64 protein-coding genes and 1 pseudogene (2 of these 65 cut by a window edge) are annotated in these 56,744 nt (G+C 49.3%); 4 read left to right on the top strand and 61 right to left on the bottom strand.

Features of this window, described 5'->3' with window-relative positions; genetic code table 11:
• The 54 genes and pseudogenes from DEALDRAFT_RS03535 to DEALDRAFT_RS03805 form a co-directional block, all read right to left on the bottom strand.
• On the bottom strand, positions 1-293 hold the start of the coding sequence (locus DEALDRAFT_RS03535) for a DUF3866 family protein (protein WP_008514943.1). Its footprint begins 805 nt before the window's first position; 293 of the gene's 1,098 nt are visible here — the first part of the coding sequence; the start codon lies at positions 291-293; the stop codon falls past the left edge of the window.
• Between the two features lie 52 nt (positions 294-345).
• Positions 346-1,173, bottom strand: coding sequence for a hypothetical protein (locus DEALDRAFT_RS03540; RefSeq protein WP_008514946.1), 828 nt, complete (start codon positions 1,171-1,173; stop codon positions 346-348).
• Positions 1,170-1,859, bottom strand: coding sequence for a glycosyltransferase family 2 protein (locus DEALDRAFT_RS03545; RefSeq protein ID WP_008514947.1), 690 nt, complete (start codon positions 1,857-1,859; stop codon positions 1,170-1,172). The genes DEALDRAFT_RS03540 and DEALDRAFT_RS03545 overlap by 4 nt, the downstream gene beginning before the upstream one ends.
• A gap of 7 nt (positions 1,860-1,866) precedes the next feature.
• Positions 1,867-2,658, bottom strand: coding sequence for a copper transporter (locus tag DEALDRAFT_RS03550; protein ID WP_008514949.1), 792 nt, complete (start codon positions 2,656-2,658; stop codon positions 1,867-1,869).
• A gap of 10 nt (positions 2,659-2,668) precedes the next feature.
• A complete protein-coding gene (steA, locus tag DEALDRAFT_RS03555; protein WP_008514950.1) occupies positions 2,669-3,790 on the bottom strand; it encodes a putative cytokinetic ring protein SteA in 1,122 nt (373 codons plus the stop codon).
• 257 nt (positions 3,791-4,047) lie between these two features.
• On the bottom strand, positions 4,048-4,818 hold the full coding sequence (gene spo0A / locus DEALDRAFT_RS03560; RefSeq protein WP_008514953.1) for a sporulation transcription factor Spo0A: 771 nt from the start codon (positions 4,816-4,818) through the stop codon (positions 4,048-4,050).
• A gap of 243 nt (positions 4,819-5,061) precedes the next feature.
• The gene (locus DEALDRAFT_RS03565; protein ID WP_008514955.1) at positions 5,062-6,186 is read right to left on the bottom strand and encodes an RNA-guided endonuclease TnpB family protein; all 1,125 of its coding nucleotides are present in this window, start codon (positions 6,184-6,186) and stop codon (positions 5,062-5,064) included.
• 659 nt (positions 6,187-6,845) lie between these two features.
• Complete coding sequence (locus DEALDRAFT_RS03570; RefSeq protein ID WP_008514957.1) at positions 6,846-7,316, bottom strand: immunoglobulin-like domain-containing protein; 471 nt, start codon at positions 7,314-7,316, stop codon at positions 6,846-6,848.
• A gap of 429 nt (positions 7,317-7,745) precedes the next feature.
• Positions 7,746-9,098 carry a SpoIVB peptidase gene (gene spoIVB / locus DEALDRAFT_RS03575; RefSeq protein ID WP_008514958.1) on the bottom strand — a complete coding sequence of 451 codons (1,353 nt, stop codon included), beginning with the start codon at positions 9,096-9,098 and terminating at the stop codon, positions 7,746-7,748.
• Between the two features lie 210 nt (positions 9,099-9,308).
• On the bottom strand, positions 9,309-10,967 hold the full coding sequence (recN, locus tag DEALDRAFT_RS03580) for a DNA repair protein RecN (protein WP_008514961.1): 1,659 nt from the start codon (positions 10,965-10,967) through the stop codon (positions 9,309-9,311).
• Between the two features lie 3 nt (positions 10,968-10,970).
• Entirely contained in the window at positions 10,971-11,849 is an 879-nt protein-coding gene (locus tag DEALDRAFT_RS03585) for an NAD(+)/NADH kinase (protein ID WP_008514963.1), read from the bottom strand.
• A 13-nt stretch (positions 11,850-11,862) separates the two neighbouring features.
• Positions 11,863-12,276: a hypothetical protein gene (locus DEALDRAFT_RS03590; RefSeq protein WP_008514964.1), complete on the bottom strand. Its 414-nt coding sequence runs from the start codon at positions 12,274-12,276 to the stop codon at positions 11,863-11,865.
• Between the two features lie 22 nt (positions 12,277-12,298).
• On the bottom strand, positions 12,299-13,120 hold the full coding sequence (locus DEALDRAFT_RS03595; protein ID WP_008514965.1) for a TlyA family RNA methyltransferase: 822 nt from the start codon (positions 13,118-13,120) through the stop codon (positions 12,299-12,301).
• Complete coding sequence (gene dxs, locus DEALDRAFT_RS03600) at positions 13,096-15,012, bottom strand: 1-deoxy-D-xylulose-5-phosphate synthase (RefSeq protein ID WP_008514966.1); 1,917 nt, start codon at positions 15,010-15,012, stop codon at positions 13,096-13,098. The genes DEALDRAFT_RS03595 and dxs overlap by 25 nt, the downstream gene beginning before the upstream one ends.
• 10 nt (positions 15,013-15,022) lie before the next feature.
• On the bottom strand, positions 15,023-15,616 hold the full coding sequence (locus DEALDRAFT_RS03605) for a hypothetical protein (RefSeq protein WP_008514967.1): 594 nt from the start codon (positions 15,614-15,616) through the stop codon (positions 15,023-15,025).
• Positions 15,617-16,466: 850 nt separating this feature from the next.
• A complete protein-coding gene (locus DEALDRAFT_RS03610; RefSeq protein ID WP_008514968.1) occupies positions 16,467-17,348 on the bottom strand; it encodes a polyprenyl synthetase family protein in 882 nt (293 codons plus the stop codon).
• Positions 17,345-17,578 (bottom strand): exodeoxyribonuclease VII small subunit, encoded by a 234-nt coding sequence (xseB, locus tag DEALDRAFT_RS03615; protein ID WP_008514969.1) that lies wholly within the window; start codon positions 17,576-17,578, stop codon positions 17,345-17,347. Before xseB ends, DEALDRAFT_RS03610 begins: the two co-directional genes overlap by 4 nt.
• The gene (xseA, locus tag DEALDRAFT_RS03620; RefSeq protein WP_008514970.1) at positions 17,575-18,798 is read right to left on the bottom strand and encodes an exodeoxyribonuclease VII large subunit; all 1,224 of its coding nucleotides are present in this window, start codon (positions 18,796-18,798) and stop codon (positions 17,575-17,577) included. Before xseA ends, xseB begins: the two co-directional genes overlap by 4 nt.
• Positions 18,799-19,635 carry a bifunctional 5,10-methylenetetrahydrofolate dehydrogenase/5,10-methenyltetrahydrofolate cyclohydrolase gene (locus DEALDRAFT_RS03625; protein WP_008514971.1) on the bottom strand — a complete coding sequence of 279 codons (837 nt, stop codon included), beginning with the start codon at positions 19,633-19,635 and terminating at the stop codon, positions 18,799-18,801.
• A 17-nt stretch (positions 19,636-19,652) separates the two neighbouring features.
• Positions 19,653-20,507 (bottom strand): bifunctional methylenetetrahydrofolate dehydrogenase/methenyltetrahydrofolate cyclohydrolase FolD, encoded by an 855-nt coding sequence (gene folD, locus DEALDRAFT_RS03630; protein WP_008514972.1) that lies wholly within the window; start codon positions 20,505-20,507, stop codon positions 19,653-19,655.
• Between the two features lie 153 nt (positions 20,508-20,660).
• Entirely contained in the window at positions 20,661-22,052 is a 1,392-nt protein-coding gene (gltA, locus tag DEALDRAFT_RS03635) for an NADPH-dependent glutamate synthase (RefSeq protein ID WP_008514974.1), read from the bottom strand.
• Positions 22,052-22,888 (bottom strand): sulfide/dihydroorotate dehydrogenase-like FAD/NAD-binding protein, encoded by an 837-nt coding sequence (locus DEALDRAFT_RS03640; RefSeq protein ID WP_008514978.1) that lies wholly within the window; start codon positions 22,886-22,888, stop codon positions 22,052-22,054. The genes gltA and DEALDRAFT_RS03640 overlap by 1 nt, the downstream gene beginning before the upstream one ends.
• Positions 22,889-23,002: 114 nt before the next feature.
• Complete coding sequence (locus DEALDRAFT_RS03645) at positions 23,003-23,926, bottom strand: tRNA (adenosine(37)-N6)-threonylcarbamoyltransferase complex transferase subunit TsaD (RefSeq protein ID WP_008514979.1); 924 nt, start codon at positions 23,924-23,926, stop codon at positions 23,003-23,005.
• Entirely contained in the window at positions 23,927-24,343 is a 417-nt protein-coding gene (gene nusB / locus DEALDRAFT_RS03650) for a transcription antitermination factor NusB (protein WP_008514981.1), read from the bottom strand.
• A 20-nt stretch (positions 24,344-24,363) separates the two neighbouring features.
• Positions 24,364-24,585: a DUF2273 domain-containing protein gene (locus DEALDRAFT_RS03655; protein WP_008514984.1), complete on the bottom strand. Its 222-nt coding sequence runs from the start codon at positions 24,583-24,585 to the stop codon at positions 24,364-24,366.
• Between the two features lie 22 nt (positions 24,586-24,607).
• Positions 24,608-25,141, bottom strand: a complete 534-nt coding sequence (gene amaP, locus DEALDRAFT_RS03660) for an alkaline shock response membrane anchor protein AmaP (protein WP_008514986.1) — start codon at positions 25,139-25,141, stop codon at positions 24,608-24,610.
• 82 nt (positions 25,142-25,223) lie between these two features.
• The gene (locus DEALDRAFT_RS03665; RefSeq protein ID WP_008514988.1) at positions 25,224-25,625 is read right to left on the bottom strand and encodes an Asp23/Gls24 family envelope stress response protein; all 402 of its coding nucleotides are present in this window, start codon (positions 25,623-25,625) and stop codon (positions 25,224-25,226) included.
• A 90-nt stretch (positions 25,626-25,715) separates the two neighbouring features.
• A complete protein-coding gene (locus tag DEALDRAFT_RS03670) occupies positions 25,716-26,258 on the bottom strand; it encodes a SpoIIIAH-like family protein (protein ID WP_008514990.1) in 543 nt (180 codons plus the stop codon).
• Between the two features lie 14 nt (positions 26,259-26,272).
• On the bottom strand, positions 26,273-26,872 hold the full coding sequence (spoIIIAG, locus tag DEALDRAFT_RS03675) for a stage III sporulation protein AG (protein ID WP_008514992.1): 600 nt from the start codon (positions 26,870-26,872) through the stop codon (positions 26,273-26,275).
• 45 nt (positions 26,873-26,917) lie between these two features.
• Positions 26,918-27,520 (bottom strand): stage III sporulation protein AF, encoded by a 603-nt coding sequence (locus DEALDRAFT_RS03680; protein WP_008514994.1) that lies wholly within the window; start codon positions 27,518-27,520, stop codon positions 26,918-26,920.
• Positions 27,521-27,524: 4 nt separating this feature from the next.
• Positions 27,525-28,688 carry a stage III sporulation protein AE gene (spoIIIAE, locus tag DEALDRAFT_RS03685; protein ID WP_008514996.1) on the bottom strand — a complete coding sequence of 388 codons (1,164 nt, stop codon included), beginning with the start codon at positions 28,686-28,688 and terminating at the stop codon, positions 27,525-27,527.
• Between the two features lie 8 nt (positions 28,689-28,696).
• Positions 28,697-29,083: a stage III sporulation protein AD gene (gene spoIIIAD / locus DEALDRAFT_RS03690; RefSeq protein WP_008514997.1), complete on the bottom strand. Its 387-nt coding sequence runs from the start codon at positions 29,081-29,083 to the stop codon at positions 28,697-28,699.
• 30 nt (positions 29,084-29,113) lie between these two features.
• Positions 29,114-29,320: a stage III sporulation protein AC gene (spoIIIAC, locus tag DEALDRAFT_RS03695; RefSeq protein ID WP_008514999.1), complete on the bottom strand. Its 207-nt coding sequence runs from the start codon at positions 29,318-29,320 to the stop codon at positions 29,114-29,116.
• A gap of 43 nt (positions 29,321-29,363) precedes the next feature.
• A complete protein-coding gene (locus DEALDRAFT_RS15810; RefSeq protein WP_008515001.1) occupies positions 29,364-29,888 on the bottom strand; it encodes a stage III sporulation protein AB in 525 nt (174 codons plus the stop codon).
• On the bottom strand, positions 29,878-30,852 hold the full coding sequence (spoIIIAA, locus tag DEALDRAFT_RS03710; protein WP_040378398.1) for a stage III sporulation protein AA: 975 nt from the start codon (positions 30,850-30,852) through the stop codon (positions 29,878-29,880). The genes DEALDRAFT_RS15810 and spoIIIAA overlap by 11 nt, the downstream gene beginning before the upstream one ends.
• A gap of 103 nt (positions 30,853-30,955) precedes the next feature.
• A complete protein-coding gene (locus tag DEALDRAFT_RS03715; RefSeq protein WP_008515004.1) occupies positions 30,956-31,417 on the bottom strand; it encodes a CD1247 N-terminal domain-containing protein in 462 nt (153 codons plus the stop codon).
• A gap of 38 nt (positions 31,418-31,455) precedes the next feature.
• Positions 31,456-32,013, bottom strand: a complete 558-nt coding sequence (gene efp / locus DEALDRAFT_RS03720; RefSeq protein WP_008515007.1) for an elongation factor P — start codon at positions 32,011-32,013, stop codon at positions 31,456-31,458.
• A 15-nt stretch (positions 32,014-32,028) separates the two neighbouring features.
• Positions 32,029-33,096, bottom strand: a complete 1,068-nt coding sequence (locus tag DEALDRAFT_RS03725) for a M24 family metallopeptidase (protein ID WP_008515009.1) — start codon at positions 33,094-33,096, stop codon at positions 32,029-32,031.
• A gap of 1 nt (position 33,097) precedes the next feature.
• A complete protein-coding gene (gene aroQ / locus DEALDRAFT_RS03730; RefSeq protein ID WP_008515011.1) occupies positions 33,098-33,535 on the bottom strand; it encodes a type II 3-dehydroquinate dehydratase in 438 nt (145 codons plus the stop codon).
• Positions 33,536-33,644: 109 nt separating this feature from the next.
• Positions 33,645-34,160 (bottom strand): shikimate kinase, encoded by a 516-nt coding sequence (locus DEALDRAFT_RS03735; RefSeq protein ID WP_008515013.1) that lies wholly within the window; start codon positions 34,158-34,160, stop codon positions 33,645-33,647.
• A complete protein-coding gene (locus tag DEALDRAFT_RS15815; protein ID WP_008515015.1) occupies positions 34,157-35,587 on the bottom strand; it encodes a CBS domain-containing protein in 1,431 nt (476 codons plus the stop codon). The genes DEALDRAFT_RS03735 and DEALDRAFT_RS15815 overlap by 4 nt, the downstream gene beginning before the upstream one ends.
• 124 nt (positions 35,588-35,711) lie before the next feature.
• On the bottom strand, positions 35,712-36,164 hold the full coding sequence (locus tag DEALDRAFT_RS03745; protein WP_008515017.1) for a GspH/FimT family pseudopilin: 453 nt from the start codon (positions 36,162-36,164) through the stop codon (positions 35,712-35,714).
• Positions 36,161-37,189, bottom strand: a complete 1,029-nt coding sequence (locus DEALDRAFT_RS03750; protein WP_008515019.1) for a PilX N-terminal domain-containing pilus assembly protein — start codon at positions 37,187-37,189, stop codon at positions 36,161-36,163. The genes DEALDRAFT_RS03745 and DEALDRAFT_RS03750 overlap by 4 nt, the downstream gene beginning before the upstream one ends.
• A pseudogene (locus DEALDRAFT_RS03755) lies at positions 37,186-37,647 on the bottom strand (PilW family protein); the annotation flags it as partial. The pseudogene DEALDRAFT_RS03755 and the gene DEALDRAFT_RS03750, both read right to left, overlap by 4 nt.
• Positions 37,648-37,666: 19 nt before the next feature.
• On the bottom strand, positions 37,667-38,020 hold the full coding sequence (locus tag DEALDRAFT_RS03760; RefSeq protein WP_008515022.1) for a prepilin-type N-terminal cleavage/methylation domain-containing protein: 354 nt from the start codon (positions 38,018-38,020) through the stop codon (positions 37,667-37,669).
• Between the two features lie 67 nt (positions 38,021-38,087).
• Positions 38,088-38,831, bottom strand: a complete 744-nt coding sequence (locus DEALDRAFT_RS03765) for a prepilin peptidase (protein WP_008515024.1) — start codon at positions 38,829-38,831, stop codon at positions 38,088-38,090.
• Entirely contained in the window at positions 38,831-39,892 is a 1,062-nt protein-coding gene (locus DEALDRAFT_RS03770) for a type IV pilus twitching motility protein PilT (RefSeq protein WP_008515026.1), read from the bottom strand. The genes DEALDRAFT_RS03765 and DEALDRAFT_RS03770 overlap by 1 nt, the downstream gene beginning before the upstream one ends.
• Complete coding sequence (locus tag DEALDRAFT_RS03775; RefSeq protein ID WP_008515028.1) at positions 39,889-41,592, bottom strand: GspE/PulE family protein; 1,704 nt, start codon at positions 41,590-41,592, stop codon at positions 39,889-39,891. Before DEALDRAFT_RS03775 ends, DEALDRAFT_RS03770 begins: the two co-directional genes overlap by 4 nt.
• Positions 41,593-41,605: 13 nt before the next feature.
• Positions 41,606-42,343, bottom strand: coding sequence for a RodZ domain-containing protein (locus DEALDRAFT_RS03780; protein ID WP_008515031.1), 738 nt, complete (start codon positions 42,341-42,343; stop codon positions 41,606-41,608).
• Complete coding sequence (pilO, locus tag DEALDRAFT_RS03785; RefSeq protein ID WP_008515033.1) at positions 42,340-42,909, bottom strand: type 4a pilus biogenesis protein PilO; 570 nt, start codon at positions 42,907-42,909, stop codon at positions 42,340-42,342. The genes DEALDRAFT_RS03780 and pilO overlap by 4 nt, the downstream gene beginning before the upstream one ends.
• A gap of 2 nt (positions 42,910-42,911) precedes the next feature.
• Positions 42,912-43,487, bottom strand: a complete 576-nt coding sequence (locus DEALDRAFT_RS03790; RefSeq protein WP_008515035.1) for a PilN domain-containing protein — start codon at positions 43,485-43,487, stop codon at positions 42,912-42,914.
• A gap of 3 nt (positions 43,488-43,490) precedes the next feature.
• Positions 43,491-44,498, bottom strand: coding sequence for a type IV pilus biogenesis protein PilM (pilM, locus tag DEALDRAFT_RS03795; protein ID WP_008515037.1), 1,008 nt, complete (start codon positions 44,496-44,498; stop codon positions 43,491-43,493).
• A gap of 13 nt (positions 44,499-44,511) precedes the next feature.
• Positions 44,512-45,207: a sigma-70 family RNA polymerase sigma factor gene (locus DEALDRAFT_RS03800; RefSeq protein ID WP_008515039.1), complete on the bottom strand. Its 696-nt coding sequence runs from the start codon at positions 45,205-45,207 to the stop codon at positions 44,512-44,514.
• A 14-nt stretch (positions 45,208-45,221) separates the two neighbouring features.
• A complete protein-coding gene (locus DEALDRAFT_RS03805; RefSeq protein WP_008515041.1) occupies positions 45,222-46,427 on the bottom strand; it encodes a type II secretion system F family protein in 1,206 nt (401 codons plus the stop codon).
• A gap of 211 nt (positions 46,428-46,638) precedes the next feature.
• Between DEALDRAFT_RS03805 and DEALDRAFT_RS17380 the strand changes: the two genes are divergently transcribed.
• Together DEALDRAFT_RS17380 and DEALDRAFT_RS16680 are read left to right on the top strand one after the other, a co-directional pair.
• A complete protein-coding gene (locus tag DEALDRAFT_RS17380; protein ID WP_008515044.1) occupies positions 46,639-47,025 on the top strand; it encodes a prepilin-type N-terminal cleavage/methylation domain-containing protein in 387 nt (128 codons plus the stop codon).
• A 97-nt stretch (positions 47,026-47,122) separates the two neighbouring features.
• Positions 47,123-47,278: an HU family DNA-binding protein gene (locus DEALDRAFT_RS16680; protein WP_008515046.1), complete on the top strand. Its 156-nt coding sequence runs from the start codon at positions 47,123-47,125 to the stop codon at positions 47,276-47,278.
• Between the two features lie 899 nt (positions 47,279-48,177).
• Here the strand turns inward: DEALDRAFT_RS16680 and DEALDRAFT_RS03815 are convergent.
• The 3 genes from DEALDRAFT_RS03815 to DEALDRAFT_RS03820 all read right to left on the bottom strand — a co-directional run bounded on the left by DEALDRAFT_RS03815 (position 48,178) and on the right by DEALDRAFT_RS03820 (position 50,122).
• Entirely contained in the window at positions 48,178-48,870 is a 693-nt protein-coding gene (locus DEALDRAFT_RS03815; protein WP_008515052.1) for a hypothetical protein, read from the bottom strand.
• Positions 48,871-49,433: 563 nt separating this feature from the next.
• Positions 49,434-49,604 carry a hypothetical protein gene (locus tag DEALDRAFT_RS17130; protein WP_008515054.1) on the bottom strand — a complete coding sequence of 57 codons (171 nt, stop codon included), beginning with the start codon at positions 49,602-49,604 and terminating at the stop codon, positions 49,434-49,436.
• Between the two features lie 254 nt (positions 49,605-49,858).
• On the bottom strand, positions 49,859-50,122 hold the full coding sequence (locus DEALDRAFT_RS03820) for a hypothetical protein (RefSeq protein ID WP_008515056.1): 264 nt from the start codon (positions 50,120-50,122) through the stop codon (positions 49,859-49,861).
• 131 nt (positions 50,123-50,253) lie between these two features.
• Between DEALDRAFT_RS03820 and DEALDRAFT_RS03825 the strand changes: the two genes are divergently transcribed.
• Positions 50,254-50,718, top strand: coding sequence for a hypothetical protein (locus tag DEALDRAFT_RS03825; RefSeq protein WP_008515059.1), 465 nt, complete (start codon positions 50,254-50,256; stop codon positions 50,716-50,718).
• Between the two features lie 301 nt (positions 50,719-51,019).
• On the top strand, positions 51,020-51,991 hold the full coding sequence (locus tag DEALDRAFT_RS03830) for a DUF3231 family protein (RefSeq protein ID WP_008515061.1): 972 nt from the start codon (positions 51,020-51,022) through the stop codon (positions 51,989-51,991).
• 264 nt (positions 51,992-52,255) lie between these two features.
• Here the strand turns inward: DEALDRAFT_RS03830 and DEALDRAFT_RS03835 are convergent, their stop codons facing one another.
• The 4 genes from DEALDRAFT_RS03835 to DEALDRAFT_RS03850 form a co-directional block, all read right to left on the bottom strand.
• A complete protein-coding gene (locus DEALDRAFT_RS03835) occupies positions 52,256-52,663 on the bottom strand; it encodes a hypothetical protein (RefSeq protein WP_008515062.1) in 408 nt (135 codons plus the stop codon).
• Between the two features lie 109 nt (positions 52,664-52,772).
• Positions 52,773-53,429, bottom strand: a complete 657-nt coding sequence (locus tag DEALDRAFT_RS03840; RefSeq protein WP_008515064.1) for a DUF2293 domain-containing protein — start codon at positions 53,427-53,429, stop codon at positions 52,773-52,775.
• 866 nt (positions 53,430-54,295) lie between these two features.
• A complete protein-coding gene (locus tag DEALDRAFT_RS03845; RefSeq protein ID WP_008515069.1) occupies positions 54,296-54,739 on the bottom strand; it encodes a hypothetical protein in 444 nt (147 codons plus the stop codon).
• Between the two features lie 298 nt (positions 54,740-55,037).
• Positions 55,038-56,744, bottom strand: the 3' portion of a protein-coding gene (locus DEALDRAFT_RS03850) for a DUF927 domain-containing protein (protein WP_008515072.1). The gene runs 1,440 nt beyond the window's last position; the window shows 1,707 of its 3,147 coding nt (coding positions 1,441-3,147); its start codon lies beyond the right edge, outside the window; the stop codon is at positions 55,038-55,040.

A 56,744-nucleotide genomic window follows, 5' to 3' on the forward strand; every position in this document is an offset into this window, starting at 1 on the left:
TGAACGCAAACCTGCAGCGGCGTGTAGCGCAGTTTCATAATATGGCCCTCGCCGTGAGCAGGCTGGTCTGTGTTGGTGAGATTATAATAAACAAAGTGATATCCGCCGCTGCCCAGCCCCAAATCCACCGCCGTGGTGTTTAGCACCACCCGGTCCCCGGTTGAAACCGACCCGGTCAGCGCCGGATAGTTAATGGCTCTACAGGTTTTTCCCTCCACAGATACCTCCAGCTCCTCAGACTGAGGAAGCTGCTTTTTAACCTGCAGAACTTCGGCCACATTTCTCGCAAACATGCCGCACCTCCTTTATCTTTCTGCAAAAAAATAGCTTTTCCTCCTCTAAAAGCTATTTTTCCCATTGTTGGCGTCCCAAATTGTCTAAAAAGCTCAAAAACGGGTTGGCAGCAATTATCCGGGTAAAGGAGAGCCGTTCCGCCAGCAGGTGGGCCAGTACCAACAGCAGGAAATAAAGTGCCTGAATCCAGGACGGTGCGGTGAGCACCACCACCAGGCCCAGCATCCCCCCTAAAGCATTGGCACCCACATCACCCATCATACCTCTTCCCGACAAATCCCAGGGTAAATAAACAAAGGCGGCCAAAAGCAGGGGAAGCAAAAGCAAGACTCCCGCCTCTGCTGGAACCAACACCATATAAACAAATGCTAAAAGAAAAAAACCCTTCAGGGAGCGACCCGGCCGCAAATCCAGCAGGTTTAACAAATTTGCGGAAAGGGCTACAATGGCGGCCCGTAAAAAGACCAGGAGAAAAAATCCCGGCAAACCGGTTACAGCCCACAGCGCCACCACAAAACCCAGTACCGCTTTAATCAGGCCGGTGGTTATCTCGCCGTTAAACACCAGGCGGCGAAAATGTCCGCCAAACCCTTTACTGCTGCCGTCTCCCCAAACATCATCCAAGAGTCCCAGAATTCCCAGGCCTAAAACCACAATCAGGCTTCTGTCCACAAAGTCGGCAGAAACCAACTCTGCCCAGCGGGCCCATCCGGCGGCAATTAAAAATACCGGCAGAAAAATACCACCCATGCTCTGCGGAATGGGACGCCCGCGAAAATTTGTCTCCAGATGCCCGGCCAGCCGCAGCATATCCGCCCACACCGGCAAAAGCAATACAGTGGCGGCCAGAGTAATGACAAGATAGAAAAAAAGTATCATCCGATTTTCACCCGCTGCCTGAGCCACAGACGGCACAAAGTTCGGGAAACCTGGATAAACTGCCGGCCCCGGTGCTTAAAACCCTGCAAATCACGGCCCGTTTCCCGGTGGGTCATAACCACCGGCACTTCCTTTACCCTAAACCCGTTTTGCACGCACTGGACCGTGAGCCCCACCTCCACGCCAAATCCGTCCAGTCCGTATTTGGCCTGTTCCCAGACAGCCCGCTTCAACACCCGCTGACCGGAAAGAGGAGCTGCGGGACGATAGCCCGACAACCGGTTGATACCAAAAGAAGCCAGCTTCTTTACCAGGCCCACACCTCCCGGCCGTAATGAACGGGGAAACTGAGCCACCACCATATCCGCCTCATCGGCCAGCACCGGCCCCATTAATTTGCCAAACTCTTTGGCCGAGCCGCCTAAGTCTGCATCCACAAAACACAGCACTTCACCCTGGGCCACCTGCACCCCCTGGGCCAGCGCATTGCCTTTCCCGCCGTTTTGCTTTAGCCGCAGCACAATATCGGCACCGGCGCCATGGGCACATTCTGCCGTATTATCCTCTGACGCGTCATCCACCACAACAATTTGGGCAATCTGCTCTATGGACTTTAGCGCGCCAATGGTTTCTGCAATGCGGTCTGCCTCGTTAAAGGCCGGAATAATGGCGGTTACTTGCATCATCTGCACCTCAGTAATCGGCGATAAACTGATCCGCCGCTGATTTAATTCCATAGTTGCCGGCACTGCCGCGCAGCACCGATAACAGCGAAAACTGGCCAAAAACCGTATCCACATTATCAACGGTGGAAAGACCCGCTTCCTTTAAACTCTCTAAAACCGAATCTTCCACCTCGCTGTATTCCAAACCCACCAAAGTTACCTGTTCATGATTAAATGTCTCAATCATTTCCTCCAGCAAGCGCTTTTCCACCATCTCCTGCTCACCCAGCATCAAAATTACGGCCTGGGGTGGATTGGGGGAATAGTACTCCAGAAAAATTCGCCCCTCTGCCAAATATGAATCCAATTTATCGTGTTTATTACCCTCAGTCAAAGACATGGCCAAAGCCAGCCCCAGACCCTCAGCATAGGCCAGCTCCTCTTGGCCCTCCACCCGGATTATACTGCAGACATCCGCTTCCGCATCCCGAAGCACTCCCAGCACATCCTGCGGCAGATTGGTACCATGATAAATAACAGATACCGGTTTATCCCTAAGCAGACCGCTGACCACATTGGGGTAGAGCGCTTCCTGATACTTTTCCCACCAATACAAATCCCGGGTCAGGGACTGTACCTTGGCTTCCATGGCCTGGGCCTGTTCCCGCAGGCTTCTTTGATCCCGGGCCATTTGTTCGATGAGCAGACGCTGCTGAGTCACCAGCATATCGTCGCTTAATCCGGTGCCGATTAATATACCCAACCCCAGGGCCAAAAAAACCGCCACCAGGGATATGATATGATCTCTGAAACGAAACATAGCACCCTCCTTAAAGCCCTACCAGTCTGAGACGCATGGCAATCAGGCCGAAAATATGGCGCACCGTGGGATTGGCCAGCGCCAATGCCACTGCCGGGATACCGGCGGCCAAAGTCAACAATACCAGGGAACGGCCGGAAACACGGCTGCGGTACAGCTGGCTCACGCCACGGGCATCCACCAGACGGTTGCCCACCTTCAGACGCACCAAAAAAGTGCTGGCCATCCCTTTACGCCCCTTTTCCAGAAAATCAATCATATTGGAATGGGTACCGATGGCGGCAATGAGCTTGGCTCCCCACTCATAGGCCAACAAAAAAGCTATATCTTCACTGGTCCCGGGGGCCTGCACAGTGGTGGCCGCCAAATCCAGGCTGCGGATGCGCTCCATACCGGGAGCACGGCCGTCTCTGTAAGCATGAACCACCAGCTCCCGCGCTTTTTTAAGGGCCTGGTCACTGATGCTGTCCATATCGCCCACCACCAAGTCCGGTGTGTAACCATACTCCAAAAGTGCATCGGCCCCGCCGTCCACTCCCACCAGCACCGGCCGCACCTCATCAATATAATGCTTCACCGCTTCCAGGTCTTCCCTGTAGGACTGGCCCCGCACCACCACCAACACGTGTCGGTCCGCAAAATCCGTCTTTAGCCTGGGCAACTCCAGGTTGCCCAGAATCAATTCCTTCTCCTTTAAGGCATAGTCCAGCGTATTTTGCACAAAAGAGTCCAGCATTTGGGTCAGGTTCTCTTCAGCAACCCTCATCTGCTCTTTTATCAAAGCTGCATCCACCACGCGACCGCGGCCCAAAAATTCAGAACCACGCCATATTCCGTCCTCCCGGACAGTGAGCCGGTCATTATCCCCGACTTTTTCAAAAAACTCTTCTCCCAGCTGGTCCAAATGAAAAATCTTGGCCGCCGCCAATTTGGCCGGGCCATTATTGGGGTAACGTCCCGTCATGGAAGAATCGGCATTAATAACCGCTTTGACTTTCCTGGCACAAAGCGATTCCGCAGCCAACTCATCCAAATCACGATGAGCAATAACGGCAATATCCCCCGCCACCAGCTCATCCACCAGCTTCTTGGTTTTTTTTCCTTTTTTGGCCGGACCGAAAATCCTTGTCATACCACAAAAAGCCCCTTTTACCGCTAAACTCTTTTTCTTAGTATGTAACTCCCGTTTCTATTTAAACCCTTTTCCCACAAATAAAAAAATGAGACAAAAAACCTACCTGTCCTCGCAGAGGATCCCCTTTGTCTCAAATAAAAATGGGACAGAGAACCTGTCCCTCTGTCCCAAAAAGTGGGACAAGGGGACAGGTCAACTGTCCCACTTATCCCACTTCATTTGCTTATATTCTTTTGAGCTTGGTATGCTGAGGATTAGTGCTGTACGCTTTTGCCGTAAAGGCGGAGTCTGTCGGCTACCAGGGCGATGAATTCGGAATTGGTGGGCTTGCCACGCTCGGTATTAATGGTGTAGCCGAAGAACTTCTTAATGGTTTCAATGTTATTGCGGGACCAGGCCACTTCAATGGCATGGCGAATGGCGCGCTCCACCCGGGAACTGGTGGTGTCGTATTTTTCTGCGATGCGTGGGTAGAGAATCTTGGTAACAGAGCCCAACAGATCCACTTCTTCCACCACCATCATAATTGCTTCCCGTAAATAATGATATCCTTTAATATGGGCGGGAATGCCGATTTCATGAATAATGTTTGTCACATCGGACTCCAGGCTGCTGCGTTTGACGGGACGCGACAGGGTGGATACAGAAGGTGCGGGAGCCTGACCGTTACCCAGCAGGCGAATTCTTTCCACCAGTACGTCCATATTAAAGGGCTTCAATATGTAGTACGAGGCGCCTAACTCCACCGCTTTACGGGTAATGTCCTCCTGGCCGAAGGCGGTTAACATGATTACTTTGGGGCGGGCATCCATTGAACCAATCTGTTCCAGCACGCCAAGTCCGTCAAGATGGGGCATAATGATGTCAAGCAGTAAAACATCCGGGGGATTGTCGGCGATTAATTCCATTGTCTCCTTACCATTATAAGCCTTCCCCACGATGTCAATGTCAGGTTGTTGTTCCAGATACTCAACGAGTAAGTCGCTGAATTCTCGGTTGTCATCAGCCACAAATACTTTTAGCATTCCCTTTCATCCTCCTAACTTTGGTAAAAAGCACCATACTTCTAAGTATGAATTATTCGACATTGTGTCAGGATATCCTCTAGACTTTCTCAGATTTATGAAAAAAAACACGCCTTTACAGAAGACGTGTTTTTATGTGACGTACTCCCACCACCTGTAAGAGGTGGGGGCTTCTTGGGACGTATCAGCTAGTGCTGATATAATTACCAAGCTATCCCCGTTCGCCCAACGGTTCTTATAACACTAGGCAATACCAAGTATTCTGCATCCTTCAAGCTTTATATTGATGGCCGCGTTTACGTCTCGATCTAAGGTGGTTTCACATCGTTGGCATGTCCATGTCCGTTCACTTAGAGATAACTGGTTATTTTTTTCTCCGCAACAATGGCAAAGCTTACTTGAAGGGTACCATTTATCTATGGTTATCAGTTGTTTGCCCTGCTCTGCCAGCTTATATTGCAGAAATCGTTTCAGCATGCCAAACCCGTTGTCGTTTGTTGATTTTGCCAGGTTTAATCCCTGAGCCATGTTTTGTAAGTTCAGATCTTCAATTACAACTGCGTCAAAATTGTTTGCAATTTTTCTGGATACGTTATGCAGGAAGTCTTTGCGCTGGTTTACTACTTTTTCATGAAGTTTGGCTACAATTTGTCGTTGCTTTTCTCTGTTTTTGCTGCCCTTTTTTCTTCTTGATAATTTACGCTGTTCTTTTTTTAATCTGGCTTCTGCCAGACGATAGAATTTTGGATATTCCGGACTGCTTGCTTGGCTATCGACAAACAGTGATCTAGAAGAATAGTCCAAACCTATCGTTGATTCTATTGTAGGGGTAATTGGCTTAATTACCGCTTCCCACTCAACTAGAATAGAGATTTCATACTTTCCTGTTGCCTTTTGACTAATCGTTGCCGATTTTATTGCTGCATTTTTTGGTAACTGCCGGTGGAGTTTGATATGGACATTTTTTAGTTTTGGCAGTCGTATTGTTTTACTGTCAATCAATCGAATTGTACCCCTTTGATTGTTTGTTGTGTATGATTTTTTGCTTCTGTGTTTGCTTTTGAAGTTTGGAAATCCTATTGCGGGATCTCGATAAAAGTTTCTATAGGCTGCATTTAGATTGAGTTGAGCGTTAGCCAGTGCCAGACTGTCTACTTCTTTCAGCCAGGGATACTCCTTTTTATAATCTGCAGGCAGGGCATATTTTTGTTGTTTTAGAGCTTCTTTATTATCTCTGTACTGCTCATAGACGGCCATGCGGTTTGCAAGCATCTGGTTGTAGATAAAACGCACACAACCAAATGTTTTTTGCAGTAATACATCTTGCTCTTTATTAGGATAGAGGCGATACTTGAAAGCTTTTATCATCGCTTTTCTCCTCGACTATTTGCGAACATTTGTTTGTGACTAAATTATACCAAACAATTGTTCGGAAGGCAAGTATTTATTGAGAGGTAAAAGGGAGGCAATTCATCTCCCGCCTTCGCTCTCACTAAAGTGACAACGAAATAAATGGCACTGCAAAATAAAGTAACCATGTTATGATAAGAAAAAGGCGTAGTCTGGATTTTCCGCTAAGCATAACCTTAATAGTAACGGCAACCCATGCAGGTAATAATATTAAAAATTCCATATTGTTTTTACATCTCACTTGTTTGAAAAATTTAGATTTATTCAAAGATAAATGCATTAGAAATTAGGGGGCATTCTAAGGTCCGTTTTGTAGTACTTTTGTTCATTACACCTGAGATTGTTACGGGCCGCAAACATCTGAATAAGTATAAGAAAACCACTATAAAAAAGGAGTGCCAATTGGGTTGTCAATTGACACTATCCACACAGCTTTTGGCAACCCATTTTAGCGGACTTCCTCATGATATGGAAGTCCGCTTTGCTGTTATAACACACAAAACAATGCACTTTCTTAAAGAGGCATTGTCTTGTGGTGCAAATTGAAATTCTAGAAAGGAACGGGACCCGTTAGATTATAAGTGCTCTTTTTTTTGTTTTGCATATTTTTGTTCGTTTTAATGAACTGTAAACTCAGCAGCCAAATAGTACTTATCAGAATCCCCTGGACCTCTAACTTCTGAAATATCTTTTACTATACGATATTCACCTGTGTCCAGACTTCCATATAGCCATTCCCAATCGACTAATAACTCCCGAGTGCCTCTTGGGGTTAAAGGATATCCAATATCAGGAACTAAATATTCGTCATATGTTCTTGGAACCTGATACCATCCTTCGTTAATCCTCTTTTCCAGAGAAAAATACTCGCCAAATAAGCCTTCACTATCAGAGCTATTCTTAAATTCTACCGTAAGCCCCGTAGATGAAATCGTTTCTTCTTTGACGACCATAGTAACGCCGTCAAAGTTATTCACGACTTCATAAGTTGTAGGTTCCCAGTTAGTTATATTAGCTGAATCACCGCATCCTGAAAATAATGTCAAACTTATAGCTATAGAAATCAGTAACCATAACAGCCTTTTCATGTTATCGCTCCTTGATAATTAAATATCAAATGATTTTTTTATTTCTAAGATAATATTTTGAGGTATCTCATAATAGTTGCCATTCAACGTTGCATAATTATCATGAGAAAAAAGCTCAAGAAAAATATCATTATTTACTAGAACGAAGAAGTTTGGAGCCCTTAACAAGAGGCTAAGAAGCATTGTTATTCTCAAACCTGTTATCTAAGTGTATGTTTCCATATTTAGTATTAAATTTCCTTCAATAATCATTTGTCTTGTTTTTTATGATAAACCCTTAATGTCCGGGGTATGGGCGCCTACAGTACAGAACAAGAATATCATTGTATAATTGGTGCTTCCGATTTTTCAATATCAACAATCTTGCTATTTTGTATGTTTGGACTGCAATATGTAAAAAAAACACCCAAGATAGGGTGTTTTTGCTGTTTACATCGCTATTTCAAAGTCTAGGGCGGTGGTGCTTAAATCGCCCTGTTCATCGAGAATTCCGGATTCCATGACCATCCATTCGATGAAAATCCCGTAGCCTCGAGTCGGATCATTTACAAAAACATGGGTTACTGCGCCCACCAGCCGGCCGTTTTGAATAATGGGGCTTCCGCTCATGCCCTGGACAATGCCTCCTGTGGCGTCTAGCAATCGTTCATCTGTGATGCGGATGACCATTCCTTTATCGCCGGGACGTGATTGTGTATATACTCTCTGAATTTCTATGTCAAAGCGTTCAATTTCCTGGCCTTCCACCACGGTGAGGATTTCCGCCGGCCCTGTTTCCACCTGTGACATCAGCGCCATGGGCAGCGGTTGATGCTCAACTCCGGATGGATTGTTCAAACTGGTAAAGCTACCAAAAATCCCAAAGGTGTTGTTTTTGGTAATGTTACCCGCTATGTCCTTACTTTCCTGGAAAATGCCGGTTTTTTCACCGGGATAACCTCTTCTGGCCTGTTTAATGTCTACAATGTTGGCATTAACTATTCTGCCGTCTTTTACTTCAATGGGCTGATTGGTGTCCACATCGGTAATGACATGGCCCAGAGCTCCGTAACGTTTGGTTTGGGGACAATAAAATGTCAGCGTTCCCACTCCGGCAGCCGAATCCCTGACATATAATCCGATGCGTGGCCGGCCGGTATCGCGGCAAAGCACCGCATCGACCTCTTTTTCCACCTTTTGCCCGTCCCGTTTAATGGTAAACTGGAACGGATTACCGGCGGTGCCGCGCCGGGCAATGATTTCTGCCACCTGATTGGCATCCTCAAGCTTTGTGCCGTCGATGGCCAAAATTACATCGCCTTTTTCAATGCCTGCTTCATTGGCCGGTGATGTGGAGCCGTTTTCGCCGTTGACCAAATGATGGCCCACCACCAACACACCGTCGCTGTGCAGCTTGATGCCGATGGAATGGCCGCCGGGAATCAGCTTTTGCTCCGGCAGCACATTAACGGTAAGCTGTCGCAGAGGAATTACCCCAAAGAGGCGAAATTCCAGATTCACAGACCCTAAACCCTGTCCTGAAAAGGAAATTGGAGAGCGCAGGCTTAGTTTACTGGCTTCACTGGAAACGGGAGAGCCATTTAACGAGAGGACCCCTTCCTGATCGCCCTTAACATGAACGGAGAGTGGAGAAGCGATGTTTACATAATGTTTTTCGCCTTCCAAAATGCGCAAGTCGTTCTGTAAATTTACCCAGATTCTCCATGGAAAAGCTGTTGCCAAAAGCAGCAACAACCCGAAAAATCCTAAAACGAGCTTTGTTCTGCTGTAGCGGCTTTTCACTCATTTATCACTCCTTATCCTGGTGCAGTGGGAGAATCACCTCCAAAGAATTTTGAAGTTGAATGTAGTTTTAAGATAACCTCATGCAAATTGTTTTATACGAGCCAGTTTACATAATTCACAAGCATCATCTGCCTGCTTTTACAGCAAAAAAAAAAAAACCGCCTGGCTTTAGCCAAACGGTTTTTATACCTGTTAATTTATTTATTTTTATTTTTTATTTTTATTTAAAAGCTCTTTGGCATGCTGCAAAGCCACGCCTTCTTCTCCGCCAAGCATGCGGGACAGTTCATTTTCACGCTGTTCATGCTCCAGTTTGCGCAGCCTGGTCACCGTTCGCTTGCCGGACGCTTCTTTATAAATGGTAAAATGATGATCGGCCGCTGCTGCAATGAGCGGTTGGTGAGTAACGCAAATGACCTGCCTGTGTTGGGCTAACTGCCACAGCTTATCAGCCACACTGCGGATGGTCAGTCCACCGATTCCCGCATCTATTTCATCAAAAATCAGCGTGGGCACCAAATCCTGCTGGGCCAAAACGCTTTTGATGGCCAGCATCACCCGGGAGATTTCACCACCGGAGGCGGTTTTTGCCAAAGCACGCTGTGGTTCACCGGGATTGGCGGCAAAAATAAACTCCACCTTGTCACACCCTGTGGGGCCACACTTTTCTCCCGGCTCCACGGTGATGGCAAATTGTGCACCGGGCAGAGCCAAACTCTGCAGAGCTTCATTTATTTTAGCAGACAGCTGTGCTGCCGCTTTTTGCCGCAGCACAGAGAGCTTCGCGGCTTTTTTTTCCAGAGAAGCACTGGCAGCCGCCGCTTCACGTTCAGCTTCGGCCAGCTTTTCACCGCGGGCCTGGAAAGTTTGCAGCTCTTCGCTCAGCTTTGCGGCCAGCGCCAGCACATCATCCACCGTGGGGCCGTATTTTTTTGTGATTTTTTTATATGTTTCCAGCCGCTGGGTTACCTCTTGCAGCCGGGCATCGTCTAAGGAAATGGAATCATGGTAGGCGCGTAATTCCCGCGCCGCTTCCGTTAATTGCTGGGTGGCAGAAGCCACATTGTCCAGGATATCTGAGAGGGATTCGTCAAGGGAGGCCGCCGAGGCCAGTTCTTTTTCCACCGCGCCCAGCCGGTCCACCACAGCCCCTTCCATGGCTCCTTCATACAATTCACTGTACAGGGAAGCGGTTTTTTCCAGCAGTGTGCGGGCATGGGTCAGGCGCTGAAAATCAAGGGTTAATTCCTCTTCTTCCTCCACAGAAAGTGCAGCTTCTTCTATTTCAGTCAGTTGAAACTGCAAAAAATCTGCCTCCCGGGCCAGGCTGGCGTCATCGGAGCCCAAAGAAGTCACAAGTTTGTTTAATTCGGCAAGCCGCCCGTACTGCCGGCGCACCTCTGCCGCCTCTTTTGCCAGGGCTTCTCCGCCAAATGAATCCAACAGTTCACGCTGCGTTTCCGGATCCAACAGGGACTGCTGACGGTTTTGGCCGTGCAGATCCACCAGTGCCCGTCCCGCTGCGCTCATGGCCGCCAGCGGCTGGACACGCCCGTTGATACGACAGATATTGGGCCCGTCGCGGCGGATTTCCCGGCACAGGGAAAGCCCCTCTTCCTCAGCGGTCAAATCGTGGGCCGCCAGAATCTCCGGCGGTGGTGTAAAAACAGCTTGCATAACCGCCGCTTCCTGTCCGGAGCGGATGGCTTCACTGGTGGCCCGCTCACCTAAGAGCAGGCTGACAGCACCCAAAAGCATGGATTTACCCGCACCGGTCTCCCCGGTAATGACGTTTAAACCTTTGCCGGGGTAAAACGCTAAATTGTCGATGAGGGCCAGATTCTGCACCTCTAACAAACGTAGCATTGCTTACACCCTTTCCGGCTCCCGCTGAATGACTTTATTTAGTTTACTATGCATCAGCGTGTAAAAATCAGAACCCTGCAGCTGAATTATGGGTGTGGTCAGCGGTGCTCTGGTTACATGCACCACGTCTTCATCCTGCAGAGAAAATCCTACCTGGCCGTCCACCGTAAGAATCACCTCATCCTTGCGCGTCAGCGTACGGATAGAGACCCGTTCACTGCTGGACACAATTACTGAACGATGATGCAGAAGGTGCGGACAAATAGGCGTAATAATCATCACATCCAGTGCGGGATTGACGATGGGGCCACCGGCGGAAAGTGAATAGCCGGTGGAACCGGTGGGGGTAGAAACAATGAGTCCGTCACTGGGGTATGTCTCCAGATGCTTATCGTTTACATATGTATCGGCATAAACTATGCGGGAAAACGGGCCTTTGGAAATAACCACATCATTTAATGCGGTATACTCAGCCACGGGGCGGTCCTGCCTGAAGACACGGCAGGAGAGCATCAGACGATGCCGCACTTTATAATGGCCGTCCAAAAGCTTTTGCAAAGATGTTTCCAGCATGGGGGGCTCCACTTCAGCCATAAAGCCCATCTGTCCCAGGTTCACGCCCAGGATGGGCAGATGGGAGCCGGAGAACTGTCGTGCCACCCGCAGGATGGTTCCGTCACCTCCCAGCACAATAACCACATCAGCCTTGCCCACAAATGATTCCAGGGGCAGCACTTCCACTCCCTCCTGCGCTACCAGCTCATCGGACTGCGGCAAAAAAAGCTGAATATTGCGCTGTTGGCAAAAGGTTACTATGCGGGTTATTATCGCTTCCACTTCCCGCCTTTTTTTCCAGTTGGGAACAATGCCTATTCCTTTCATACCCACCATCCCTTCAGATTCGGAAACGGATCTGATGCAAAGTTTCCTTCTCCGTGTTTAGAATCAGGATACCGGCGGTCTGAAACGCCAATACATCCCGAATTAATGAACTGCGCCACATTTTAGACTGAAAACGAGCCTGTTTGCCGTCACGTCTGATGCGCACCAGGTATTTGCGCCCGTTTTTGGTTACCAGGTAATCACTTTTTAACTCAAACGGGTGCTGTTTGTCATCAATGTCCATGCGGACTTTAACGGTGGGTTTAGCTTTGACAATCTCATAACCCGCCTCTTCCAACATAGCCCGCACTTTGGCATTGGTTTTAGCCGGCTTCTCGCCGGCTATTCTTCGTGAACGGCCCCGATACCAATAAATGAGGGAAAACAAAATGATCAGTGCTAAAATAATCCAATCTCTTACTTCCACGGTTTCACCTGCCCGACAGTTATTATTCGTCAGCGCCGGCAGCGTCTCCTTTTTCTGTAAAGCTTTGCTGAGCCTGGGCCACCAGAGAGGCAAAATCTATTTCTTTACCTGCTCCCTGGCAATGTAAATGCAAAAGATATTCAATATTGCCCTCCGGCCCCCGAATCGGTGACCAGGCCGCATTCAGCACCGCATAACCCAACTGCTCTGCAGCCTGTGCTACTTTCTCCAGCACTTCCTGATGATCCTTGGCGTCTCGCACCACACCTTTTTTGCCAACCCGGCCCTTACCCACTTCAAACTGCGGTTTCACCAGGGTAACAATTTCTCTTATCCCTAAGTTTTTCAGAACAGGCAAAACCAGCGTCAAAGAAATAAAAGAAACATCGACGCTGGCAAAATCCGGTGCCTCCGGCAAATCTTGTGGCTGAAGCTTACGAATATTGGTGCGCTCCATGGAGACCACCCGGCTGTCCTGACGCAACTTCCAGTCCAGCTGTCCGTAGCCCACATCCACACTGTAAACTTTAGCCGCACCGTGCTGCAGCAGACAATCGGTAAAGCCGCCGGTGGACGCGCCCACATCCATTACCACCCGGCCCTTTACGTCCACCTGAAAATCCCGGAGCGCCTTTTCCAGTTTAAGCCCGCCCCGGGAAACATAGCGGGGCAACTCCCGGACATCCACCGCCGCATCCACCGACACCGCAGTGCCCGGCTTATCCACCCTCTGTCCGTCCACAGTGACCAGGCCCGCCATAACTGCAGCCCTTGCTGCTGAACGGCTGGGAAACAGCCCCGCATCCGTCAGGTAAACATCTATTCGCTTACGCTCTGTACCCATGGCATTTCCTGCTCCCTGGCCCCCGTCATTTCCAAACAGACGGCGGCAATATGTTCCGGCGTTAGCCGGAGTTCTTCAAGCAGTGTGTCCCTTTTACCCTGCTCCACAAAACGATCGGGAATTCCCAACCTTTTTACCGTCACATCAGAGATACCGTTTGCTTCCAAAAATTCCAAGACCGCCGAACCAAACCCGCCGGCCAGCACATGTTCCTCCAGAGTGACCAGGCCATACCGGGCAGACATTGCCGCCCGGGTAATTAGTTCCGCATCCAGAGGCTTGACAAAGACCGGGTCAATTACGCCCACCGACAAACCCCGCTTTTCCAGTTTTTCCGCAGCGGCCAGGGCGGTATACACAAAGGGGCCCACCGCCAGAATTTGCAAATCGCGGCCTTGGCGAATTTCCTCACCGCGACCCCAGGACAGAGCCTTTGGTTTTTTCAGCTTCACCCCTTCTCCCTTACCCCGGGGGTAACGGACGGCCACCGGTCCCTGATGTTTAAGGCCCGTGGTCAGGGCATGCTGCAGCATATCTTCATCCCGCGGCACAATCACCGCCATATTGGGCATATGGCGCAGATAGCTCAAATCGAACAAGCCGTTGTGGGTCTCTCCGTCTTCCCCCACGATACCGGCCCGATCCAGGGCAAAAAGCACCGGCAGATTCTGAATGCACACATCATGGAGCACCTGGTCGTAGGCCCGCTGCAGGAAGGTGGAATAGATGGCTGCCACCGGGTGGAAACCCCGTTTGGCCAAACCTGCGGCAAAGGTTACCGCATGCTGTTCGGCAATACCCACATCAAAGAACCGGCTGGGAAATTCTTTTTCAAAACAATCCAGACCCGTTCCCGAAGCCATGGCTGCGGTAATGGCCACCACTTTATCGTTCTTTTTGGCCGCATTTACCAAGGTCTTACTGACTATTTCCGTATATGTAGGCACCTTGTTTTGTTTGCTGACCACCGGAGGGCACTCTGGATTAAAGGGACCGATACCGTGGTAAACATCGGGTTTGCATTCCGCCTCCTCAAAACCTTTGCCTTTTTTAGTCAGAACATGGATCAGGACAGGCCCTTTAATTTTTTTGGCTCCCCGCAAAACGCCCAGCAACGGCTCCACCTGATGGCCGTTTACCGGTCCCAGGTAGGTAAAGCCCAGCTCCTCAAACAGCATGCCGGGAACAATCAGTGACTTGACCGCGTCTTTTACCCGGTCCACCGAACTAAGTACTTTGCCGCCGATATGGGGAATGCGCTTTACTATTAATTCCACATCTTCTTTGAGACGAAAATACTTGGGGTCGGTGCGCAGCCGGCCCAGATACGCGGCTAAACCGCCCACATTCTGAGAAATGGACATTTCATTGTCATTTAAAATTACAGTCAGGTCTGTACCGGTATCACCGGCATGGTTTAGCGCTTCAAAAGCCATGCCGCCGGTCATGGATCCATCACCGATAACGGCTATTACATGATGTTTCTCACCCAGCAAATCCCGGGCCTGGGCCATACCCAGCGCCGCCGAAATGGAGGTGGAGCTGTGACCGGTCTGAAAGACATCATGTTCACTCTCGCTGGTTTTGGGAAAACCGCTTAGCCCCCCGTGCTGACGCAGTGAATCAAACCGGTCATGGCGTCCGGTGAGAATTTTGTGTACATAACTTTGATGGCCCACATCCCAAATAATTTTGTCCCTGGGGCTGTCATAGATGGTATGCAGGGCAATGGACAGTTCCACCACGCCAAGATTGGGCGCCAGATGTCCGCCGGTTTGGGAAACCTTCTCCAGCAAAAAGGAGCGGATTTCGCAGGCCAGCTCTTTTAAATCCTTGGTACTTAATTTTCTCAGGTCTTCAGGGCCGGATATCTTTTTTAAATACTTGTCCAACCTTGCCACCTCACTTTCGCCTGGGAGGCAAATTACGCCCAAAAAATATTCTGCCGGGCAAGATTGCTTCCACTCGGGTCAACACTATGGTAAATGAAAGAATAATTTCCGTTGATTTTTCAATGGCCAGCATTTTACCCACCGCTTTGCCGCCCACCGTCAGGGCGGAGATCAAACCGGTCATAACAATACTGAACATGGGATTTTCTTCGATAAAGCCGGTCTGAAAAAGGCGAATCACCAGAAGCGCCCCCAGCACACCGCTGATAATGCCGGCAATATCGCCGATCACATCGTTGCAGAAGTTGGCAAAGCGGTCGGCGTTTCGTACCAGAAAGAGTGCTTCCCGAGCGCCGGGCACTTTTTTGGCTGCCTTGGCCAAAAGCGGCACCTCGTCGGCGGCGGTGGCAGCAATACCGATCATATCGAAAAAAATGCCGATAAAGATGATAATCAATAGTATAAACACTGCAATGAAAAAGGATTCAACACTGCCAAAAAGCAGCTGGGCCACAATACTTAACAGAATGGCCAAAAAGAATGTCCAGATGGTGATGGTAACCACCCAGCGGTAACGGTGTGAATTTTTCTGATTCTGCCCCATGGGCCACCTCAGTAGTTTATTTGGTAGAACTGGTTTATTTTTCTTCAACAGAATGAAGAAAAGCTTGCCCGGTTCCTAAAGCAAGCTAAAAAAAAAGAACCTTCTTCTTATTATAAATTAAGTAACGTAGGTGAGCAACCCACCAGGTAAACGTTACGGCTTGAGGTCCAGCAGGTTTTCCCAATTAATCACCCGGATGTCGCCATCTGGGCAGTTTCCTTTTAAGATTAATTTCATTGTGTCGCCAACAATGAGACTGGATTGCCACTGAGTCCGTACTTTAATCCCTGGTAGGTCTCCCTGAAAGGAACAGTCTAGGAGTTTTCCTCAATAACACGGTTTCCGCTCCTATCCTCTTTTGCAATACCGGTTTTGTGCATGACAGGCATACACTCACCCGCTATCACTCAAGGCAGGCTACACTGTACACAGCGCGAACCGCATACAGGTTCTTCCCAAGCCGTAATCCTTTACCAACTACGGTAATCCACCACGCACTTGGGTCTCCACGGAGCCAGGGTCAACGCCTGCATGCCTTTGCAGATCGCCCCAACTCCTTAACTCTCAGCACCAACCCCCGACTGGGCGTCGGCAGCCAGCACCAAGAACTTCATCGATATGCCCTTTACGGATTTTTAGGCCCGTCTTCGGCAGCGGCCGTGCTAACTAGAATACTGCGCCACCTACGCTTTTCATGAAATATTGTAACATATCCTTGGCAAACACTCAAATTCGGCCCCGGGCGCCTAATTTGCTTTAAAGCCTGTTTTGAGCGTTGGCGTTCATTTACCATCTTCACGGCTAGCGGCTCTGTGCCGGCCTGCTTCTGGCGCAGGCGCACACATCTTTATTATTTTTCCCGTTCCACCAGCTTTTTTGCCAAAAACAACAGGCTCTTGCCCGCATCGCCGAAATACTCCATCTCTTTTTCTGCGGCACTCAACAGATCCCTGGCCTTCTCTTCAGCCTGCTTTAAGCCGTACAGCGCCGGATATGTAGCCTTTTGCCTGTTCTGGTCCGCACCGGTTTTTTTGCCCAGCGCCGCTTCATCACCGGTAATATCCAAAATATCATCCACAATCTGAAAAGCAAGGCCGATATTTTGCGCAAAAACCGTTAATCGCTGCATTTCCTCCAGGGATGCGCCGCCCATAATGGCGCCGCTTTTAATGCAGCAGGTAAACAAAGCACCGGTTTTATGCCGGTGAATATAATCCAGCGTGGCGGCGTTAACCTGCTTGCCCTCAGAAAGCAAATCCACCACCTGGCCGCCAATCATCCCCGACATGCCCGCCGCTTTGCCCAGCGCCTCCGTTAAACGCACCACGGTGGCGGGAGCAAAATAAGCTGTGGCTTCCGCCGCCAGCGTTTCAAAAGCCAGTGTCAACAGGGAATCTCCCGCCAAAATGGCCATGGCATCGCCAAAAACCTTATGGTTGGAAAGCCTGCCGCGCCGGTAATCATCGTCATCTAAGGCAGGCAGGTCGTCATGAATCAGAGAATAGGTATGCACCATTTCTATGGCGCAGGCCGCAGGCAGCGCATGGAGACGCGGCACACCGAAAATTTCCGCCGCTGCCAGCGTCAAAAGAGGCCGCAGCCGCTTACCGCCGGCAAAAACACTGTAGCGCACGGCCCGGTGTATTTCCTGCGGGAACGTATCTTCGGCGGGAATCAGCCTCTCCAGCGCTTCATCCACATCTTTTATGGCCTGGTTTATGTCCCAACTCACGCTTGTTCCTCCTCACCGCTAAATGGCGCAAATTCCTGCGAATCTTTCAGCAGCACGGAGACCTTGCCTTCCACATCCGCCAGCTTTCCCCGGCATTTTTGCACCAGGCGCATACCTTCCTCAAAAAGGCCCAGCGCCTCTTCCAGCGGGCAATCACTGCGCTCCAGTTTGGCCAAAACCTCTTCCAGCCGCTGCAGTGCTTCTTCAAAAGTCAGTGTTTCCTTGCTCATTTAACTTCCTCCGTATCCGTTTCTTCCACCCTGGCCGTCACAGTACCCCGCTGCAGGCGTAATTTTAACAGATCATCACGGTTTAACAGCGCCGCATCCCGCACCACATTGCCCTTTTCATCCAGGCAGATGGCAAAACCGCGGGCCAAAACTGCCTCCGGGCTAAGGGCGGTGAGCTTACCCTCCAGCACACTTACCCGGGACTGGCAGCCCTGCAAAAGGTACTGCATACGGGTCTCCAGACGGGCCGACAGATTGTCCAGCACCTGACTGTACTGCTCCAGCCGCTCCAGGGGGCGGGTCAGCACCCTGGAGGAGGCCAGCCGCTCTAAATAGCGCCGGTCGTGTTCCAGCTTAGCCGCCAGTTTGGCCGCCATGCGCTGTTTGGCACTGTCGAGATACTGCATAATCTCCCGCTGGTCCGGAACCACAATTTCCGCCGCCGCGGTGGGCGTGGCCGCCCGCACATCCGCCACAAAGTCGGCAATGGTAAAATCGGTTTCGTGCCCCACCGCCGAAACTACGGGAATATCTGAAGCATAAACGGCCCGGGCCACCACTTCCTCGTTAAAAGCCCACAGCTCTTCAATGGCGCCGCCACCCCGGCCGATAATCATCACGTCCACATCATCGATGTTGTTTAAAAACTCTATGGCTTCGGCAATTTGCTCCGGAGCATCGGGCCCCTGCACCAAAACCGGCATCACCAGCACTTCCGCCTGCGGAAAACGACGCTTCAGTGTGGTTAAAATATCGCGGATTGCTGCCCCGGTGGGAGAGGTGACCACGCCAATCCGTGTGGGCAGTTTAGGCAGTTGTTTCTTTTTTTCCGGCGCAAAGAGCCCTTCGGCCGCCAACCGTTTCTTCAACGCTTCAAAGGCGGCAAAAAGGCTTCCCACTCCTTCCGGCAGCATGTTTTCCACATACATCTGATACTGTCCGTCCCGTTCATAGACAGAAATGCGGCCGCTTACCACCACGTTCATGCCCTGCGTCGGCTTAAATGTAAGACGGGCGTTATAGCTGCGAAACATCACACAGCGCAACGATGCCTTGGCGTCCTTTAAGGTAAAATACATATGGCCCGAACTGTGATGTTTGAAATTAGAAATTTCACCGCTGACCCGCAGCGAGTTAAGCTGCGAATCAGCGGCAAATAGGTTTTTAATATATTGAGTTAGTTGGGCGACGGTCACCGGACCATCGGATTGTCTGCGCATTTACTCGCAACACTCCACCAGGTTCATCAGCAGCATGGCCACGGTCATGGGCCCTACGCCGCCGGGGACCGGAGTAATCCAGCCGGCAACCCGCTGAGCGGTGTGGTGTTCCACGTCACCCACCAGTTGTCCGCCCACAATATTGGTACCCACATCGATGACGATGGCGCCGGGCTTAATCATGGAACCGGTTATCATTTCCGGATGGCCGGCCGCCACAATCAGAATGTCTGCCAGACGGGTTACGTCTTCCAAGTACCAGGAACGGGAATGGGCATATGTTACGGTGGCATGCTTTTCCAGCAGCAAAAAGCCAACGGGCAGGCCTACGTGCTGGCTGCGGCCCACAATAACGGCACGCTTACCCTTCAGGTCTTCCCCTGTGGACTCCAACAGCCGCATAATGGCTCTGGGCGTAAAGGGAATGAATTTTTTGTCGCCAATGAGGAAATTGCCCTGGTTCATGGGATGGACACCTTCCACATCTTTGGCGGGATCCAGTGCCTGCACCACAGCGCGATAATCGATGTGGTCGGGCACGGGATGAATATTAATCCCGGTAATCTTGGGATCTTTGTTTAGTTTCTCAATCAGCGCAATTACATCATCCTGGCCGGAGAGCGGGTTAAGTTTGTGGATTTCACAGTGAATACCCACTTTCTCGCACATCCGCTTTTTCAGCTCGGCAATGTTTTTACGCGCTTTGGGGCTGCTGACAACGACAATGGCCAGGCCCGGAAGCTGTTTGTTCTCCGACTTTAACTTGGCCACGTCTTGTTTAATTTGCTGTTGCAATTCGCCTGCGACGGCGGAACCGTCGATAATCCGGGCTGACATGGAGATCCCCCCTGTAATTAAAGGTTATTCTTACGCTTAAATGCTTCCAGAGTGTTGAGCATCAGCATGGTAATGGTCATGGGGCCTACACCGCCGGGAACCGGAGTAATGTAGGAAGCCACTTCCTTGGCACTGTCAAACTCTACGTCACCCACCAGTTTGCCGTCAACGCGGTTGATACCTACGTCAATTACCACGGCACCGGGCTTAACCATGTCACCGGTAATCATATTGGGGCGGCCTACGGCCACAACCAGTACGTCCGCTTCGCGGCATACGGCGCCCAAATCAGCGGTGCGGGAATGGCAGATGGTTACGGTGGCGTGCTGCTGCAGCATTAACAGGGCAACGGGCTTGCCAACGATATTGGAACGGCCTACAACTACTGCATTTTTACCTTTTAAGTCATAGCCGATGTGCTCCAGCATTTTCATGCAACCGTGAGGTGTGCAGGGTATGTAGCAATCATCACCAATCATCAGGTTACCAACGTTAATGGGATGGAAACCGTCAACGTCTTTTTCCACAGCAATAGCATCAATAACAGCTTTTTCTTCGATATGGTCAGGCAGTGGCAGCTGAACCAAAATGCCGTGAATGTCTTCGTCTTTGTTTAAGTCATCAATCTTCTTCAGCAGTTCTTCCTGGGTAATATCCGCAGAAACACGGTCAACCACAGAATGGAAACCCAACTTACCGGCTGTTTTTTCCTTGTTGCCCACATATGCCTGGGATGCGGGGTCTTCACCCACTAAAATTACTGCCAGGCCCGGTACCTTGCCGGTTTTTTCCTTGAGGGAAGCCAACTCGGTGGAAATTTGCTCCCGAATGGCGGCGGCCACTTCAGGGCCACTAATCAGTTTTGCAGTCATACAAAATCCTCCCCTTCTCAAAAAAATAATTTATCTTACTTAATTTAACCACAAGTGTGGAAATTCCTGCTACAAGAGATAATTTTCCCTTACCGGGAAATGTTATTGCAGGCCGTTAAAAAAAATTCTTTTAACGGCCTGCCAATAAAAGGTTTACTTGGATTTCAGATACTCGTCGATGTTTTTGGCAGCCATTTTACCGGCACCCATGGCGTTAATAACGGTGGCGGCACCGGTAACGATGTCACCGCCGGCCCAAACGCCTTCACGGGAAGTTTTACCAAACTCGTCGGCATCGATGGTGCCTTTGCGGCCGGTTTTTAAGCCGGTGGTGGTCTGCGGTACCAGCGGGTTGGGAGTCTGTCCCACCGCAACTACCACGGTATCCACATCCAAAACGAAATTGGAATCTTCAATGGGCTCGGGGCGGCAGCGGCCGGACTCATCCGGTTCGCACAGACGCATCTGCATGCATTCCATCCCTTTTACCCAGCCTTTGTCATCCCCGTTAATACCAATGGGGTTGGTGAGCAGTCTAAACTGTACGCCTTCTTCTTCGGCGTGATGGATTTCTTCCAGTCTGGCCGGCATCTCCTTATCGGAACGACGGTAAACGATATAAACGTTTTCCGCACCCAAACGCAAAGCGGTCCGGGCGGAGTCCATGGCCACGTTACCGGCACCTACTACCGCCACGTTTTTACCCACATGGATGGGAGTGTCAAACTCAGGGAAGCGGTAAGCCTTCATCAGGTTGGTGCGGGTCAAAAATTCGTTGGCGGAATATACGCCCAGCAGGTTTTCACCGGGAATGCCCAGGAAGGTGGGCAGGCCGGCACCGGTGCCGATAAACACTGCATCAAAACCATGCTCTTCAAACAGCTCGTCTACGGTGATGGTCTTACCGATAACCATATTGGTTTCCAGTTTTACACCAAGACGCTGGATATAATCAACTTCCTTGGCCACAATTTCCTTGGGCAGACGGAATTCGGGAATACCGTATACCAGCACACCACCGGGGGTATGGAAAGCTTCATACATGGTAACGTCATGTCCCAGCTTGGCCAGGTCTCCGGCACAGGTCAGTCCGGCGGGACCAGCCCCTACCACGGCAACCTTTTTACCGGTTGGTTCAGGCAACTTCGGATCTTCCACGCCTTCTTTTAGCTGCCAGTCGGCAATAAAACGCTCCAGGCGACCAATGCCCACCGGTTCGCCTTTTTTGGCGCGGACACAGAAAGATTCGCACTGACTTTCCTGCGGGCAAACACGGCCGCAGATAGCGGGCAGGCTGTTGTCTGCTTTCATGGCCGCAATACTTTCTTCGAACTTCCGGTCTTTAATACTCATAATAAAAGCGGGAATATTCACCTCAACAGGGCAACCCTGACGGCAGGGCGCCTTTTTACAGTCCAGGCAGCGCTCCGCCTCGGCAACGGCGGTATCGATATCATAGCCAAAAGGCACTTCGTCAAAGTTTTTAACGCGTTCCTGAGGATTTTGCTCTTCCATCGGATGCTTTTTCTTAATATCATGCGCCATTACTTAGCACCTCCGCAACGACAGTTTTCCAAGGCCTTTTTCTCTTGGTCAAGGTACATTCTGGACCGGGCCACAAGCTCATCAAAGTCTACCTGGTGGCCGTCAAAAACCGGGCCGTCCACACAGGTGAACTTGGTTTCCTCACCTACGGTAACACGGCAGGCGCCGCACATACCGGTGCCGTCCACCATAACCGGGTTTAAGCTAACCACGGTTTTCACACCGTAGGGCCGGGTCTGGTTCACAATGGCACGCATCATGGGTAGCGGGCCTACGGCAATAATTTCAGCGATGGGCTCGCCGTCGTCAAGATACTTCTGAAGAATGTCGGAAACGAAGCCATGATGGCCATAGCTGCCATCGTCGGTGCAGACATGCAGTTCTTTGCTGACCGCACGCATTTCATCTTCAAGAATCAACAAATCCTTACAACGGGCGCCGATAATGGATGTAACATCCATGCCTGCTTTATGAAAGCCTTTTACCTTAGGATAAACCGGTGCAATCCCCACACCGCCACCTACGGCAATTACGCGGCCGGGTTCTTCAGGAAATTCCATGGGCTTGCCCAGAGGGCCGACAAAATCGGCAATGTAGTCCCCTGCTTCTTTCTGCCCCAGGCATTTGGTGGTTAAACCCACTTCCTGGAAGATAATTGTAATTGTTCCCCGCTCAGGATCGGAATCTGCAATGGTCAGAGGGACTCTTTCACCCTGTTCGTCCACCCGCAGAATGATAAATTGCCCAGGCTGAGCCTTTTTGGCAACCAGTGGCGCCTCTACCTCAAATTTCTTTGAGACATCGGACAGCACTTCCTTAGTAACCAGCTTATACAATCGCGCTTCCTCCCTTACTTTTAACTAGACGTTTTCATACTTCTAAGGGTTATTCGCCAAAATAGCGCAATTTCCTTTTTCCTTTTTTAATTAGTTCAAATTTTGAGAAACTTTCTAATTTGTGAATTTTTGCGCAAATACTGCCGCCCCCGCTGCATTATCGCCGGCAAATCGAATCTGGGCAAAAGCCGCTTCATCCCCCAGTTTTTCCGCCAGAAAACCACGGATAAACTGATTAGCCATGACCCCACCCACAAACAACACCGGCTTTGCGCCGTGTTCCTTTCTAACCGTTCTCAGAACCCGCCACAGGGACTCTGCCACGCATTTTTCCACACCTCTGGCCACCGCCGCCGGTGCATACTCCCCGCTTGCAATAACGCGCTGCACGTGGCTTTCCGGGCCGGAAAAAGACAAATTGCTCCCCTGCACCGAGACCGGAACCGGCAGCACCTCAAGAGCATCATTTCCCAGTTTTTCCACGGCGGGACCGGCGGGAAAGGAAAGGCCCAGAGCCACCCCCACCCGGTCGATAAACTGTCCGGCATGCAAATCGGCGGAGCCGCCCAGCTCAGCCACCTTCAGGCCGTTGTTTTGCCTGACAAAGAGCAGCTCCGTTGTCCCGCCGGAAACCTGCAACGCATAAAATTCCGGCCAGTCCACTCCCGCCGACCACATACCGGCCAGAATGTGGCCTTCCTGATGCGACAGGGACAAAAAAGGAACGCCAAAGGCAGCGGCCAGCGAGCGGCCAAAGGACGTTCCCACGGTAAATACCGGCATATAAGAGCCTTCCACCGGCCGCGGGCAAACAGAAGCGGCCACCGCCTGCAGTTTAAGGGGCCCCACTTCCCCGGCCACCTCTTCTGCCAGCCGGGGAAGATTTTGCAGATGCTGAAAAACGCCGTCGGACTGCCGCAGCCCCCGCTCCCCCTTTGGCACGGTAAGGAGCGTTCTCTTTTCACAAAGCAAACGTCCCTGGGTATCCATAACCGCCAGGGACGTGGTATAACACGATGTATCAATTCCCAAAAACATTTATTCCACCTCTTTGCCCTCATGATGGCGGGCTAACTTGTCCAGCACACCGTTTAAAAACTTGGCCGCCTCTTCACTGTGAAAGGCTTTACTCAGCTCCAGCGCCTCATTGATGGTCACAGCAGCGGGAATGTCTTCCCGGTAGAGAATCTCAAAGGCTGCCAGCCGCAGCACATTACGGTCCACCGCCGCCAGCCGGCCCAACTCCCACTTCTGCAGGTAACCGGCAAGAGCCTTGTCAATAGCCTCCAGGTTTTTAAGGGTGCCCAGCACCAACTGCCGGGAAAATTCCACACCGGCACCTTCCAACCCGTTTTCCTCAATGAGCTGGGAGATGGTGGGCTCCACTTCATTTTTGCCGATATCATATTGAAATAATGTTTTAAAAGCGATTTCCCTTGCCAGACGCCGGCTCATGGTAATATATACCCTCCTAATCAGTCGCTGTCGGGCCAAACCCGCTGCAGAAAGTTTTGCAATCCCTCGTGACGGTCAAACATTCTGCCCAGATAAATACCCAAAGCTATACAGGTAAAAAGCAATACGCTGCGCCAAAACCCAAACAGGATAATAGATAAACCGATAATCAGGCCAATCAGCCCGCCCACCACTTTGCCCCAGTGGTCGGACAGAAACTGACGAAGAACTTTTGAGTTCATGTCCACACCTCTTCTTTGCAATTTAGCGGGCCGGTTTTACCGCATCGGTAACCACATTTTCAATCATCACCCTGATTTCCGCCACATTGGTGCCGGTGGTTTCTTCCACATATTCCTTTACTGCCGCCTGCAGCTCCGCGGTCACCTGGGGAATATTCTGGTCAGGATAAGTAACGGCACGTAAAAACACAATTAAACCGTTTTCGTTGTACACCAGCCGAGTTTTTGTTTCCCGTACGCCCTTAATCTCCCGGGCAGCTTTTAGCACCAGGTTTTCCAGCGCCTTAAAACAAATGCGCACCTCGCCCAGCGGGCCCTGCTGCAGGATGGTTTCCACACATTCACCGCGACGCATGCTCATGACCAAAATGGCCACCGCCAAAATCAGGCCAAAAACCGCCAGAGCCACGTACGCCAGGTTGCCATGGACCAACTCCAGGCTTGTCCGCAATGCATTCAGGGACAAATAAGCCGTAGCAATGGCTCCCAGCGAGATGCTGGCGGCACCCACCACCAGCGCCAACACGACCAGGTATAGTCTTTCACGAGCACTCATCGGATATTCCAACTCCTTTTTGCTCACATTCTGCGTTTACCACAGTAAGCTAAGAAGCCCCTGCGTTAACAGGGGCTCTTTTTTAACGAACCCGGGAATCCTCTTCTTCCACTTCGTCCCTGGCGACTTCGAAGTTTACGCCCTGGACATGAACATTGACCGATACCGCTTCCAGGCCGGTCATGCTCTCAATGGCCTGCTTCACCTTCTCCTGAATACTCCAGGCCACATCGGGAATTCGCGCCCCAAACTTAACAATTATGTACAGATCAATGGATGCCTGCTGATCCCCTACTTCAACCTTAACACCTTTGGATAAATTACGCTTACCCAAAATATCGGCGATTCCACCGGCGATACCGCCGCTCATGCCTACCACGCCTTCCACCTCGGTGGCGGCCAGGCCGGCAATAATAGCCACTACATCATCGGCAATCTTAATGTTTCCAAGCTCTGTTGGGATGTATTCTTCTGATACGGTCAAAACAGTCACCTCCTACAGCACTGCTGTAACGTTGTTATTATACCAAATACTTCTTGTGAATACAATTCCATGCATAATTCGGTATTCCTGCTAGCGGTCCGTATGCTCCGTTACCGAAATTCGCTCAATTCCCACTCCCGTAGCACTGCTTACCATCTCGGCAATTTGCAGAAACTCTTCTTCACTTAGGTTCTCCGCCTGAATCACCACATTAACCATGTCATCCCGGTAAAAGAAAATGGCATCCTTAAACCCGTGAGCTTTTAGCATATTCTCCACCAAAAGCTCCTTTTCCATCATGTCGATTAACTTTAACATCTGTTCCTCAGCCTGCTTCTTAGCTTCCTCAGACACGTTGGGGTTATCAATCATCTGGTTTAACATTTCCTGCTCTTTGCCCCGCACCCGGTCGCGCTGCAGTCGGTACTCCACAAAGAAAGCTTTAAAATCTTCAATGTTCCAGTTCTCCAAATCCGGCTCCGGATCCGTTACCACGCTGGGCACTATGGGATCCTCTTCCGCCGGTGAACTGATATCAAACCGGTCCACATCCTGCATATCTGCCAGCCACCAAACAGCCACCACCATTACCACCAAAATTGCCACTGTAATCAGCTTCCTGCTTGAACTCATCGGTTTTTCCCCCTCTACTTCATCGGCACCACATGGATGCGGTGTGCAGAAATATTTAACGCCGCTTCCACAGCCAAAGTTATTTGCTCTTTTACCATGGGGTTTTCCGCCCCCCGGGCAACAACCATCACACCTCTGATTTGCGGCTCCAGCTTCCGGGTAACAACAGCCTCATCGCCGCTGCCGTCTCTGGCCATCACCGCCTGGTTGCGGGTGGTGGTCTCTGAAACATCACGCTGTCCCCCGGCCCCGTCTTCCTCGGTGGTGGTCCGCTCTGTAGTTTCCTTGTTTTGTGCATACTCGGAAACAGGGCCGCTTTCCAGGGTGACCATGACCGAAACTTCATCCACGCCCTGCATCCGCTCCAGCCTGCTTTCCAGATCTTTTTCCAGCTGCTGGCGATAATCACCCTGGCTGCGCGGCAGCGCCACCACTTCCGCGTTGCTTTCCTGCGCCGGCCGGGGGCTTCTGTCCTGCTCCGGGTTAGCACTGATAAACATAAAGACAATCCCAATAACCGCCAGCATCAGGATAAACCAGGTGGAACGCTGGCCTTTTCCCGGCCCTTCCCCTTTGCCCAGCTTGGCAAAACGCTGCCAAAAGTTTTCTCCCATCGGATCCCCTCCCAGACAAGCCCTCTTTTCAGAATATATATGCGCCTAATCGGCGTTTAGCACATAGACCGAGACTTTTTCCAATTCAATCTCCAAAGCTGTGGCCACAATCCGCTCCAACCACTGGCTGCGCTGTGAATCCCGGGGCACCTCCCACGTGTCACGGCCCAACTCAATCTTAATTTCCTCCACCCGTCCAAAGCCCTCATCGGGCACTTTCTTTTCCTGCGCCAGAATTTCTAACTTTTGCGGATAACCAAACTCAATATGCCCCGCATCTTCCTCCACCTCCATATCCAGCTCCAGCACCGCATACCCTTCATCCTCCAAAACGGCCAAAATTTTCCCCTGCACCATATCCTGATACTGCTCCAGCGCCAAATCCCAGTTTAACTGCTCCAGCATTGCCTGTCGCGCTTCCACTTCCTCTTCGGTGATGGCCAGGCGCATCTCCCAGACCGGATCCAGCGCTCCGGGCATCTGGATTGCGGAGCGAATAGGTGTCAAAAGCATCAGCATCAAAACCAGGCCCACCACCATGTTGAGAAAGGGACGAAAGCGATTTTTCGGCAGCATCAGCTCCAGGATAGTTACAAGAATTATCAGCACCACAATATTGCGGACCATATCCGACAACATGGCAAGCATTTTCTCACCTCAACATAAATGACGTATTGCCGGCGCCGGCAATGATGGTAATACTCAGATAAAAAATTACACTGACAATGGCCACCGCCGCAAAAATCAACGCCAGACAATTGCCCATGGTGTTTAGGGAATCACTTAAATTGGTCTCCCCCAGAGGTTGAATCAGCGCTGCCGCCAGCTTGTAAATAAACACCAGCGCCAAAATTTTTAACAGCGGAAAAACCACCACATAAAACAACAACAGCACACCGGCCAAATGGACAGTATTCTTTAAAATCAGCGTGGCGCTGGCCACCGTCTCCACCGCATCGGTGAGCATCCCGCCCACCACCGGCAGAAACGCTCCGGTCATAAACTTGGCGGTGCGGATGGTTACCGCATCGCCCACCGAAGAAGCCACACCATGCACCGCCAAAAGCCCTGTAAAGATAGTCATGGTCATGCCCATGACCCACACCGACACGTTCCTAAACAAATCAGCCAGTTTGCTCACCGTTACCCGCGGCGAAAAATGATTAACGATGGACAAAATGGTGGTGAGATAAATCATGGGAAACGCCAGATCACGGATGATGGTGGCAAAAAAGTTCACCGCAAAAATAATAAGTGGACGGAAAATAGCCGCCGAAGCAAAGTTACCCAGGGAAGCCAAAAGTACCAAAAGCAGCGGAATCACCGACAGTATAATCTCCACCATGTTGTCCACCGTCTGCCGCCCCAGGTTCACCGCCACAGTAAAACTCTGCATGGCGATAACAATCAGCGCCAGGTAAACAATGGCCTGGGTCAGCGAAGCAATACTGTCGTTGGCAAAGGCCTTCTCCAGGTTCTTTAGCAACGAAGCCACCACCGCCAAAAACAAAAGCTTGCCCAACAGGTTCAGGTTAATATAGATCTCCCGCCACATAAAGCGCCACAGGCCCTGAAACACCTCGGATACAGACAAACCCTCGGCCTGTCCGGGGCGAAACCAGTTTAGGACATCGCGAAACTCAAAGTCGGGCAGGTAATCGCCGGACTCACGCTGCACTTCGTTCCAGAACTCTTCAATTTGGGTGAGATCAATTTCCTCCGCCTGCTGCCGGGCCAGCTCATCGGGCGTCTGTGCCGCCGCAAAAGTGGGCAGCAGGAGGAAAACCATGATTAAAACAAGCAGTAATTTTTTCATATAGCCACCTATGGAATAAATTTCAGAATGGTTTCCAACACCGCCGCCAAAAGCGGCAGCGCCATCACCAGAATTAACAGCTTGGCCGCAAATTCCACCTTGCCGGCAATAACTCCCTCCCCCGCATCCCGGCAGACCTGAGCACCAAACTCAGCTATATAGGCAATACCGATAACCTTAAGGAGAGTATTTAAATAAATAAGGGAGATGTTGGCCTGCAGCGTCATATCCACCAGATACTGCATCACCGAAGCCAGGTACCCGACCACCCGCAAAAAGATAATCACTCCGGCTGCCGTGGCAATAATCATGGAGAAGATGGGTTTTTGTTCCCGCGTCACCATGGAGAGAAAAGCGGCAATTAACGCAAACGCAACTATCTGAATAATTTCCAACGGCTACACACCCTTCCCCCACTGGTTTTGCTAAAACAAATTAAAGATGGTCTTGATGTTGGAGAAGAGTTCGTTTATCAACTGAATCACCATCAAAAGCACCACAACCACACCGCCCAAGGTCAGCATCTGGGCCTGCTCCTCCTTACCGGCCTGCTTAAGCACAATAGTTAGGACCGAAATAAAGATACCAATACCTGCAATGCGAAAAATCAAATCAATATTAAAGCCATTCACCGAAACTCCACTCCCTTCCGTGCCACACATATCTATATGCTGATTACAACAGCAAAATAACCACCGCCAGACCGCCCATCACACCCAGGTAGCGCCACATCTTCTCGCCACTTTCGCAACGGGCCGCCGCTGTGGCCGCATGGGAGGCCAACTGAACCTCCGCCGCCTCCAACTGCTTAATCTGATTTTCCCGCCCCATACTGCCCAGACCGGCCCCGGCCCGCAGCAACACAGGCCAATCCTCCCGGGTCAGCGCCAACTCCTCTTTCACCTCATCTGCCGCCCTGCTCCAGGCCGCATTGGCATCGGCCACCTCAGGGTTTCTCAATAACTCACCGGCACGGGTAAAAAATACCGACACCCCGCCACCCGGCAAACGCTCTTGCACATGTTCCAGGGCCCTGGGCAAAGGCGTACTGGTATAGCCAATCTCTGCTGCCAACAGCCTCATACCCAGACGAAACTCCTCCAGCTCTTTAACCCGCCGCCTCAATTGCGCCGCCTGCAGATTGCCCCAGGCAGCAGCGGCACCAAGAATCAATAACGCGCCCAACCATTTAACCAACATTAATTTTCCCTCCCGCCTGTTTGTCTGTGTCAAAAGCCTCGCCGTCATAGACCCCTTCAATGGTACCGGGCCCCTTGCGGCGCGAGAGAACCACAATCCGCTCAAACATCTTCTGCTCCAATAAATATGCCAAACTGGGCCGCCTAAAAAGCTCCGTCATACTCTGCCCATGTGCCGTGGCCAAAATAGAAGCACCGGTATTAACCGCCTCTTCCACCGCCCGCGCATCCTCTGGCCGCCCCAGTTCATCGGTAACCACAATCTGCGGTGACATGGAACGCACCAGCATCATCATCCCTTCGGCCTTGGGACAGCCATCCAGCACATCACTGCGCAGCCCCACATCCAACTGCGGCACGCCCTGATAGCACCCGGCAATCTCCGAGCGCTCATCCACAATACCCACGTTAAAAGCAGGCCTGCCCGAAGCCGCATCCCCATTGCCAAACAATCTTGCCAAATCCCGCAAAACAGTGGTTTTACCCGCCTGCGGCGCCGAAATAATCAACGTATGGCGCACCCGCCTGGTCTTTTGGCAGTACAGCGACGGCAAAAGCTGCTTACCCGCGCCAAGCACCTGCCGGGCAATACGGATATTAATACCGGAAATATCCCTTAACAGCTTAACCTCGCCGCCCTCCAGCACCGTCCGTCCCACAAAACCGGCCCGATGCCCTCCCGGCAGCGCCAGATACCCCCGCTTCAACTCCTCATCCCGCGCATACAACGAGTACTCGGTAATCAAAAGCAGCACAGACTGTAAATCTGCAGCCGTCACCATATCCCGACCCACCTGAGTCTCACCACTTCCGGTACGCACCAAAAGCGGACGCCCCGCCCTAAGCCGAATTTCCTCCAACTTAGCCTCTGCAGCACCACTTAACCCCGCCAGCAAATCCTTTAGCTGCGGTGGCATAATAGGAAGTATATGCTCTTTCCAATGCACTTTTGCCAAATTTTCCATATCTTCTTCACCACTACATCTTATGGGGACGAGCACACCAATATGCCACAAAAAAAAAGCCAGCACCCGTTTTTTGGGTGCCGGCTTGGCATGTTTACTTTTTTTAGTTGTCTTCGTTTTCCAGTTCCAGTTCCAGGTCTTCTTCGAAGCCTTCGTAATCTTCGTCGTCGTTTACAAAGACGATGCGCTCACAGTTGGGGCAGAGAATTTCCACCACATCGTCGTCATCCAGCATGTCATCATCGATGTAGACGATTTCATGACAGTCGGGACATTCCACAGAAAACATTTCATCATCGTCTTCATCGTAGTAGTCCTCATCATCTACCAGCAGCTCATCTTCTTCATAAAAATCTTCTTCCAGCTCATTTAGATCCTCATCGATGGCTTCGGCATAATCTACGATGTCATCGTAATCATCCTGCAGTTCTGTAACGGCTTCTGCCAATGAATCAATGACGTCAATAATTTGTCCAAAAAGTTTACCTTCACGGGTATTTTCCTCCATACCCAGGCCGGCAGCAAGCCCTTTTAAATACGCAACACGTGATTTCAGGTCTTCCATGGGAAAGCCTCCTTTAAAGTGGTTTCTCAGCAAAAAATCTACACTCTCTCAATATACTCACCGGAGCGGGTATCTATACGCAGGACATCCCCTGCGTTAATGAAAAACGGGACCTGTACCACAAGCCCTGTTTCCATTGTTGCCGGTTTGGTACCACCTGATGCGGTATCACCTTTAATACCGGGGTCTGTTTCTTTTACTTCCAGTTCCACAAAGAATGGCAGTTCAATGCCAAAGATCTGGTCCTGATAAAACAATACCGCGATGTTCATGTTTTCCTTAAGATATTTCACATCATTGCCTAACTGGTCGGCACTGAGAGCCATCTGCTCATATGTTTCCGTGTCCATCACATTATACTCATCACCGGAGTTATACAAATACTGCATTTCCCGGCGATCCATCATAGCCCGCTCCACTTTCTCACCGGCCCTAAATGTTTTTTCGGTCACACCGCCGGTCTTGAGGTTTTTCAGCTTAGTGCGGACAAAGGCTGCCCCTTTACCGGGCTTAACATGCTGAAAATCAACAATGGTATAGACTTCATTATCTAACTCAATGGTCATCCCGGTTTTAAATTCGTTTGTTGAAATCATCTTTACCCCTCCATATTAGATGCAAACTAAATCTTTGCTGCTTTTTGTAAGATTTACTACGCCGTCTTCGGTGATGACCACCACATCCTCAATCCGCACACCGAATTCACCGCTTATGTAAACACCAGGCTCCACGGTAACCACCATCCCCGGCTTAAGCACATCCTCTGAAACCGGTGACAGCCGCGGTGCCTCATGGATTACCCGACCCAAACCATGACCCAGTCCATGACCGAATTTTTCCGTCAAATCATACTTAGCCAAGACATTTCTGGCCAGCGCATCCGCTTCCGTTCCGTTCATGCCGGGTCGAAGCTGCTCAAGTGCGCTCTGCTGCGCTTCCAGAACTCTATAATACACATCCTTTTGCCGCTCTGTGGCACTGCCCACAAACACAGTCCGGCTCATATCCGAACAGTATCCGTTTAAAACACAGCCAAAATCCAGTACCACCGCATCGCCGGTCTCCAGCAATTTATCACCGGCCACGCCATGGGGCAGGGCAGAACGGGTACCGGAAGCCACAATAAAACTAAAAGACGGACCGCTGGCACCATTTTTACGCAGGAAGAATTCCAACTCCAGCGCCACTTCCGCCTCCCGCACCCCGGGCCTGATAAAAGGCAGGATGTGGGTAAAAGCCTTATCTGTTAAAGAAACAGCCGCAGCAATGGCCTCCTGCTCACCCTTATCTTTTACGGCACGCAAGCCGTTAACCGGCGAAGGCAAAGCCTTAGTGGCCACTCCTTCCAACTGTGCCGTCAGTTTATCAAACACATCCACCGTCAGGTGGTCCCCTTCCACGACCAACTCACCAAGCTTGTCCTTGGCCAAAAGGGAAGAGACCTGCTTCCAGGGAGCTCCCGCCACATCCTCAATGGTAAACGAGGCGGACTGAGCCCGAGCCTGCTCCAGGTAGCGAAAATCTGTGAGCAGGTACGCCTCCTGCGGCGTGACCAACAAATAACCGGAAGTGCCGGTAAATCCGGACAGGTAAGCAATGTTCACCGGATTGGTCACCAGCAGTGCCCCAATATCATCTTCTGCCAGACGCTCTCGTAGATTATCTACCCTTTTTAGCATCTCAGCTTTCCCCATCCAGCAGGTTAACCGCCGCCCGCAGCCCCAACAGATAACTGTCAAAGCCAAAGCCGCTGATTTGCCCTCTGGCCGCACCGGCTGTTACCGACTGCTGCCGGAAAGGCTCCCGGGCATGGATGTTGCTGAGGTGCACTTCCACCACCGGACCGGAATAATCGGCAATGGCATCCCGCAGCGCATAACTGTAATGGGTAAACGCCCCGGGATTAATAATAATCCCGTCCGCTTCCGTGGTCTGGATGATATCAATTAGCTTACCCTCATGGTTGGACTGAAATGTCTCCAAAGCTATCCCCAACTCAGCCGCCAGCTCAATTAGCTTATCATCCAGCTCTTTTAGCGTAGCAGTCCCGTACAACACCGGGTCACGCTGTCCCAGCTTATTTAAATTTGGTCCGTGAATAACAAGGATTTTTCGCATTGTATCTATCCATTCTCCCTGTCTCTTAGTATTTCGCTAATACGGTAAATAAATCCTGCACCGGCTTTTTTTAAACTTTACATGTAGCGCTTTTGTAATAATTGAGCGGTTACCCTTCACCCTGCAGCAAAGCCACCACTTCCCGGGCCACCACAAACGGTGCTTTACCCGCTGTGTCCACCCGCACATGGGCAGCCTCCCGGTACAGTGCTTCCCGCCTTTTATACAACTCTGCCAAACCATCACTCTGCAAAAGCGGGCGGGTCTTGTCACCCTGCAGCCGCAAAGACAGCGTGTCCACATCCGCATCCAGCCAGACCACAAAGCCGCTCAGGCGTAGATGCTCTACATTGCCGCCATCAAGCACCACACCGCCGCCGGTGGAGACAACCAACCCCTTTTGGGAAGCCAGCTCAGCCACCACCTCTTTTTCCGCCGCCCGAAAATACTGTTCACCGCGGGCCGCAAACAGCTCCGGAATGGACATACCTTCCCTTTCACTAATCCGGCGGTCTGTATCCACAAACCGCCGGTTTAGCAAATCGGCCAAAAGCCGGCCAACTTCAGTTTTCCCCGTGCCCATAAAACCTATCAGCACCAGGTTTTTACCGGAGATCCGTTTCACTGCGCAACAGCCTCCCGTTTAACGCTTACCACCTTTTTCTCATTATATACAAACTCCTGACCTGTATACAAATCAACCTCAATGGTGCGGTCATAGCCGGGATGACCGTTATGCTCCAAAACCGTCAGCCTTGAGCCGTTAACCCGAAAACCTATCCGCGCATCACGCCTGGTCAGTCCGGCAGAAAGCCCGTCAATAATCCTCAGCAAACGAAACATGGGCAGCAGATGGGTGGGAAAATCCCCGGGCAACTCCGCTTCAGTGTGGTGATGGTAACGAATCAATGTCACCACATCGGAGGATTTACCGTAATACCTCTCCACAATATCCGCACTACGGTGAGCATGGAGCCTGCTGTCCTCAAAAACCTGACGCGGATCCACTTTTTGTCCCACATTAAGCACCGGCTGGGACTTGCCCACATGAAAAATCAGGGCCTCAACCAGAATATCCTTATCAATACCCAACAGCGACATAAGCCCTTTTTCATTCAAATCCGCCGCCACCTTCAAGGCGTTTACCACATGATGGTACCCGCCGTCATCGATAACTTCGGTAACCTCAATCTGACCTGTGGCCAGATGATAAATATCCCGGTATTCCGGGGTGCTCTTTAGTTTCTTTTCCACCTGGGAGTTGGGCAGCGTCAAAGCAAAGGCATTGTCCAGCTCATCCTTGGTTTTTAACAGCTGGTGCTGCATCTTCTTCATATCTGTAATATCAGTGAAGGTCTGCAATACTCCGGCGGTCTCCCCCTCCATCATGACGGGCACATTATTGGTGATAAAAACATGCCCCGAGGAGCTTTCCACCTCCACATTATAAAGGGGCCGGCCCGTTTCCATAACCTGGCGCACCGGCGAATCATAATCTTTGTACATCTTAGAAACTCTGCCCAGCATCTTCTCAGCAGTTTTTCCGCTAATGCGCTCCGCCGCCGGATTAAATTCACAGATACAGTAATCCCGGTCCACCACCACCAAACCCTCACTCATGGACTCAATCAACAGGGCTGCCTGCCGGATCTGCGCCAACTCATTTCTGGTTTTGCGCACCGTTTCCGTGGTGTAATCCAAAACAGTATTTAAATTAAGATAACCCACCGGCACTTCATCGGAAACCACCGGCACCTGGGTAATTCCCCTGCTGCTCATTAAATCCGCCACTTCCTCAACGGGCGTATCAGGATAAGCCACCACCAGCCTTTGCCTGGGTGTCATCATCTGTTCTGCGGTACACTCCGGATTACCCTCAGCCACCGCCTTACGCAAATCATACCCGGAAATCAGCCCCAACAGCCGATTCTCCCTATCTGTAACCAAAGCATGTGATGTTTTCTTAGCCATCATCTCCTGCGCCACCGTAAACATATTCTGGTCCACAAGAACAATGGGGAGGTTAGTAACCATAATATCCTGTGCTAACAAAAACGACCCCTCCAGACTCCACAGTTAATATAAATAATAAATGCCTATCTTTTCCTAACCAATACTTGGAATTCGACGCAATCAGACAATAACCCTGCCAATTTACCGGGTTTATCCACTTTTTTTACGGAGGGGTCTCACTTATCCGTACCCTGCCGGTCACCGGTGTCACAATAACATAACGCCGGTTCCCCCTTTTATCCCGCAGCACCACATGTCCACCCCGATTAGGCGCCCCGGTATAACGAAAATATACAGTGGGCCGCCCATGCAAATGCACAAAATTATTCCCCCCGTAAGTCACCCCTTCCGGCAAACTCACCCACTCCGAGCCCCCCGGCAGATCCACCCGGTACCGCCCGCTAAACTCATAAAAAACCACATAACAAACTTCCCCGCCGGCAATGGCCGTCTGCCGGGCCTGTCTTACCTGGGCCGCCAACTCCTGAGCCGCCGTCCGCAGCCCCCAGGTACTAACATGACCCACCACCGGCACCGCCACCATACACAAAATACCCAAAATCACCAGCACAGTCACCAACTCCGCCAAAATAAATCCCCCGGCACCCCGCCTCATCTTCTCAACTCCGTCTCCAACCAGGTAAGATTAAAACCCGGGCAATAACCCAACAACTCCGCCGGCAATTCCTCCAGCACATCCATTACCGCCCGGTCATCATAGCACACCACCACCCTACTCAATTCCACCACCGGCGCCATAAGCACCCCATAAATTTCCTCCCACCACAAAAAACCACTCACCCTCTCCCCACTGTACACAACCAAACTCCCCGGCTCCTCCCCGCCAAATCCGCCTTCAATAATCACCTCCCCCTCAGCCAACAAAACCACATCCCCCCAAGGCACCTCAAGCAGCCTAACCTCCCCCAGCACCACAATCATCCCCGTAAACCAAAACTCTTCCCCAATCACCAAATCCCCCGGCACAAACAGCCGCTCACACCCCTCATAATCCCCTTCCAGCCAAAAAACTTCATCCACCACCGGCGGGATCTCCCACTCCCCGGTCTCCATCTCCCCAATATCCACCAGGGGAAAATCTTCTCCATCCCAAACACAGCCATGCCCCCCCACCTCTGCCTCCCCCGCCACCAATTCCCGCACATACAAATCCCCCGCAATCCGGTTTGCCCCGTTAAACTCCACATCCCCGGCCAAAACAGAACCCCGCACCGCCACCTCTTCCAAAACAATCTCCTCTGCTACCACAGCATTTCCCCCAAAAGGCTGCAGCCGTGCCAAAACCTCCACCCTCCTCTCCTTATCACCGTACCGCCCCAGCGACTCGATCCGCTTAACATAGGACTTTTCCCCCTCACTAACCACCGCCCTAAACCGGGGACTGGGACCATAATCCTCCTCTGCCGCATACTCCGCCAACAACCCAACTTCCCGGGGAAGCCCCGCCACCATCAGCGCAACCCCCGCCTCAGCATAGTAATAAGCCCGCTTTGCCTCTGCCATATGGCCACTCACCTTCAGATCCATTAACCCAATACTTAGCACCGTCACCCCCAGCAAAGTAAGCATAATAATCACATACATCAACACCAGCAGCACATAACCCCGCTCCTCCTTCATAGCCCCACCTCTAAATTCCTGGGCTCCACCGCCGACCGCAGCACAACCCCGTACCCTTCCCAGGAAGTCCGCACCACAAGCATCAGCACCTCACCCTGCCGCAGCGTACCCCCCGGCTGCACCCACAACCGCTCAACACACCCGGCCAGCGGCACCGCCGGCCCACCGGGCAAGTCCACCAACAACTGCCGCCCCTGCAAATATAACCTGTAGCGCTTCAACTCCCCGTCCACATCTTTCCAGTACGTCACCACCCCATTGTCCTGATCCACCACCACCCGGTGGGCATACTGCAGTTCATGCACCACCTCTTCCAAAGCAATCCTCCCATGCTGATGCGCCTCGGCCAACGCCGCCGACCGCTGCCAGAAACTGCTCCCCACCGGGTAATAAGAATACACCACCGCCAACACAATCCCCGTAATAGCCGTTACCACCAAAAGCTCAATCAGGGTAAACCCGCTCTTCCCAACTTTCTCACCTTCCTACAAAGGTTATCAAAACCAACTCCCGCCGCACTCCTTTTTCACTCCACTCCACCGTCACCTGCACCTGCTTAACATCTTCCCAAACCTCACTTACCTCCACCCTACGGCTAAACCGTCCAAACCCTGCCACCTCCCCTTCTTCCTCACCAACCAACAAACAATAACTTCCGCTGCACACCATCTCCATCTTCTCCCGCGCCAAAACCGCTGCCTCCGTATGCACCCGCGCTCTCCCCTGCGCCTCTGCCCCCATGGTCAAAAGCGCCAACAGCGGCACCGCCACAATGGCAACCACCGCCAGCGCCACCAACAGCTCCACCAGCAAAAAACCCCGCTGCCCCATACCCATCCCCCCAACAAATGAAAAAAAGCACCGGAATAACCGGTGCTTCTCATTCTATCTCAAACTGTTACAGGCCACTTATCCGTAAATACCACTCCAAAAGCTGTCGGCCCCACATGGTGACAACGAATGCTGCCAACACCAGAAACGGACCAAAGGGAATACCATCTTTTCGCTTCTTAATCCCCAGAATCAATAAAATTCCACCTATCAATCCTCCACCCAAAAAGGCCAGAAACATTAATAGCAAAAGTTGTGCCCATCCGTACCACAGCCCCAGCACAGCCACCAGCTTAATATCGCCGCCACCCATGCCGCCGCCGCTGACCACCGCCAAAAAGAGGAACAAACCGCCCCCCAAAAGCCCGCCCAACAAAGCATCGGACCAGGCCACCTGCGGCCAGACCACCTGAATCAGCAAACTATAGCCCAATAAAAGCAGTACCAACCGGTTGGGAATAATCTGATGGTCAATATCAATAAAAAAGATAACCAATAAAATAGCAAAAAACACTGCATGAATCACAAACTCAGGCCAGCCAAACCGCAAAAACAACAACACAAACATTACCGCAGAGGCCAACTCCACCGCCGGGTATCGCCAGGATACCTCTGCACCACAGCCGGCACAGCGCCCCCGCTGCCACAGAAAGCTAAGGACCGGAATCAACTCCAAGGCCCCCAATCGCCGCCCACATCCGGTACAGTGGGACGGCGGAAACACCACCGATTCCTCCCTGGGAATCCGCCAGATACAAACATTGAGAAAGGACCCGATAAACAGGCCAAAAACGAAAACCACCAACCACATTACAGCAGTGCCCTTTCCAGCTCCGCTTTGTTAACCGCTCTGGAAACCGCCTCTTCCCGGGTCACCACACCACGGATACACAAATCAGCCAACGCACTGTCCATGGTCTGCATGCCATGGTCCCGTCCGGTCTGCATCGCCGTGTACAACTGGTGCTCGTTTCCTTCCCGCACCATATTAGACACCGCCGGCGTATTCACCAGCACCTCCACCGCCGCTACCCGGCCCTGTCCATCGGCCCGCGGCAATAACTGCTGCGAGATAACCCCTTTTAGCGAATCGGCCAACTGCAGTCTCACATAATTTCGTACCGACTCCGGGAAAACATCTACAATCCGGTGCAGTGCCAAAGGTGCCGTCTGGGTATGCAAAGTAGAGAAAACCAAATGGCCCGTCTCCGCCGCCGTCAGCGCAATGGCGATACTCTCCATATCCCGCATCTCACCAATCAGGATAACATCCGGGTCATGCCGCAGCATATGCCTCAGCGCCACCGAGAAAGACTTGGTATCATTACCCACTTCCCGCTGCCTCACAATGGCCTTTTTATGACTGTGCAAAAATTCAATGGGGTTTTCCACCGTCACAATGTTGCAGGAACGCTCTTCGTTAATCATCCCCACCATGGAAGCCAGGGTAGTACTCTTACCACTGCCCGTAGGCCCGGTAACCACCACCAACCCCCGAGGCAGCCTGGACAAATCCTTTACCACCGGCGGCAGCCCCAAATCCTCCACCTTGGGAATATCCCAGGGCACAGACCGCAGCACCACATCAAAGGAGCCCCGCTGCACCATGGCGCTGCCCCGAAAACGGCTCAGCCCCTCCACAGCATAAGAGAAATCCAGCTCCCACTCCTTTAAAAGCTGCTCCCTTTGCAAATCATCCAATACCGGCATCAGCATCTCTTTTACATCATCGGGCTTAAGCACCGGCATGTCCAATGGCATTAGCGACCCGTAAACCCGCACCATGGGCGGCATCCCCACCGCCAGGTGCAAATCAGACCCCTCAAGCTCCACCGTCTTCCGTAAAAGATCATCAAAGTTAAATATACTCATACGATCACCCTCAGCACTTCCTCAATTGATGTAACGCCCTGCTTCACTTTCTTCAGGCCGTCCTGCCGCAGGGTTACCATCCCCTCGGCGATGGCCAGCTTCTTAATCTCACTGGCCGACTTACGCTCCAGCGCCAGCCGCTGAATCCCCTCGCTAACCGTCAGCATCTCGTAGATACCCATCCGTCCGGAGTACCCGGTATTACTGCACCTCATACAGCCATCTTTCTTAGCCCGGTACAACACAATCTCTTCTTCACCCGGCGCCAGGGGAAACTCAGGAATCTTCTCCGCCATTTCCCGGGTAATGGTATACTCTTCCTTACACTGGGAACAAAGCTTTCTTGCCAACCGCTGCGCCAGGATACCCACCACCGAAGACGCGGTAAGATAAGGCTCCACACCCATTTCCGTCAACCGGCTGATGGCCCCCGCCGCATCATTGGTATGCAGGGTGGTAAACACCATATGCCCGGTCAGCGCCGCCTCGATGGCAATCCTCGCCGTTTCTTTATCCCGGATCTCACCCACCATCACAATGTCCGGGTCACTGCGCAAAATAGACCGCAGCCCCGAAGCAAAGGTAAGACCGGCCTTGGGATTAATCTGAATCTGGTTAATCCCCTCCATCCGGTATTCCACCGGATCCTCAACGGTAATAACGTTCTTTTCTTCCCGGTCCACCGCCGCCAGACTGGCATACAGCGTAGTACTCTTACCACTGCCGGTAGGCCCGGTAACGGGAATAAACCCATAAGGCAGACTAATCAGTTTGCGGTACTGCTCCAGCGTCTCCTCGGCCACACCCAGATCTTCCAGCGTAATGGTCTGCCCCGAGCGCTCCAACAACCTCAAGGTCAGCCGTTCCCCGAAACTGGCCGGCAGCGAAGCCACCCGCACATCCACCGTCTTACCCTCAATCTTTACCGACAAACGCCCATCCTGGGGAATCCTTCTCTCCGCAATATTCATCCCCGACATAATCTTATACCTGGACACCAAAGCACCATGCAATTTCTTCGGCGGGCTCATCACATCATGGAGCACACCGTCAATACGAAACCTTACCCGCATGGTCTTCTCATAAGCCTCAATATGCACATCACTGGCCTTGGAGTTTACAGCCTGGGTCAAAATAACGTTGGCCAACTGTACCGCCGGCCGCTCCGTTCCTTCATCTGCGGTGTAGGCATCATCCTCCACCTCTTCCACAGAACCTTCTTCACCCAGATCCTGCTCCACACCCACACTGGTCTGGCTGTAATTCTGAATAGCCGCTTCCAGTTCACTGTCGGTCACCACCACCGGCTGAATATCATAGCCGGTCAGCACCCTTAAATCATCCAATGCCAGAATATCCAAGGGCTGCTGCATGGCCACCACCAGCTTCTGGTCCTCACTTACATCAATGGGCAGCGCATGGTAACGCCTGGCCGCCTCCGCTGTCACACTTACCATGGCCGCCGGATCCACCGGATAGCTCTCCAGGGAAAGAAAAGGCACACCTGCCCGCTCAGCCACAACCCGGGCCACATCTTCCTCACTGCAGTAGCCCAGCTTGACCAGAATCTTACCTAAAAGGCCCTTTTCACCCTTCTTTAAATCCCGGTGCTGCAGCGCCTCATCCAGCTGCTCCGGGGTAATTACTCTCTCTTCCACCAATCTCTTGCCCAACAGATCCTGCATCTTATACTGTTTCATCTGCACTCCCCCGTTAATCAGCCAATGATGCAAACTCTAAACCGACCAGAACACCTCCGGCATAGCGCTGTTCCAGACTAATCTGTACCCCGGCCTCAATAATCGGGCCGTCTTCCAGCCTCTCTACCAAATCACCCAAACGTCCCAGATCCTCACCATTGACGACCACACTAACCGCAAATTCCCGGCCTACCTGCTCCAACCGTACCACAGAACCTTCCCACTCCATGGTCTCGCCCCGCGGCACATTGGTCCGCAGCACCCGGGTACCATCCACAAACACATCCAGCCAACAACGATCCAACGTCCTCAGCTGTACAACCACCTCACCGGGAACCACCACATCATCCGGGTCATCCGGTTCATCGGGATCATCCGGATCCACAGGATCCACCGGCTCCTCAGGCGGCTCCACCGGGTCCTCCTCTTCCTCAGCACCTGGCGCAAAGGGATCACGACCCGACCTGTCCACCGCACCGTTTTCCCGCTCCCAGTCACTGGAGCCGGCCACAGCAAATGGATCCCGACCGTCCCGCTCCACCTCAGAACGTTCTCTCTCCCAAGCCCCGGACCCACCGGAAGCAAAGGGATCCCTATCCGGCACATCCGCATCAAGAATCACCGGTTCACGCTCTTCTTCCTCCTGTACAACCTCCTCCGGAACTTCAGGCTCGGAATCGGCTTCTTCCTGGCCGCACCCAACCAGCACCAAACCAAGAATAATCATCAGGATTAAGGCGAACTTTCTCATTGCAATTCCCCTTCATCTTCCTCTTCTACTTCCTCAACTTCCTCTACAGCCCCGGCATAAAACGTACTGGCCTGAATATTTACCGTATTGGCATCCTCATCATTGCCATCAATCCGTAATTCATCAATGCGTACCGCCCGCTCATAAACCTGCAGGTAATCCAAAAAGTGCAAAAGCTCATGATAATCCCCTGCAAAAACAAGACTCAGCGGCATCTCCACATACCCATCGTTATCCCGCCGCTCACCAAAGCGTACCTGATTAAAATTCATATCAGACAAGTCCGCACCGGACTGTAAATCCAAAATTAACTGGTCTTCCGCCGGCTCCTCCGGCAATAGCTGACTCAGCAACTCCAATTCCTCTTCCATCTCGTCACTGCGCTCTGCCAAAGCCTGCATAGACGCCAACCGGGTCTCGGCCAACTCCAACTGCTGTTCTTCATCTTCCTTTACGGCCTGCTCTTCCCGCAGAGTGTTCCACTGCATCAGGTTGAGTAAAATCCCGGCCACCACCAAAATACCAACCAAAACATACTTTAAAATATTGCCGTTTTGTTTACTCATCCCTACTCACCCCTCTCTGCCAACGGGTCAAACAATTCCACCGCATCTACCACAGCCCGCATCTCAAAGCGGACAAACTCCTCGCCTTCCTCAGCGGAGAAAGAAGTCCGCACATCGGCGATCCCCGGCATCTCAGACAAAGCAGTTATCCAACCCGCCGTGGAAGGATGATCAAAGGTCTCCCCTCGTACCAACAAAGTACCTTCCTCATCACCCATGCTCAGCGACACATTGTTCAGCCAGACATTATCCGGAATATGCAGTCCCAAAGAACCCAGCGTCTCCCGCCATTTCACCTGCGTACCCATGGCCGACTGTAACAACTCATTCTTATTGTTAACCTGATTCTGCAGCTGCACATACGGCTGGTATGTAGCCACTTCCGCCTCAACCGCCGCACGCTCCGTTTCCAGCGCCTGAATATCATTTCTCACCTGCAGTGTGGCCGCAAACAACACACCAAACCCTAAAGCCAGTGCCACCACCACAGCCACAACAACACTTAAAATCTTCCTATGTACCGCTTTTCGCTTTCGCTCCTCCACTATCTCCGGAGGCAGTAAGTTAATCTTAATCATCACCTACACCTCCAGTCCGCGCAAAGCCAAACCGACACAGACCGCAAACTCCGGCCCCTCAAGCTCCGCTTTGCTGTCCACATTTGCCATGGGCTGCACAACTTCCACCGGAACATTCAAATCCTCACTCAATAAATCGGCCAACCCAATCACCTTGGCCCCTTTACCGCTCAAAATAACCCGGTCCACATCCTCCAGATTATCCGTCTTCACATAAAAACTAATGGAAGCCCGTATCTCCCTGGCTACACCATTTCCCCAGCGGGCAAACTCCTCTCCCGCTTCCTTCTCCAGAGCCGCCGCCACATACTGCTGGTAATCGGCCTGCACCTCTAAGGAAGCCCCCACATTATTTACATACTGCTTCAGATTAACGGGAATCACCCGGGCAAACCGCGGCATCCCGTCAATGGACAACAATAAATTACTCAGCCCCATGGCCAAGTCCACCAAAACCACAGTACCCTCCAACTTCTCCTTAGGCAGCGCCCGCATCAGCGCCAAAGGAGTGGCATCCACCACATCCACATTCAGCTTGGCCTTCTTTAAAGCCTCCAGGCTCGGTTCCATATGCGTCTTCTTCGCCGCCACCAAAAGCACCTCATACTGCTCCGCACCATTATTTTCAACCTCACCCACCACCGCAAAATCCAAAATCATCTGCGACAGGGGAATAGGAAAATACTCTCCGGCCTGCAGCCGAAGAGCCTGCTCCAACTTATCCTTAGGCACCTTGGGAAAGTTAATCAACCTCATAATAACACCCTGATTAAACATCCCCAGCACCACATTCTTACTACCTATCCCGGCCTTGGACCACAGCTTCTGCAAAGCATCGGCCACCACTTCCGGCTCCTGCACAATCCCATCACTCACAGCACTGTCCGGAACAGGCACCTGCCCTCCGGCCACCACTTTAGCAGAGCCGTTCTTTCCCCGTACTTCCACGGCACGGATAAGCCCGGTATCAAACTCCAGACCAACCACACCGCCTTTACCGAATAGTCCCATATGTATGCGCCCCCTAGATCTTAAAAACTTTACCCATCTCCTGCAAACTCTTATGTAAGACCCTAGACACCTTCCGCTGACTAATCCCCAACTTCTCTGCCGTCTGGGTCTGTGTCAAATCCTTATAAAACAAAAGATAAACCACACGCCTTTGCAAATCATTTAACTTCTTTATAGCCTGCTCCAGCACCAACCGATCCTCAATGGGCAGCTTAAAAGTCTCATACTTCTCAGCCCGAATCTTATCAACCTCAACATCATCCAGCGAAACCAATCCGGCCCGCATGGCCTGGACAACCCCTTCTTCCTTTACATTCAGCCTCTTGGCAATCTCACTTACACCAGGCGGTTCTCCAGTCTCCTTCAGCACCTCATCCACCAACCGGGCCACCCTAAACTGCAGATCCTTAATACTACCCGGCCGGTAGTACGAAGACTCTTTCCGCACATAATGCCGAATCTCCCCCATCACACAATGAGCAGCATAAGTGGCAAACGCCGTACCCTTACCAACCTCATACCGCTGCACAGCCTTCATCAGCCCTTCCATTCCGGCCTGCACAGCATCCTCACCAAACCCACCTGTATAAAGCCTGGCAAAATGATGTATCAAAGAACGACCGGCTTCCACCACCCGCTCCAGATCCTCATCCTTCCCCGACTTGCGGTACTCCAGAAAACGCTTGTCCAATTCACTATGTGCTCTCATAGCTTAATCCCCCACTACTGGATTTGCGTAATAACTGAAAAAATAGGAAGATACAACGAAATAACCATCACAGCCACAATACCACCAACAAAAATAATCATCAGCGGCTCAATCAAAGCAGTCAAACCCTTAGCCATGGTAGCCACTTCCGCCTCATAAAACTCCGCAATCCGGTTAAGCAAAGACGGCAAATCCCCAGTCTCCTCACCCACAGAAATCATCAAAGTAACCATGGGAGGAAACAACTTACTCTCTTTTAAAGGTTCCGCAATACTCTGCCCCTCCTGAATCTTCATGGCCGTATCCTGTACAGCCTTTTCCACCATGGTACTGCCCGAAGCCGGCCCCGCAGTCTCCAATGCCTGCAGCACCGGAATACCCCCAGCCAACAAAGTAGCCAAAGTCCGCGAAAACCGCGCCACCACAGTCTTCTGTACCAAATCACCAAAAATCGGCACCTTAAACTTAATCTGATCAAAGGTCTTCTTACCCTGCTCACTGGCCATATAGTACTTCAAACCCACAACCGCAAACAAAGCAATTAACAAATATATGTACCAATAAACCCGTACCGAATTACTTATCCCCACAATAACAGCGGTCAAAAACGGCAACTCCGCCCCATCCGGGTAAAAACCAACAAACACCGGCACAATGAATACCAACATCCCAATCATCACCAGTACCGCAAAAGCCAGTACCACCGTGGGATAAAACATCGCTGTCCGGATATTATCCTTCAGAGTCTTCTCACTATTTAACTGATCAGCCAGCCTCAGAAGCACATTCTCCAATGTACCCCCAACCTCACCGGCCTTCACCAAATCCACATACATATCATTAAAAACATCAGGATGGGCCCTAAGAGACTCGGAAAAACTCATCCCGCCTTCCACATTGGCCCCAACCTCCAACACCACTTTCCTAAGTGTAGGATTAATGGCCTGCTCACCCAAAGCAAACAAACACCGGGTCAGCGGAATCCCGGCACTCAACATGGCCGCCAACTGCCGGCTAAACAAACTTAATTCCCCAATACTAACCTTTCTTTTAAAGGTAAACGCCTGCGACAAAGCCGAAACCTTCGCTTCACTCAGATCAATGGGCGTATACCCCATCTTCCTTAACCGGGTAGTGGCAGCAATCTCATTTTCCGCCTCCAACTTCCCGGCAGCAACAGCTCCCCCTCGATCCATGGCCTGATACGTATATAACGGCATCGACATCCTCCTCCGCCACAAAGTTCTATTTATCCACAAAATTATATTACAGCCCTTTAACATATTAAAATTTCGACACCTTACTGGAAGTTCCTTCCCGATTAGGGAATGTAAGATAATATTTATAAAATTAATGTGTCTAAAAATAAGATTCCCTGGTATAACGCTAACAAGAAAACATTCCCAAAAGGGAAAATAAAGGAGGAAGAACATGTTTAAACAAATCCAAAAAGCACGTAAGAACCAAAAAGGCTTCACACTAGTTGAACTGATGGTTGTTGTAGTTATTATTGGTATTTTGGTGGCTATTGCTGTGCCGATTTACAACACGACCATGACACGTGCACAAGATAGGGCAGATGATGCAAATATTAGAGTATTAAATGGTGCTGTTGCAGCCTATGTAGCTTCAGAGGATAATGCAGCATACTCAGATTTTGATGGAATCTCTATCGCCCACAATACTGCTGGTAGCACGAGCCCAGGTACTGTTACTGGAACTTTTCCCACTGGCTGGACAAATTATCTTGAAACAGCTCCGAACCCATCCAGGGCTGGTGTTACCTATACTTTCTCTGGAACCAGTTTCTCAAAATAATCTTAATAGCAGTAATTAACGACCAGCCTTCAACTCGAGGGCTGGTTTTTTCATGCCCAAATTCAGACCAACAATAAACAGAAGGAGGAAACAAAGAATGATTAAAATCGACCTAGCCCGCTCCATCGCGGACACAATGAACATCCACACCAAGGACGCAGATACCTTCCTTACTACCTTCACGGAAATTGTCGCAGACAGCCTTGCCAGCGGTGAGTTTGTACGTCTCTGGGACCGGCGTGATTTGACGTGAATTACGTGGAAGCATGTCCCATTTTCTACTATGCCGCTTACCTGTCTTCCTGACAACTACCCTAAGAGGGAGTATTGCTTGTCCCAGAGGCCATATTTGCCGTGTAAGGCGTTAGTTACAATAAAGGAGCATGGCACTGGCTTAAAAAAGTAATTGTAATTATACGCTGAGGGAAAGTTTAAAAGCATGGCATCTATAGCTGCTCGCAAAAGCCACACAAGGCAAGGGTCCATAACTGCAGTCTGCCAAATGAAAAGGAAACTAATTAAATATGAGCTATGTACCGTATCCATGTTACGTAAATAGTCCACATTTCAATTAAAAAAGAGCCTTAACGGCCCTGATTTAGCTTTGATGATATTTGCACTAACACATAAAGAATTAGAACTAAAACTAAAAAGATAGGATTTATAGTTAATAATCCTAATACAACTCCTTCAAAATTAAAAACCAAGATTACAGTTAGCAATAAAAGAAAGATGATCTTTGCTACGTTATTCATTTGTCCCTCCTAGTTAGTACTGACTGACTTCAAGTTTCCTGAAATCACCCTAAGTTTACCATATTGAACATATCCTTACAACATGTCCTTTTTTATATCTATCCTACGTCTAATCATGGTTCCGCATAGCCTTGTAAGCGGTGCTGCGGGCGGCGTGGTCGACGCGAATTACGTTGCAGCATATGAAGCGGGGATCCCCGTTTAACTATGCTACATTACGGTTGACTGGCAACTACCCCAACGGGTAGGACTGACCCACATTATTACCCTTGAATGAGTAATTTTATCAAGGCAAATAAATTATAGGACATAACATATTTTATATGACTTATGATTGGTAAATAAGTTTCATTCTCAATGCTGTTCTGAAGCAAGTAACATTTCTATGGCTTATTATCTACATTTGCTTTTTTTGTTCCCTATAAAGAGCCCAAGTCATATCCATAAATACTTTGATCTTACCAGTATGAGGTATGCCATACGGTTCAACCAAATATTCAAACTGCTTAATGTCTTCTCTTTCTAATAGTTCAACCAAATACCAATATCTAAGTTCTTGATTTTTACAATATCTAAATTCAGGATCCTCAAAGATAATCTCTCTTAACTTCTTTTCATCCTCTTTTTGTTGTCCTTTTTCTAAATCTCTTTTTTTCTGAACCTCATGAAATTCATAGTCAATTACTTCAATAGCTTCCTCTGCTACCGTGATATTTTTATCTTCTATCCAAGGATTCTGTAATTCTGTTCCTATTAAAGTATCATTTTGGATAATAAATAATACTAAACTTTTTGGAGAGTCAAAATTTAACGATTCTATGTAACGATTATGTTGGACAACTACCGCTTTAAACTCTTTTGAGTAATCGCTGTACCAGTCTTGGGGAATTATATATTTTTCTGATTTATAGTAAGTATAGTAGAAATAGACAAACTCAAGCTTTGAATCGCTTGCAAATTTCAAGAAATCATCGATTGTATCTATTTTTAAATAAACTTGATTAGATATCTTTAGAACACTTACTTCCAACGGAGTTAAGTTGTAGTCACTGATTTTCTTTTTTAGATGCTCATTTGTAATTATCTTCATACTAAACCTCCAATCTGTTTTCTGTACTGTACGCCTTCTAGCTTCGGCACCTACAATATCCGACAGCACAAAATAGCACCATTAATCCTTTCCAACTATTACTTCAGATTTCTTTTTTTCATCATTGCGATTGCTTGAGGTAAACCACCAGTAATTTTCCCACCAGCAAGCCTATTACAAACAAATTTAGAAGAAACTGATTTATAAATTTATCCTCACTACCAAATGTTTTGTTCGTTGTATATGCAAAGATTCTTGTAGTATCAAGCGCACGGAAGCTATCAATTGATAAAATTGAAGAATACGTTACCCATTGGAAAAAGAAGTCTGTCAAAAGATATGCTCTTAGACCAATGCGTTCTAATTCGTTTCTTGATATCACCTGATGTACCTATATATACTTGGCAATATTCATCAAGAATCATTAAATAATATCCAGGCTTTCCATCATACAAATTAAGGTCAAACACTTCAAGAAATTTCATCAATTTCTTTATTGAGTTCATCGTGGCTTAACAAAGATAAGTATTCCATATTCAAATCGTAATTTTTTAAGCTGTCCTTTAGTTGCTTTTCGCACCATTCATCCAAATATTCTCTACCTTCATCATCAGCGTAAATATCCACTGAAAAACGAGGCAGTGAATTTTTGTTGCTTCCACTGCATAGTTTTCTCGTGTTAGCTTCAGTCCACGTTTACCTTCAAGCACCTTAATAGCGAAATGATATGGCATAAAATCCTCCTGTTTCATACTTGTTATATTTTTACGTTTTCGACCACATTCCACTTATTTCCTGCAAATCTTATTTCATTGATCTGAAGACACAAGAGACACAAGAAACACGCTCTTTCTACCTATTGGCCAGCAAGAGCTCCATAGTATTTAGTCTTGTAACAGCCAGTCTTCCCACGAGGACTGTTTTTTGTTTACGGTGCAGACAAATAGAACACCGCCAGCGTTGCTTACATTGCTGGCGGTGTTCATGCCTACACTAACTGCAACCTTCTCTTTTCCTCATTATAAATAGTCTTCTCAATAATATGCGCCGGCAAAAACTCCCCTACCTGAACATAACACCCCTCATCAAAGCAGTCAGCACAGAAGATCCCCACTTTTTCATAAGGCGTCACATTCGTTACAGTACAGGACGGCCTGGCTTTAAAATTAGTTATATATCCACGGATGTTGAGTTCAAGAAAATCTACATCGTTGCGGCACTCAGAACAGTATAAATTGTTTACGCTGCTCACAATGCTCCCCCCTTGTAAAGAATTGGATTGTACAAGTTCTACAAATAACTTCCAATTCCTGCATTTTACTAGGATTATGATTTACTAATAACATATTGGGCAAGCTATTCAAAAACTCGGGGGAGTAAATAATGAATAAACTGGAACGCCGGGATGACTTTTTCAAAGGCGCAGTGGCCGGTATGATTGGTGCTGTTGTCAAATATGGTTTTAACGAGCTTATACAGTTTCTGCAAATAGCGAAATACGAAAATAATGCTACAGCAATAACCTTGGTATTTACTCAATATGAACGCTCTCTTCTTTTTTGGACAATAGGATTCATTCATGCTTTGTTAATCGGTGCATTTTTCGGTGTTATCATCGCTTTTATTTTTGATTATATTTTCACAGAGAAATATTATTATTTGAAAGGGATAGCCATCGGAATCGGAATCTATTTCTTTAACTTTGGCGTTATGGCTAAAGTGTTTAATTATCCTGCTGATATCGCTACACTACCGGGTGATGTCATGTCCATGTTTCTAAGCCTTGTGATATATGCTGTAGTTACCGTCTATGCTTTGAAAAGGCTAGAGTTTTTCCGCCGTATATAGCAGGATTAATATAATCGAGAGCAAGGAAGAACATCGCAGTTCAAATTATAGTGGTGTTCCCATTACTTCCTTTAAAAAAAAGTCACTTACAAGCCAGGGTCAGTACCACCTTATTGTTTAATGTATTACAGGTTGACTGCTACTTTTCTCCATGACTCTATAGAAATAACAAAAGTTTTTACCATAACACCAAGATTGCACTCATTCTGTCGTAGTTGTGAAAAGAAATCGCTTTACAATGAGTATATCTCTTTTTTTTTGCAAAAAATATTCATGACGTTGAAAGGAGACCAAGGACAACATGACCATCTCCATTTTTAAAAAAGGGCAAAAAGAGCAACTGGACATACAGGAAGTATTTAACATCTGGAATGTACTAAGAGCAAGATACTACAGTATGGAAACATGCAAATTTTTCATGAATTTTGTTCATGACCGTGAATTTGACTTAGTATTAAACACTTTATTAAATCATTATGAAAAACAGGCAAGTATTCTGGAAAAAGAAGGTGAAAAATTTAAAATAGAAGTTCCCAAAAGACCTCCATACAAAATAAAAACGTCAGCACAGGTTGATGTAATATCAGACACCTATATTTTTCGGAACATATACAACGGTGTGGTGGCTCAGTTGTTTTCACTTATGACTGCATATCGTTCAACCACAACAAATGACCGCATCAGAACAATCCTTGCGGAGGACCTGAAACAGCATATAAAAGATTTCGAGTTGCTCTACAAATACGGTAAACTGAAGGGTTGGCAGGAAGACCCTCCTGCTTTCAAAACAGCGAAACCTGTTGGTAATGAACCATTATCAACTACCGAAGCATTCCATTTATGGGATAATATTAGCCAAAGATATCAGCAGACTCAACTCACACAATTATTCCTTGGCTTTGCTCATGACAAAGATTTGAAGTTAATTCTAAAAGTGGGTGTGAAAGTTTTAAATAAACAGACAAAAGCACTCGAGGAGGAGGCTATAAAATTTGAAATTGTATTGCCCGAGAGACCTCCATCTCATGTGTCTGTTCCCATGGATCCAGAATCAATGCAGGATAGATTCATGTTCAACATGATTTTTAAAGGTGTTCAGGATGCAATCGATTTACATATTCGCGGCGTTATTGAATCCATCAGAAATGATTCTTTCCGAAGCTTATTGATGGGCTTCTGGGAAGATGAAATAGATATATATGAGCGTATGCTAAAATACGGTAAATTAAAAGGTTGGATTACCGCACCGCCTATTTACAACGAACCGCAGTAGATGTATCTGCAGATTTGGTTTCAATACACAATTAACCCCTGTCAAAGCTATTTCATGTTTAGATTCTAGACTAAACTATTCTTTAGCTTACCACATCAAGTTATTAGTGGAGATTTTCTCTTGAAAAACTATTTGTAATCAATGCCGCCCCATCGAACGCTGCCCCCTTGAGAAACTCATGTATGCCCCAGGAACGACGGAAGTAATGGAGTAATAAGAAAACACCGCCGGCACTGTTTTTGATGTGCCAGACGGTGTTGTTTTTTACTCCTCTTCACCTTCATAAGCTTCAATGTACTGTGCTAACATATCGACTACATTTGCTTCTGCAAATATTCTAGGATCCTCCAGGTTACCCTGTGCAGCCCAAACTCGAATAAGCTCACCATCATTAATATCTACTCCCTTACTCTCAAAAGCGTTCTTCATCTCCTCTAGGGTCATAATTTCTCCGACACCAAAGACTAACTCTAATATCTTTGCATGGTCATCAAATTCTGCGACCGCACTTGTTCCGTCATTAAACCACTCCTGCTCCTCTTTTGAAGTTGCCGGACGAATAATCACCAGATAATCTTTAAAACCACACTTAGCCATGCTTTCTTCTGCATAACCTTTCATTTCTTTCCAGCCGGGGACCTTCATTAGATCTGGATAAACATGAATTGCCATAGCTTATTCCTCCTTAATAATTTTTGTCTACTCCCAAGTAAACCCAGTTTGCACTCCAGCAATAAACAACTTCACAAGCATTATTTTGCGTAACTTGACAGTGTCTCATCTATGACCAACTGCTAATAACCTCATCAATTGCATCTTTCACTCTCCGCCTGGCATCCTGTCTGTCATACCCACTCATCAGCAATTCATCGTAAGGAGTTGCATGATGTCTTACATGAGCAATTACTGCCAAATCAATGAAATCTCTATCCAGTTGTTTCGCATTTGCAGAACGGCCGACTCTTCCACTATGTTTTAAACAGGCATGTTCAGCAATTTGATGCTCTTTTTCTTCAGGACAATTGGGGTATAGCTCCCTGATTTTAGTAGCAAATTCCTGGACATATTGCTTGTCTAATTTCTCTCTTCTAATTGACTCACGCTGCCTGCGTTGCTCTCTGGCCCCTTCATCAGACATACACTCCTGCTCTGCCTTCTCTAAAGCGCTTTGCTCCACCAATACGCCCTGGCGCTCATTTCTTTTACGTGCTGAACTGAATTTAAGTACTACTGCCTGAAGTTTGGAGTACTTGCCAGCTCGCCTTGTTAATGCTGTATTGCCCGAGGGAAGGAAGATAAGGTGATCCAAATCTGCGCAGGAAAGGCAAAGGTGTTTTCTGTCTTCTGAAATAAAAAGAAAGTCACCTTTAATAATTTCGACTTCACATTCGATGCATGATGTTTCACGGTTACAGTGATACACATTAATTTTAGACATTTTTTGCCCCCTTTACTTGTATCTCCAAAGGTATTGATTCTAACATTCTTCGTTAATGGAACAGTTTTCCCCCATCTTCTTGCCAGGCGTCTGTAGATTCAAACTCTCGATACTCCAGCTCAACATATTCACCCGATTTAATTGTTCCGCATCCTCCCGGTCAATTTGCCATTGGTGATGGCTGGCATTGCTAGTGTGGCAGCATCGTGGTACAAGCCTTACCATTTTCTTTTGTATCCGTTCGTTTTATAATCTCTAGGTTCACATCCTCCTTTTCTGCAAAAAAAGACCACATATTTTTACACTAACGAGCAAGCATGTCCAAGGGACAGGCTTCGCATCAGAAGTGCAAAATATGTGGTCTCTCTCTTTTATATTTTGCAATAAGAAAATTATTTATCTCTCTCTCTATGTTGTATAAATGATTATACTGAAAAGGACAAGAGATTGCAAGCTTTTACAGGCATTGATGTGTTTAACCTATGATAATGTCCCATGTTAAAGGAATCCTGATTCTACTAATGGCCTGTTCCCCCTGTAAGGCACCGAAACAATATTATACTGTCACCTGGAAGTAATACTGGTATCGCCCAGCTACACCGGCTGAGCTCACAATGTTGGCCATGGGCTCCCTACAACACATGCATAACTTTAACACATTAAAGCATTAAAGGTTTACCTATTTATGGAATAATGTTATAATATTAGTAATAACAAATGCAAAATTAAGAACCGACATCATGTTTATACCCACATCGTTCAATACCACTGGCACCGGCAGCATATAGAGGATAGGATCCATTGCCGATGCCAGTTTTATATAAAGAAGTGAGGATGCCCAAGGTTAAGCATCCTCCCCAAGTAGACTATGAAGTTATCTTTGCTTTCTTGGTCAACACTATCAGCATTGTCCTTCCCGGGTAATCCCAGGAACTTTGAGCGTCCATACTCATATCTAATCCATGTTGTTCACAGAAATCTACCAAGGCCTTAAGATCTGTCCAACCCAGACTATATGGCTGCATTACATAAGCATACGGTTTACCATCTTTATTCCAGATGCTTTTATGGTCGGCTCCGGGGGGATATTTGCGCCCAGGATCTTTACCAAGGAACTTTTTCAGAGTCGTAGCCCCCCTAGACTCAGTTAGTCCATGCTTTTCTGCCCAAGCTTTCTTTCTTTCTTTACTGGTTACGGTGGCAAAGAGCTGTTCTGGATCAATTCCCGCTTCACTGCAACGCTTAAGGCTATCCACAGCCTCTTTAGACACCTTCATACTACTATCTAAATATTGATTTCGCTTTAACATTAACAATCATCCTTTCAAATTTAGTATGGTTAATTTGGTTAACGCTGGCCAACACAAATAATCAAGAAAACCTTGATATATAAGCTTTTTTCCATCAGTTAACCAAATAACCAATGATGTTTTACCTACTATTGTGCATGGAGAATATATTTTCGCAAGTTTTTCGTTGAGATAAATATATTAATTGCATTATAGAAAGAAGTACATATGGTTAATTGGTTAAAATAGTGTTATTGCCTATAACGAAGGCATTTTTCATTACCCAACCAATCAACCATGGTACCCAAACCACCCACACCTAGCTCTCTGGAAAATAACTGCCATCTATCCTGCAGATTTCTCTTGGAGCATCTTCAAAGGCAACAGCGTTATCATTGTTAAGCAGCGCAACTGCTTTGGCCCGTATTGGAATCAACCAAGTTGTTTTACCCTGGAACTTTAGCTGCCTGGTACTCCTGCTGCGGTCCTTTAGGTCAAGCCACTGCATGTCGCGCCAACCACGAGTGATTGCCTCATACTCGTATCCAGCACCCTCTAATACAGACTTCAGTACACTCGGCAAAAATGCAATATAAGCAAAGTCATCATTGGCATCCCAGCGCCCTGCCCAACCACTGACAGGAGCTCTCGGGGTGTCATCTGCATTTTTAGCTTCCCTACCTTCGAACCGCTCCATATTGGAGAAGGCCCAGCTGACAGTGTATTGTAGCGCTGATAGTTCACCCGTGAAATCTTTTGCCTCATTGACGATTGCTGCCCAGAGTGACTCCATAGGCGATACAAAGGACCATGTCAAAGGGATTGCCTCATGGACAAGCTTGCCGGTCAGCGTAATCAATGCCGCATAGCCAGCCAATCTGCCTGAAACCTCCGTACTTTCTTTTTGAGCGTAGTAAGATTCCAATTGATGGAGTTCCTGTTTCCAGAGGTCCCATTTCTCCTGATTTTCAAGGATATACTCAATAAATGCAGGTCCGGCAAAACCATAATTCTCTCGGAGTTTTAAGTCAAGGCTAGTTACCAATTGTCTCATCTCCTCCGACTTCTTTTCAAACGGCAACCCGCAAATTTCTAGTACCCTGCCCCTGGCCCCACCGTCTGTCGAGACATGCACTGATGGCGTCTCTGCGGAGGAAAGTAGAACCGTTTTCCAACTCTTCGTTCGGGCAAGGCTTTTCACATTTGCACGGCCCCTACCCCGTCCATTGGCGACGGAGTAAACCATCTCGGAAATCTGCTTCGGATATTTCACTCTTTTTGTATCATCGAGGATTAGTGGTAACCCGTTTACAATTGCGCTTGCTCGCTCGATCCATACCTTTGTAAAATCCCAAGAATGGATGATTGAATCGGTGGATTTTTCATCCGGACACCCCCAAGGAGATGCCGCGACCCGCAAAGAAATCGTTTTGCCTGTCGAAGTTTTATTCGCCGCCTCAATCACGTAGTTAGAACACTGTAGCACCTCTAATAAAACGGATGAAAAGGATGCGTAAAACATCGCCTGAACCCTAGGGTAATCCTTAATAACAGAGATCACCTCTATCCATTCCGCATACTCACCATTCTGGTGATAGCCCTGTGCTATTTGCTCGTCCCCAGATGCTAATCCACGGAACTCAACTTTGGCGTCACCCTTCGTGATAAAGCGATCTGAAAACAGAAAACCCATGTTTCCCTGGATCTTCTTCCACCCTAATGAGCTGCTGATAAACTGTTCAGGAATACTTGTTTCATTCAAAGCTTCCATCTCTGCAAAGAACTTTACCAGATCTCCACTGTTTAAAGAATGGACCGGAAACCCTAGATCCGCCAGCTGAATGATTTTTCTTGTGTCGGCCAAAACACCACGTTCTGCATAACAGGATTGCCACTTCCCGTTACGCTTCCAAGACAATGAGATAACTTCGTTGTTTTCGTCTATGTCTTTGGACTTACCTGTAATTATCACAGGGTTATGGGCGATTAGCACTTCTTGCGGCTCTCCGTCGACGAATATAATTTT

The organism is Dethiobacter alkaliphilus AHT 1 (assembly GCF_000174415.1).
GTDB classification, from domain to species: Bacteria; Bacillota; Dethiobacteria; order Dethiobacterales; family Dethiobacteraceae; genus Dethiobacter; species Dethiobacter alkaliphilus.

What these genes read in the sequence shown, in the direction of transcription:
- DEALDRAFT_RS03845 (WP_008515069.1), bottom strand. Translation starts at nt 54,739, where the DNA reads ATGTTAAAGCGAAATCAATATTTAGATAGTAGTATGAAGGTGTCTAAA.
- spoIIIAG (WP_008514992.1), bottom strand. Translation starts at nt 26,872, where the DNA reads ATGGGAGAAAACTTTTGGCAGCGTTTTGCCAAGCTGGGCAAAGGGGAA.
- DEALDRAFT_RS03540 (WP_008514946.1), bottom strand. Translation starts at nt 1,173, where the DNA reads ATGATACTTTTTTTCTATCTTGTCATTACTCTGGCCGCCACTGTATTG.
- spo0A (WP_008514953.1), bottom strand. Translation starts at nt 4,818, where the DNA reads ATGCTAAAAGTATTTGTGGCTGATGACAACCGAGAATTCAGCGACTTA.
- DEALDRAFT_RS03605 (WP_008514967.1), bottom strand. Translation starts at nt 15,616, where the DNA reads ATGGGGCAGAATCAGAAAAATTCACACCGTTACCGCTGGGTGGTTACC.
- DEALDRAFT_RS03655 (WP_008514984.1), bottom strand. Translation starts at nt 24,585, where the DNA reads ATGAACTCAAAAGTTCTTCGTCAGTTTCTGTCCGACCACTGGGGCAAA.
- recN (WP_008514961.1), bottom strand. Translation starts at nt 10,967, where the DNA reads ATGCTACGTTTGTTAGAGGTGCAGAATCTGGCCCTCATCGACAATTTA.
- DEALDRAFT_RS03775 (WP_008515028.1), bottom strand. Translation starts at nt 41,592, where the DNA reads ATGAAACAGTATAAGATGCAGGATCTGTTGGGCAAGAGATTGGTGGAA.
- DEALDRAFT_RS16680 (WP_008515046.1), top strand. Translation starts at nt 47,123, where the DNA reads ATGATTAAAATCGACCTAGCCCGCTCCATCGCGGACACAATGAACATC.
- DEALDRAFT_RS03715 (WP_008515004.1), bottom strand. Translation starts at nt 31,417, where the DNA reads ATGGAAGACCTGAAATCACGTGTTGCGTATTTAAAAGGGCTTGCTGCC.
- DEALDRAFT_RS03840 (WP_008515064.1), bottom strand. Translation starts at nt 53,429, where the DNA reads ATGTCTAAAATTAATGTGTATCACTGTAACCGTGAAACATCATGCATC.
- aroQ (WP_008515011.1), bottom strand. Translation starts at nt 33,535, where the DNA reads ATGCGAAAAATCCTTGTTATTCACGGACCAAATTTAAATAAGCTGGGA.
- gltA (WP_008514974.1), bottom strand. Translation starts at nt 22,052, where the DNA reads ATGGCGCATGATATTAAGAAAAAGCATCCGATGGAAGAGCAAAATCCT.
- DEALDRAFT_RS03815 (WP_008515052.1), bottom strand. Translation starts at nt 48,870, where the DNA reads ATGAAGATAATTACAAATGAGCATCTAAAAAAGAAAATCAGTGACTAC.
- DEALDRAFT_RS03585 (WP_008514963.1), bottom strand. Translation starts at nt 11,849, where the DNA reads ATGAAAGGAATAGGCATTGTTCCCAACTGGAAAAAAAGGCGGGAAGTG.
- DEALDRAFT_RS03760 (WP_008515022.1), bottom strand. Translation starts at nt 38,020, where the DNA reads ATGGGGCAGCGGGGTTTTTTGCTGGTGGAGCTGTTGGTGGCGCTGGCG.
- xseB (WP_008514969.1), bottom strand. Translation starts at nt 17,578, where the DNA reads ATGAGCAAGGAAACACTGACTTTTGAAGAAGCACTGCAGCGGCTGGAA.
- DEALDRAFT_RS03565 (WP_008514955.1), bottom strand. Translation starts at nt 6,186, where the DNA reads ATGATAAAAGCTTTCAAGTATCGCCTCTATCCTAATAAAGAGCAAGAT.
- DEALDRAFT_RS03765 (WP_008515024.1), bottom strand. Translation starts at nt 38,831, where the DNA reads ATGTGGTTGGTGGTTTTCGTTTTTGGCCTGTTTATCGGGTCCTTTCTC.
- DEALDRAFT_RS03745 (WP_008515017.1), bottom strand. Translation starts at nt 36,164, where the DNA reads ATGAGGCGGGGTGCCGGGGGATTTATTTTGGCGGAGTTGGTGACTGTG.
- nusB (WP_008514981.1), bottom strand. Translation starts at nt 24,343, where the DNA reads ATGAGCCGGCGTCTGGCAAGGGAAATCGCTTTTAAAACATTATTTCAA.
- amaP (WP_008514986.1), bottom strand. Translation starts at nt 25,141, where the DNA reads ATGAGTGCTCGTGAAAGACTATACCTGGTCGTGTTGGCGCTGGTGGTG.
- DEALDRAFT_RS03825 (WP_008515059.1), top strand. Translation starts at nt 50,254, where the DNA reads ATGAATAAACTGGAACGCCGGGATGACTTTTTCAAAGGCGCAGTGGCC.
- xseA (WP_008514970.1), bottom strand. Translation starts at nt 18,798, where the DNA reads ATGCGCAGACAATCCGATGGTCCGGTGACCGTCGCCCAACTAACTCAA.
- DEALDRAFT_RS03670 (WP_008514990.1), bottom strand. Translation starts at nt 26,258, where the DNA reads ATGAGTTCAAGCAGGAAGCTGATTACAGTGGCAATTTTGGTGGTAATG.
- spoIIIAE (WP_008514996.1), bottom strand. Translation starts at nt 28,688, where the DNA reads ATGAAAAAATTACTGCTTGTTTTAATCATGGTTTTCCTCCTGCTGCCC.
- DEALDRAFT_RS03830 (WP_008515061.1), top strand. Translation starts at nt 51,020, where the DNA reads ATGACCATCTCCATTTTTAAAAAAGGGCAAAAAGAGCAACTGGACATA.
- DEALDRAFT_RS15810 (WP_008515001.1), bottom strand. Translation starts at nt 29,888, where the DNA reads ATGTTGGTTAAATGGTTGGGCGCGTTATTGATTCTTGGTGCCGCTGCT.
- steA (WP_008514950.1), bottom strand. Translation starts at nt 3,790, where the DNA reads ATGACAAGGATTTTCGGTCCGGCCAAAAAAGGAAAAAAAACCAAGAAG.
- DEALDRAFT_RS03805 (WP_008515041.1), bottom strand. Translation starts at nt 46,427, where the DNA reads ATGCCGTTATATACGTATCAGGCCATGGATCGAGGGGGAGCTGTTGCT.
- efp (WP_008515007.1), bottom strand. Translation starts at nt 32,013, where the DNA reads ATGATTTCAACAAACGAATTTAAAACCGGGATGACCATTGAGTTAGAT.
- DEALDRAFT_RS03790 (WP_008515035.1), bottom strand. Translation starts at nt 43,487, where the DNA reads ATGATTAAGATTAACTTACTGCCTCCGGAGATAGTGGAGGAGCGAAAG.
- DEALDRAFT_RS03545 (WP_008514947.1), bottom strand. Translation starts at nt 1,859, where the DNA reads ATGATGCAAGTAACCGCCATTATTCCGGCCTTTAACGAGGCAGACCGC.
- spoIIIAA (WP_040378398.1), bottom strand. Translation starts at nt 30,852, where the DNA reads ATGGAAAATTTGGCAAAAGTGCATTGGAAAGAGCATATACTTCCTATT.
- DEALDRAFT_RS03800 (WP_008515039.1), bottom strand. Translation starts at nt 45,207, where the DNA reads ATGAGAGCACATAGTGAATTGGACAAGCGTTTTCTGGAGTACCGCAAG.
- DEALDRAFT_RS03835 (WP_008515062.1), bottom strand. Translation starts at nt 52,663, where the DNA reads ATGGCAATTCATGTTTATCCAGATCTAATGAAGGTCCCCGGCTGGAAA.
- DEALDRAFT_RS03570 (WP_008514957.1), bottom strand. Translation starts at nt 7,316, where the DNA reads ATGAAAAGGCTGTTATGGTTACTGATTTCTATAGCTATAAGTTTGACA.
- DEALDRAFT_RS03550 (WP_008514949.1), bottom strand. Translation starts at nt 2,658, where the DNA reads ATGTTTCGTTTCAGAGATCATATCATATCCCTGGTGGCGGTTTTTTTG.
- DEALDRAFT_RS03680 (WP_008514994.1), bottom strand. Translation starts at nt 27,520, where the DNA reads ATGCTTGCCATGTTGTCGGATATGGTCCGCAATATTGTGGTGCTGATA.
- DEALDRAFT_RS03645 (WP_008514979.1), bottom strand. Translation starts at nt 23,926, where the DNA reads ATGTTTTTGGGAATTGATACATCGTGTTATACCACGTCCCTGGCGGTT.
- DEALDRAFT_RS17130 (WP_008515054.1), bottom strand. Translation starts at nt 49,604, where the DNA reads ATGCCATATCATTTCGCTATTAAGGTGCTTGAAGGTAAACGTGGACTG.
- DEALDRAFT_RS03780 (WP_008515031.1), bottom strand. Translation starts at nt 42,343, where the DNA reads ATGAGAAAGTTCGCCTTAATCCTGATGATTATTCTTGGTTTGGTGCTG.
- pilO (WP_008515033.1), bottom strand. Translation starts at nt 42,909, where the DNA reads ATGAGTAAACAAAACGGCAATATTTTAAAGTATGTTTTGGTTGGTATT.
- DEALDRAFT_RS03750 (WP_008515019.1), bottom strand. Translation starts at nt 37,189, where the DNA reads ATGAAGGAGGAGCGGGGTTATGTGCTGCTGGTGTTGATGTATGTGATT.
- DEALDRAFT_RS03770 (WP_008515026.1), bottom strand. Translation starts at nt 39,892, where the DNA reads ATGAGTATATTTAACTTTGATGATCTTTTACGGAAGACGGTGGAGCTT.
- folD (WP_008514972.1), bottom strand. Translation starts at nt 20,507, where the DNA reads ATGACTGCAAAACTGATTAGTGGCCCTGAAGTGGCCGCCGCCATTCGG.
- DEALDRAFT_RS17380 (WP_008515044.1), top strand. Translation starts at nt 46,639, where the DNA reads ATGTTTAAACAAATCCAAAAAGCACGTAAGAACCAAAAAGGCTTCACA.
- DEALDRAFT_RS03625 (WP_008514971.1), bottom strand. Translation starts at nt 19,635, where the DNA reads ATGTCAGCCCGGATTATCGACGGTTCCGCCGTCGCAGGCGAATTGCAA.
- DEALDRAFT_RS03725 (WP_008515009.1), bottom strand. Translation starts at nt 33,096, where the DNA reads ATGCTAAAAAGGGTAGATAATCTACGAGAGCGTCTGGCAGAAGATGAT.
- DEALDRAFT_RS03595 (WP_008514965.1), bottom strand. Translation starts at nt 13,120, where the DNA reads ATGGGTACAGAGCGTAAGCGAATAGATGTTTACCTGACGGATGCGGGG.
- pilM (WP_008515037.1), bottom strand. Translation starts at nt 44,498, where the DNA reads ATGGGACTATTCGGTAAAGGCGGTGTGGTTGGTCTGGAGTTTGATACC.